55 protein-coding genes (2 of these 55 cut by a window edge) are annotated in these 56,417 nt (G+C 72.6%); 28 read left to right on the forward strand and 27 right to left on the reverse strand.

What is annotated here, in order from left to right; all coding sequences use genetic code 11:
* The 5 genes from Actob_RS25030 to Actob_RS25050 all read left to right on the forward strand — a co-directional run.
* A protein-coding gene (locus Actob_RS25030) for a nitric-oxide reductase large subunit (RefSeq protein WP_284914249.1) crosses the window boundary here: on the forward strand, positions 1-2,193 show its 3' portion. It extends 174 nt beyond the left edge of the window; 2,193 of the gene's 2,367 nt are visible here — the last part of the coding sequence; the start codon falls outside the window, past its left edge; its stop codon occupies positions 2,191-2,193.
* A gap of 9 nt (positions 2,194-2,202) precedes the next feature.
* Positions 2,203-2,823 carry a hypothetical protein gene (locus Actob_RS25035; RefSeq protein ID WP_284914250.1) on the forward strand — a complete coding sequence of 207 codons (621 nt, stop codon included), beginning with the start codon at positions 2,203-2,205 and terminating at the stop codon, positions 2,821-2,823.
* Positions 2,824-2,825: 2 nt separating this feature from the next.
* The gene (locus tag Actob_RS25040) at positions 2,826-3,641 is read left to right on the forward strand and encodes a slipin family protein (RefSeq protein WP_284914251.1); all 816 of its coding nucleotides are present in this window, start codon (positions 2,826-2,828) and stop codon (positions 3,639-3,641) included.
* Between the two features lie 184 nt (positions 3,642-3,825).
* Positions 3,826-4,485 (forward strand): hypothetical protein, encoded by a 660-nt coding sequence (locus Actob_RS25045; protein ID WP_284914252.1) that lies wholly within the window; start codon positions 3,826-3,828, stop codon positions 4,483-4,485.
* Between the two features lie 351 nt (positions 4,486-4,836).
* Positions 4,837-5,115, forward strand: a complete 279-nt coding sequence (locus tag Actob_RS25050) for a hypothetical protein (protein ID WP_284914253.1) — start codon at positions 4,837-4,839, stop codon at positions 5,113-5,115.
* Positions 5,116-5,604: 489 nt separating this feature from the next.
* Here the strand turns inward: Actob_RS25050 and Actob_RS25055 are convergent, their stop codons facing one another.
* Positions 5,605-5,865, reverse strand: coding sequence for a hypothetical protein (locus tag Actob_RS25055; RefSeq protein ID WP_284914254.1), 261 nt, complete (start codon positions 5,863-5,865; stop codon positions 5,605-5,607).
* A 325-nt stretch (positions 5,866-6,190) separates the two neighbouring features.
* Here Actob_RS25055 and Actob_RS25060 point away from each other — a divergent pair, with 325 nt between their 5' ends.
* The gene (locus Actob_RS25060; protein ID WP_284914255.1) at positions 6,191-7,150 is read left to right on the forward strand and encodes a hypothetical protein; all 960 of its coding nucleotides are present in this window, start codon (positions 6,191-6,193) and stop codon (positions 7,148-7,150) included.
* 42 nt (positions 7,151-7,192) lie between these two features.
* Here Actob_RS25060 and Actob_RS25065 read toward each other — a convergent pair whose 3' ends face one another.
* From Actob_RS25065 to Actob_RS25105, 9 genes are all read right to left on the reverse strand, one after another.
* A complete protein-coding gene (locus Actob_RS25065; RefSeq protein ID WP_284914256.1) occupies positions 7,193-7,840 on the reverse strand; it encodes a hypothetical protein in 648 nt (215 codons plus the stop codon).
* A gap of 77 nt (positions 7,841-7,917) precedes the next feature.
* On the reverse strand, positions 7,918-8,820 hold the full coding sequence (locus Actob_RS25070; RefSeq protein ID WP_284914257.1) for a hypothetical protein: 903 nt from the start codon (positions 8,818-8,820) through the stop codon (positions 7,918-7,920).
* 104 nt (positions 8,821-8,924) lie between these two features.
* Positions 8,925-9,947: a sensor histidine kinase gene (locus Actob_RS25075; RefSeq protein WP_284914258.1), complete on the reverse strand. Its 1,023-nt coding sequence runs from the start codon at positions 9,945-9,947 to the stop codon at positions 8,925-8,927.
* On the reverse strand, positions 9,940-10,635 hold the full coding sequence (locus Actob_RS25080) for a response regulator transcription factor (protein ID WP_284914259.1): 696 nt from the start codon (positions 10,633-10,635) through the stop codon (positions 9,940-9,942). Before Actob_RS25080 ends, Actob_RS25075 begins: the two co-directional genes overlap by 8 nt.
* Positions 10,632-11,036: a hypothetical protein gene (locus Actob_RS25085; protein ID WP_284914260.1), complete on the reverse strand. Its 405-nt coding sequence runs from the start codon at positions 11,034-11,036 to the stop codon at positions 10,632-10,634. The genes Actob_RS25080 and Actob_RS25085 overlap by 4 nt, the downstream gene beginning before the upstream one ends.
* The gene (locus Actob_RS25090; RefSeq protein WP_284914261.1) at positions 11,033-12,157 is read right to left on the reverse strand and encodes a molybdopterin-dependent oxidoreductase; all 1,125 of its coding nucleotides are present in this window, start codon (positions 12,155-12,157) and stop codon (positions 11,033-11,035) included. Before Actob_RS25090 ends, Actob_RS25085 begins: the two co-directional genes overlap by 4 nt.
* The gene (locus Actob_RS25095; protein ID WP_284914262.1) at positions 12,121-12,798 is read right to left on the reverse strand and encodes a class I SAM-dependent methyltransferase; all 678 of its coding nucleotides are present in this window, start codon (positions 12,796-12,798) and stop codon (positions 12,121-12,123) included. Before Actob_RS25095 ends, Actob_RS25090 begins: the two co-directional genes overlap by 37 nt.
* Complete coding sequence (locus Actob_RS25100) at positions 12,795-13,436, reverse strand: TIGR04282 family arsenosugar biosynthesis glycosyltransferase (protein WP_284914263.1); 642 nt, start codon at positions 13,434-13,436, stop codon at positions 12,795-12,797. Before Actob_RS25100 ends, Actob_RS25095 begins: the two co-directional genes overlap by 4 nt.
* Positions 13,433-14,092: a glycosyltransferase family 2 protein gene (locus Actob_RS25105; RefSeq protein ID WP_284914264.1), complete on the reverse strand. Its 660-nt coding sequence runs from the start codon at positions 14,090-14,092 to the stop codon at positions 13,433-13,435. The genes Actob_RS25100 and Actob_RS25105 overlap by 4 nt, the downstream gene beginning before the upstream one ends.
* Before the next feature lie 132 nt (positions 14,093-14,224).
* On the opposite strand from Actob_RS25105, the gene Actob_RS25110 reads away from it, so the two are divergent.
* From Actob_RS25110 to Actob_RS25120, 3 genes are read left to right on the forward strand one after another with little or no spacing between them, the layout of a single operon-like run.
* Positions 14,225-15,262: an NAD-dependent epimerase/dehydratase family protein gene (locus Actob_RS25110; RefSeq protein WP_284914265.1), complete on the forward strand. Its 1,038-nt coding sequence runs from the start codon at positions 14,225-14,227 to the stop codon at positions 15,260-15,262.
* On the forward strand, positions 15,241-16,596 hold the full coding sequence (locus Actob_RS25115) for a hypothetical protein (RefSeq protein WP_284914266.1): 1,356 nt from the start codon (positions 15,241-15,243) through the stop codon (positions 16,594-16,596). Before Actob_RS25110 ends, Actob_RS25115 begins: the two co-directional genes overlap by 22 nt.
* Positions 16,597-16,632: 36 nt before the next feature.
* Complete coding sequence (locus Actob_RS25120; protein ID WP_284914267.1) at positions 16,633-17,451, forward strand: hypothetical protein; 819 nt, start codon at positions 16,633-16,635, stop codon at positions 17,449-17,451.
* Here Actob_RS25120 and Actob_RS25125 read toward each other — a convergent pair.
* The 3 genes from Actob_RS25125 to Actob_RS25135 form a co-directional block, all read right to left on the reverse strand.
* Entirely contained in the window at positions 17,435-18,448 is a 1,014-nt protein-coding gene (locus Actob_RS25125) for a lysylphosphatidylglycerol synthase transmembrane domain-containing protein (RefSeq protein ID WP_284914268.1), read from the reverse strand. The two genes, Actob_RS25120 and Actob_RS25125, sit on opposite strands and share 17 nt — an antisense overlap.
* Positions 18,449-18,472: 24 nt before the next feature.
* Entirely contained in the window at positions 18,473-19,264 is a 792-nt protein-coding gene (locus Actob_RS25130) for an SAM-dependent methyltransferase (protein ID WP_284914269.1), read from the reverse strand.
* Between the two features lie 63 nt (positions 19,265-19,327).
* On the reverse strand, positions 19,328-21,292 hold the full coding sequence (locus Actob_RS25135) for a glycosyltransferase family 2 protein (protein ID WP_284914270.1): 1,965 nt from the start codon (positions 21,290-21,292) through the stop codon (positions 19,328-19,330).
* A 235-nt stretch (positions 21,293-21,527) separates the two neighbouring features.
* Between Actob_RS25135 and Actob_RS25140 the strand changes: the two genes are divergently transcribed.
* Complete coding sequence (locus Actob_RS25140) at positions 21,528-22,583, forward strand: glycoside hydrolase family 6 protein (RefSeq protein WP_284914271.1); 1,056 nt, start codon at positions 21,528-21,530, stop codon at positions 22,581-22,583.
* A 9-nt stretch (positions 22,584-22,592) separates the two neighbouring features.
* On the opposite strand, the gene glxA is transcribed toward Actob_RS25140, so the two are convergent.
* Positions 22,593-24,503 carry a radical copper oxidase GlxA gene (gene glxA / locus Actob_RS25145; protein ID WP_456319226.1) on the reverse strand — a complete coding sequence of 637 codons (1,911 nt, stop codon included), beginning with the start codon at positions 24,501-24,503 and terminating at the stop codon, positions 22,593-22,595.
* A gap of 146 nt (positions 24,504-24,649) precedes the next feature.
* Positions 24,650-25,606: a zinc-binding dehydrogenase gene (locus Actob_RS25150; RefSeq protein ID WP_284914273.1), complete on the reverse strand. Its 957-nt coding sequence runs from the start codon at positions 25,604-25,606 to the stop codon at positions 24,650-24,652.
* A gap of 55 nt (positions 25,607-25,661) precedes the next feature.
* Between Actob_RS25150 and Actob_RS25155 the strand changes: the two genes are divergently transcribed.
* The gene (locus Actob_RS25155) at positions 25,662-26,414 is read left to right on the forward strand and encodes an AraC family transcriptional regulator (RefSeq protein WP_284914274.1); all 753 of its coding nucleotides are present in this window, start codon (positions 25,662-25,664) and stop codon (positions 26,412-26,414) included.
* Here the strand turns inward: Actob_RS25155 and Actob_RS25160 are convergent.
* Positions 26,411-27,385 (reverse strand): hypothetical protein, encoded by a 975-nt coding sequence (locus Actob_RS25160; RefSeq protein ID WP_284914275.1) that lies wholly within the window; start codon positions 27,383-27,385, stop codon positions 26,411-26,413. The two genes, Actob_RS25155 and Actob_RS25160, sit on opposite strands and share 4 nt — an antisense overlap.
* Before the next feature lie 187 nt (positions 27,386-27,572).
* On the opposite strand from Actob_RS25160, the gene Actob_RS25165 reads away from it, so the two are divergent.
* Positions 27,573-27,875 (forward strand): putative quinol monooxygenase, encoded by a 303-nt coding sequence (locus Actob_RS25165; protein ID WP_284914276.1) that lies wholly within the window; start codon positions 27,573-27,575, stop codon positions 27,873-27,875.
* A 188-nt stretch (positions 27,876-28,063) separates the two neighbouring features.
* Positions 28,064-29,026: an aldo/keto reductase gene (locus tag Actob_RS25170; RefSeq protein ID WP_284914277.1), complete on the forward strand. Its 963-nt coding sequence runs from the start codon at positions 28,064-28,066 to the stop codon at positions 29,024-29,026.
* On the opposite strand, the gene Actob_RS25175 is transcribed toward Actob_RS25170, so the two are convergent.
* Genes Actob_RS25175 through Actob_RS25185 form a run of 3 tightly spaced genes read right to left on the reverse strand, consistent with a single transcriptional unit; the run spans position 29,010 to position 33,033 of the window.
* Complete coding sequence (locus tag Actob_RS25175) at positions 29,010-29,693, reverse strand: response regulator (RefSeq protein WP_284914278.1); 684 nt, start codon at positions 29,691-29,693, stop codon at positions 29,010-29,012. The genes Actob_RS25170 and Actob_RS25175 overlap by 17 nt on opposite strands.
* Positions 29,690-31,057 carry a sensor histidine kinase gene (locus Actob_RS25180; protein WP_284922383.1) on the reverse strand — a complete coding sequence of 456 codons (1,368 nt, stop codon included), beginning with the start codon at positions 31,055-31,057 and terminating at the stop codon, positions 29,690-29,692. Before Actob_RS25180 ends, Actob_RS25175 begins: the two co-directional genes overlap by 4 nt.
* A gap of 2 nt (positions 31,058-31,059) precedes the next feature.
* On the reverse strand, positions 31,060-33,033 hold the full coding sequence (locus Actob_RS25185) for an APC family permease (protein ID WP_284914279.1): 1,974 nt from the start codon (positions 33,031-33,033) through the stop codon (positions 31,060-31,062).
* A 137-nt stretch (positions 33,034-33,170) separates the two neighbouring features.
* Between Actob_RS25185 and Actob_RS25190 the strand changes: the two genes are divergently transcribed.
* From Actob_RS25190 to Actob_RS25200, 3 genes are all read left to right on the forward strand, one after another.
* Positions 33,171-34,304, forward strand: a complete 1,134-nt coding sequence (locus tag Actob_RS25190) for a CaiB/BaiF CoA transferase family protein (protein ID WP_284914280.1) — start codon at positions 33,171-33,173, stop codon at positions 34,302-34,304.
* Positions 34,305-34,313: 9 nt separating this feature from the next.
* Positions 34,314-34,943, forward strand: coding sequence for a maleylpyruvate isomerase family mycothiol-dependent enzyme (locus Actob_RS25195; protein WP_284914281.1), 630 nt, complete (start codon positions 34,314-34,316; stop codon positions 34,941-34,943).
* A gap of 166 nt (positions 34,944-35,109) precedes the next feature.
* Entirely contained in the window at positions 35,110-38,169 is a 3,060-nt protein-coding gene (locus Actob_RS25200; RefSeq protein ID WP_284914282.1) for a hybrid sensor histidine kinase/response regulator, read from the forward strand.
* Here Actob_RS25200 and Actob_RS25205 read toward each other — a convergent pair.
* The 4 genes from Actob_RS25205 to Actob_RS25220 all read right to left on the reverse strand — a co-directional run bounded on the left by Actob_RS25205 (position 38,158) and on the right by Actob_RS25220 (position 42,965).
* Complete coding sequence (locus tag Actob_RS25205; RefSeq protein ID WP_284914283.1) at positions 38,158-38,724, reverse strand: histidine kinase dimerization/phospho-acceptor domain-containing protein; 567 nt, start codon at positions 38,722-38,724, stop codon at positions 38,158-38,160. The genes Actob_RS25200 and Actob_RS25205 overlap by 12 nt on opposite strands.
* 166 nt (positions 38,725-38,890) lie before the next feature.
* Positions 38,891-39,358, reverse strand: coding sequence for a hypothetical protein (locus tag Actob_RS25210; protein ID WP_284914284.1), 468 nt, complete (start codon positions 39,356-39,358; stop codon positions 38,891-38,893).
* Positions 39,355-41,676, reverse strand: a complete 2,322-nt coding sequence (locus Actob_RS25215) for a molybdopterin oxidoreductase family protein (RefSeq protein WP_284914285.1) — start codon at positions 41,674-41,676, stop codon at positions 39,355-39,357. The genes Actob_RS25210 and Actob_RS25215 overlap by 4 nt, the downstream gene beginning before the upstream one ends.
* Positions 41,673-42,965: a cytochrome P450 gene (locus Actob_RS25220; RefSeq protein WP_284914286.1), complete on the reverse strand. Its 1,293-nt coding sequence runs from the start codon at positions 42,963-42,965 to the stop codon at positions 41,673-41,675. The genes Actob_RS25215 and Actob_RS25220 overlap by 4 nt, the downstream gene beginning before the upstream one ends.
* Positions 42,966-43,061: 96 nt before the next feature.
* Here Actob_RS25220 and Actob_RS25225 point away from each other — a divergent pair, with 96 nt between their 5' ends.
* Complete coding sequence (locus Actob_RS25225) at positions 43,062-43,415, forward strand: VOC family protein (protein ID WP_284914287.1); 354 nt, start codon at positions 43,062-43,064, stop codon at positions 43,413-43,415.
* Positions 43,416-43,451: 36 nt separating this feature from the next.
* Here the strand turns inward: Actob_RS25225 and Actob_RS25230 are convergent, their stop codons facing one another.
* Positions 43,452-44,132 (reverse strand): GntR family transcriptional regulator, encoded by a 681-nt coding sequence (locus Actob_RS25230; RefSeq protein WP_284914288.1) that lies wholly within the window; start codon positions 44,130-44,132, stop codon positions 43,452-43,454.
* Positions 44,133-44,182: 50 nt separating this feature from the next.
* On the opposite strand from Actob_RS25230, the gene Actob_RS25235 reads away from it, so the two are divergent.
* The 4 genes from Actob_RS25235 (at position 44,183) to Actob_RS25250 (ending at position 47,324) form a co-directional block, all read left to right on the forward strand.
* A complete protein-coding gene (locus Actob_RS25235; RefSeq protein WP_284914289.1) occupies positions 44,183-44,797 on the forward strand; it encodes a 5-oxoprolinase subunit B family protein in 615 nt (204 codons plus the stop codon).
* Complete coding sequence (locus Actob_RS25240; protein WP_407653391.1) at positions 44,692-45,645, forward strand: 5-oxoprolinase subunit C family protein; 954 nt, start codon at positions 44,692-44,694, stop codon at positions 45,643-45,645. Before Actob_RS25235 ends, Actob_RS25240 begins: the two co-directional genes overlap by 106 nt.
* An 80-nt stretch (positions 45,646-45,725) precedes the next feature.
* The gene (locus Actob_RS25245; protein ID WP_284914291.1) at positions 45,726-46,847 is read left to right on the forward strand and encodes an SGNH/GDSL hydrolase family protein; all 1,122 of its coding nucleotides are present in this window, start codon (positions 45,726-45,728) and stop codon (positions 46,845-46,847) included.
* A 24-nt stretch (positions 46,848-46,871) separates the two neighbouring features.
* On the forward strand, positions 46,872-47,324 hold the full coding sequence (locus Actob_RS25250; RefSeq protein WP_284914292.1) for a GNAT family N-acetyltransferase: 453 nt from the start codon (positions 46,872-46,874) through the stop codon (positions 47,322-47,324).
* Positions 47,325-47,491: 167 nt separating this feature from the next.
* Here Actob_RS25250 and Actob_RS25255 read toward each other — a convergent pair whose 3' ends face one another.
* Together Actob_RS25255 and Actob_RS25260 are read right to left on the reverse strand one after the other, a co-directional pair.
* Positions 47,492-48,772, reverse strand: coding sequence for a hypothetical protein (locus tag Actob_RS25255; protein WP_284914293.1), 1,281 nt, complete (start codon positions 48,770-48,772; stop codon positions 47,492-47,494).
* 103 nt (positions 48,773-48,875) lie between these two features.
* Positions 48,876-49,832 (reverse strand): ABC transporter substrate-binding protein, encoded by a 957-nt coding sequence (locus Actob_RS25260; RefSeq protein WP_284914294.1) that lies wholly within the window; start codon positions 49,830-49,832, stop codon positions 48,876-48,878.
* 86 nt (positions 49,833-49,918) lie between these two features.
* On the opposite strand from Actob_RS25260, the gene Actob_RS25265 reads away from it, so the two are divergent.
* A complete protein-coding gene (locus Actob_RS25265; protein WP_284914295.1) occupies positions 49,919-50,722 on the forward strand; it encodes an SDR family NAD(P)-dependent oxidoreductase in 804 nt (267 codons plus the stop codon).
* Positions 50,722-51,660, forward strand: a complete 939-nt coding sequence (locus Actob_RS25270) for a class I SAM-dependent methyltransferase (protein ID WP_284914296.1) — start codon at positions 50,722-50,724, stop codon at positions 51,658-51,660. Before Actob_RS25265 ends, Actob_RS25270 begins: the two co-directional genes overlap by 1 nt.
* Here the strand turns inward: Actob_RS25270 and Actob_RS25275 are convergent.
* Positions 51,646-52,605 carry an iron-containing redox enzyme family protein gene (locus Actob_RS25275; RefSeq protein WP_284914297.1) on the reverse strand — a complete coding sequence of 320 codons (960 nt, stop codon included), beginning with the start codon at positions 52,603-52,605 and terminating at the stop codon, positions 51,646-51,648. The genes Actob_RS25270 and Actob_RS25275 overlap by 15 nt on opposite strands.
* Before the next feature lie 50 nt (positions 52,606-52,655).
* Between Actob_RS25275 and Actob_RS25280 the strand changes: the two genes are divergently transcribed.
* The 5 genes from Actob_RS25280 to Actob_RS25300 all read left to right on the forward strand — a co-directional run.
* Positions 52,656-52,886: a CDGSH iron-sulfur domain-containing protein gene (locus tag Actob_RS25280; protein WP_284914298.1), complete on the forward strand. Its 231-nt coding sequence runs from the start codon at positions 52,656-52,658 to the stop codon at positions 52,884-52,886.
* 4 nt (positions 52,887-52,890) lie between these two features.
* On the forward strand, positions 52,891-53,403 hold the full coding sequence (locus tag Actob_RS25285; protein WP_284914299.1) for a VHL beta domain-containing protein: 513 nt from the start codon (positions 52,891-52,893) through the stop codon (positions 53,401-53,403).
* Positions 53,404-53,628: 225 nt separating this feature from the next.
* On the forward strand, positions 53,629-54,162 hold the full coding sequence (locus tag Actob_RS25290; RefSeq protein WP_284914300.1) for a PadR family transcriptional regulator: 534 nt from the start codon (positions 53,629-53,631) through the stop codon (positions 54,160-54,162).
* The gene (locus Actob_RS25295; protein ID WP_284914301.1) at positions 54,159-54,842 is read left to right on the forward strand and encodes an ABC transporter ATP-binding protein; all 684 of its coding nucleotides are present in this window, start codon (positions 54,159-54,161) and stop codon (positions 54,840-54,842) included. The genes Actob_RS25290 and Actob_RS25295 overlap by 4 nt, the downstream gene beginning before the upstream one ends.
* On the forward strand, positions 54,839-56,417 hold the 5' portion of the coding sequence (locus Actob_RS25300) for an FtsX-like permease family protein (protein ID WP_284914302.1). The gene runs 647 nt beyond the window's last position; 1,579 of the gene's 2,226 nt are visible here — the first part of the coding sequence; it begins with the start codon at positions 54,839-54,841; its stop codon lies off the right edge, out of view. The genes Actob_RS25295 and Actob_RS25300 overlap by 4 nt, the downstream gene beginning before the upstream one ends.

Here is a 56,417-nt window from a genome sequence, read left to right on the forward strand (position 1 = left end):
GACGGGCGGGTGCTGTTCACCGGTGACGACGTCAGCCGGGGGCAGCAGATCTTCCTGCACAACGGATTGATGGAATACGGCTCGGTGTTCGGCCACGGCGCCTATCTCGGGCCCGACTTCACCGACGACTACCTGCACCGGGCGGCCGAATCGGTCACCCGGCAACTCGGCGCCGGAGCCGGGACCACAGCTCAGCGGGTAGTTCACGACTTCCAGCACAACCAGTACGACGCGATAACCAAGACGTTGACCTACACGACGGAACAAGCAGTCGCCTTCGACGAGAACGTCACCTACTACTCCGGCTACTTCAGCGCCGACAACACCGCGAAAGGGTTGCGGCCCAAGGCGATCACCGACCCGACCCGGTTACGGCAGATGACCGCGTTCTTCTCGTGGAGCGCGTGGGCGGCGTCGGCGCACCGGCCCGGCAAGGACTACTCCTACACCAACAACTGGCCGCCGGAGCCCCTGGTCGGCAACACCCCGACCGCGAACGTACTGGTCTGGAGTGTCCTGTCGCTTGTCGCGCTGCTGGCCGGCATCGGAGCGCTGTTCTTCGCGTTCGGCCGCTGGGGTGAACGCCTCGGCTGGCGCGGCCGTCAGGCCGACACCATCTCCTTCCGCGGCCCGGACGCGGTCACCCTGACCCCGGCGCAGCGGGCCACCGCGTGGTTCTTCCTGGTCGTCGGCCTGTTGTTCCTGGTGCAGACCTTGGTCGGCGCGGCCAGTGAGCATTACCGCGCGGAGGTGACCGGCTTCTTCGGCTTCGATCTGGCCCGGCTGCTGCCGTACAACCTGGTACGGACCTGGCACCTGCAGCTGTCGCTGTTCTGGGTGTCCGCGGCCTTCCTGGCCGCCGGGATCTTCCTCGCCCCGATCATCGCCGGCCGTGAGCCGAAGAGGCAGAGCCTGCTCGCCTACCTTCTGCTCGCCGCGGTCGCGGTGGTGGTGTTCGGCAGCCTCATCGGTGAGGCGCTGAGCATCCACGGCGTGTTCGCCGAGCCGGGCTCGTTTCTCGGCAGCCAGGGCTTCGAGTACCTCGACCTCGCCCGGGTGTGGCAGGTGCTGCTCACCGCCGGCCTGTTCGTCTGGGCCGCGATCCTGTTCCGCGGGGTACGGACCCGGCTGCGCCGTGATCACGCCGGCAACATGCCGTGGCTGTTCTTCCTCTCCGCGTGCGCGATCCCCGCCTTCTACGCCGTCGGGCTGCTCGCCGACTCGGGCGACAACTTCACCCACGCCGACTTCTGGCGGTTCTGGGTGGTGCACCTGTGGGTCGAGGACTTCCTCGAGCTGTTCACCACCGTCATGGTCGCCTACATCTTCGTCATGCTCGGTGTGGTCCGCGAACGCGTCGCCATGACCGTCATCTACCTCGACATCGTGCTGTACTCCGCCGGCGGGGTCATCGGCACCATGCATCACCTGTACTTCTCGGGTGAGCCGGCCGAGCACATGGCGCTGGGCGCGTTCTTCTCGGCCGCCGAGGTCATCCCGCTGACCTTCCTGACCGTCGAGGCGTGGAGCTTCCTGCAACTCGGGGCGCGGCAGGAGAACAGGTCGGCCACCGCGTTCCCGCATCGCTGGGCGGTGATGTTCCTGGTCGCTGTCGGTTTCTGGAACTTCCTCGGTGCCGGCATCTTCGGCTTCCTGATCAACCTGCCGATCGTGTCGTACTACGAGATCGGCACCGCCCTGACCGCCAACCACGGGCACGCCGCCATGATGGGCGTCTACGGCATGCTCGCCATGGGTCTGGCCCTGTTCTGCCTGCGCTACCTCATCCCCGAGGACAAGTGGCCGGACCGGCTCGCGAAGATCTCGTTCTGGTCGGCGAACCTCGGGCTGCTGTGGATGTGTTTCGCCACGCTGCTGCCGCTGGGCATCCTGCAACTGTACGAGTCGGTCGACTCCGGCTATCACGCCGCCCGCACCCTCGAGTACGTCACCGACCCGACCAACAGCCTCATCGAGTGGCTGCGACTGCCCGGCGACGTGGTCTTCATCGTCGGCGGCGTACTGCCGTTCCTGTGGATCTGCTGGCTCGGCGTACGGCACGCGATGCGCCGTGGACGGCCGACCACCCTGGACGAGCCTGACGAGGTGCTGTTCACCGACATCACCGTGCCCGCCGAGGACGGCCGCCAGCACGAGGCATCCGCCGCCGCGTCCACCGAAACAGTCGGCTAGGAGGTCGGCGTGCCGCCCATGGTGCTGCTCGCGACCGGGTACGCCGGACTGCTGCTGGTCGTGGCCGCCGCTCTGGAACGGCTGGCCCGGCACACCGCGACCCGGTCCGAGCGCTACCGGACCGCCGGGTTCACCTATCAGCCCGAGCACGACCTGTGGATGTGCCCACGCGACGAGCCGCTGTGGCCGCACCGGGTGGACCGGGAGCACCGGCTGGTCCGTTACCGGGCCCGTCCGAGCGTCTGCAACGCCTGCCCGGTCAAGACCGACTGCACCCCGTCGCACCACGGCCGGGAGATCACCCGGCCGATCGACCCGTGGCCGCACTCGGAGGCCGGCCGGTTCCACCGCGGCGTCTCGGTCACCCTCACCGCGCTCGCCGTGGTGCTGCTCCTGGCCACCCTCGGTATCCACCACCGGCCGGCCGAGACAGCCGTGCTGGTGCCGGCCACCGTCGCCGCCGGATGGTTCCTCAGGCGCTGGGCGGCCGACCTGCGCCGTACCCCCTCCGGGTTTCCCCAGACCATCACGGTCCGTGACCGAACGGCCGAGCCCGGCCGCGGCGGGCCGTCCGTAAGCCGCTACCGGTCGGTGCGGCGTGCCGCCGGCGGCACCGATCCCGAGGAGTGATCATGTTCGGCTACGTGATCGGCGGTCTCGTCCTGGCCGCGACCGCCCTGGCCGTGAGCAGCGTACGCATCCTGCGTGAATACGAGCGGGCGGTAGTGTTCCGCCTCGGGCGGCTCCAGGGCGCCCGCGGTCCCGGTCCGTTGCTGCTGCTGCCGTTGATCGACCGGATGGAACGAGTCTCCCTGCGCACCGTCACCCTGACCATTCCGCCGCAGGAGGTCATCACCCGCGACAACGTGCCCGCCCGGGTCAATGCCGTCGCCTATTTCCGGGTCACCGATCCGGTCCGCGCGGTCGTGGAGGTCGAGGCGCATCCGGTCGCCACCTCGCAGATCGCGCAGACCACCGTCCGCAGCGTGCTCGGGCACGTCGACCTGGACACGCTGCTGACCGAACGGGAAAAACTCAACGAGAGCATCCGTACGATCGTCGACGAGCAGACCGAGCCATGGGGCATCAAGGTCACCACCGTCGAGATCAAGGATGTGGAGATCCCCGAAGCCATGCAGCGCGCGATGGCCCGCCAGGCCGAAGCCGAACGGGAACGCCGTGCCAAGGTCATCAACGCCACCGGCGAACACGAGGCCGCCCAGGCACTGCACGACGCTTCCCAGATCCTCGCCGCCAGCCCGTCCGGCCTGCACCTGCGCTACCTGCAGACGCTGCTGGAACTCGGCGGCGACCAGCGCACCACTGTCGTCTTCCCGCTCCCGATGGACCTGCTCGAACCGTTCCTGCGCCGCCTGGACCCGTCCGGCCGGAGCGCTGTACCCGCCCCGCCGGCCGGGCCCGGCGAGGCGCAGGCGCCCGTCAGCTGAACGGCCGGCCGGTCGGTCGAAGCGGTCGTCGCCCAGCAACCGGGCGGCCGGCACCGCGGCCTGGACCCGATCGATGCTTGACTGCGACGCTACGTCACAGTCGACACTGACCGGGTGCGCATCGCGGAGCTGGCGGATCTGACCGGGACGACGGTACGGACGATCCGTTACACTGTTCGCCGCGATGGGCTCAGGCACTGTCGAGCAACAACGCCGCGACCAGGTCGGCGGGTTCCTCGGCGCCCAGCTCACCGGCACCGATCCGGCGGCCGGCTACCTGTCGTACTGCGGCACCGTCGTGGGCATCATCGCGTCCACCTTCGCAATCCTGTCCGTGCTGGCCGGCGGACGGGCCGAACAGATCGGCCTGACCGAGCTCCTGTTGGCCACCGGTATCCGCCGATGGACACCCCTGGCGGCACAAGCCGCGGTCACCGCGGTCGCCAGCGCCGTGATCCTCACCGTCACCGGCGCGCTCACCGCCTTGACAGCGCCCGCCGCCATTGACGGCGACAGCATCGCCGGGCGCAGCCTCGTCTACATCGTCGGGCAGTGGCCGGCCACCATCGCCATGATCGGCTGCGCCACCCTGGTGGTCGGCGCACTCCCCCGGCTCGCCGCGCTGGCCTGGCTGCCCCTGCTGGTCAGCAGCGTCCTGGCGCTGCTCGGCGACCTGCTCGCCATCCCGGCCCGGATGCGGCAGCTGGGGTTCTTCCGGCACCTGCCGGACATCGCAACAGGCGGCAGCCCGGTGGTGGCGCTGCTGGTGCTCGCCGGCGCCGGTGCGGTGCTGGCCCTGCTCGGCACCGCCGCCATCGGCCGCCGCGACCTTCAGCCCGGCTGACCCGGGCCAGATCGTGGCCATTCCCGTCCCGGGCACCGCGACCGACCCGGACGGGGGATGAGGTGAGCGCCTGCGGTAGCCCATTGGTGTGAGCCCCCGAAGTCGGTGAACCACGGGACTGCGCCCTTGGTGTTCGTCACTGAGTCCGACACCCCACGACGGACCAGATGGGGAGATCGCCATGGAACTCCGGCCCCGCCACCTGCTGACCACCATCGCGCTCGCTGTCGCCGCGAGCACGTTCACCGCCGCGCCGGCGCTGGCATCCTCAGGCGACAACCACGGCAAGGACTTTCATCCGCACCTGCGGCATCGTCACGTGCAGCCAGGTACTACAGCCACTCCGCCACCGTGCGCATCGACGAGATTCTGCGCGGCCCGGCGGACACCACTGACGCCATGGCCATCGCCGGCGCCGTCTGCGGTGTGGGCTCGCTCGCGATCGAACTCGCGGCGGGGCCGTGCTTCGCACTGGGGGCGGTCGCGTTCGGCGACTGGAACGTGCGGCGCATCATCCATCACGCCGCGACAACCAACGGTTGCGTCCGCTTCCGCACGGTCCGCGGCGGCGACAACACCCCCGGCCCCGTCTACTCCGACCACAGCGGCAACTGCCGCTCGATGGACTGACCCCCTGACGTTCATGGACCCGGGCATCCCGGCAGCCCGCGCTCAACCGGCAACCAGTCCGGCGCTGGTCTCGCCGCCCAGGTCGCGCGACACCCGCGTCGTCTGATGTTCCTTCATCTCATCGATTGATCTCGAGATGCCGGGGGCTCCGGGATGCCGTCCATCCGTCCGGCCGCGGTCGCCGCGGCGGCACTGCTCCTTCTGCCGGCAGGCTGCGACAGCAACCCGCCGGCGCCACAGCCGTCCGCCTCGGCCGCGGCCGGGCCGTCCGCGCTCTGAGCCCTGTCTTGACCGGGCACCTACGCTCGCTCACGCCCTCGACCACCGCCTTCGGCCACTACCAGGTCACCGCCGGCCGCCTCGCACCGCGGCCGGCACCACCTGGTCGAACCACCCCCGGTGACTGAGGACAGGAACCGGCCCCGGCGGGCCGGCCGTGTCGTGGGTGACTGGCCGAGCCCGCTCGGGGCCGTTCGTGACGCGCGAGGCTCAGTGGGTACGCGGGTCGCGGTCGGTGCTGCGGCTGCCGGCCTTGGCCAGGCCCCGGCTGACCATGTAGCCGATGGTCAGCAGGGTGATGTACCACCAGGCCTTGTCGGCGGTGAAGTAGTCGTGGCCGTCGTTGGCGGCGCCGTCGCCGACCACGTTGGAGGCGACCAGCACGCCGATGACGGCAAGTACGTAGACGATCAGCTCGGTGGTCTTGAACGAGGGCTTGGTCTCCTCGCCCCGCGACCGGGTGTGCGCCATGTGGAGGTCATGGTTCTCATGGGTGGACGTAGCCATCTCGGTCAACTCCTAGAACATCATCGGTATCCGTCTCGGTGACGTCCTTGCCGACGTCGGGCTTCGAGGTACCCGCGTCTCCGAGATCTCACGCGTGAGCCACCCGGCCGGGGGACCTCGCCGCGCCGCAACATCGACGCGTACGGAACAGGGCCCAGCCTCAAACCGGCCGTGCCGGATGGGCGGCGCGCGGCAGCGGGCGGTCCGGCAGCTCGCCTGCCTGGTCGGTGTGTTTTTGCAGCCTTTTGGCCCATTACTCCGGGATGGGCGCGGCTGACACCGTGATGCCGTGCTCTACCGCCACGGCCGGACCGTCATCGCCCTCGCGGTGCTGATCGCGCTGGCCGGGGCGGCCACCATGATCGGCTCGGAGGCGTACCGGGACATGGTCGGTCTCAGCCTTTTCGGCGTCCTCGCGCTGGCTTTCGCCGGATCACTGGTCGTCTCGAACGTCGCGTGCCGCCACGGGCCGCGGACCCTGCGGATCAGCGGGGACGGCTTCACCACGCCTCGGCACGGCGGCGGTCTGCTGATGCTGGCCAGTATGTTTCCGTTGATCGGCATCGGGATCGCGGCGGCCGGGATCGAGGCGACGTCCGGGCGCCACGTCGTTCTCGGCATCGCCGGGGTCGCCGTCGGGCTGATCCTGCTCGCTGGGCTGGCCGCGTCACTGCGGACCGTGCCCTCGGTCGACTTCACCCGCCGCGGGCTCACACTGACCCGGCTGGCCGGCACGATCGTCGTGCCGTGGGACGCCCTCGACCCCGGCAGGCCGACCGTCCGCCGGCGACCGCCGGCCTCGTCGACGCTGGTCATCGCCCGGCCAGACCTCGTCGAACGGCAGGGCATCACCGGCGTGTCGAACGCCATCGTCGCCGAGGGCGTGCCCGTCGACCTGCTCCTCGACGCGATCCGCGTCTACGTCGGCGACCCCGGCCGACGTGCCGCCATCGGGACCTCGGCCGAGCTCGACCGGCTGCACGCCGAGCTGCCGACAGCGGTGCCGGTGCCGCTCGCCGAACGGCCGGTCCGCGAGCCCGGCGTCACCATCACCGGCCTGGCGATCCGAGCACTGCTGCTCGCCGGGTCGCTGACCGTGGAGGCCCTGACCAGCAACTGGTGGCTGGAGCAGGCCGCCCGGACCATCTCCGGCGTCCTGGTGATCAGCATGGCCGGCAAGGTGCATCCGATGACGTGGTTCAGGCAGCGGTTCGCCGGCAACCCGCCCGCCCCGCCGCGTCCGGAGTGACCAGGTGCGGTGGCGCCGCTTCGTGGTTCCGCGTTCCCTGACTCACGCGCAGCCGGAATCCCACACCGTGGCGGTGTGCGGGAACGTCAGCAGGATCTGGGTGGACGACACCTGCAGACTCTCCTCGGTGGTGACGTCGTAGAACACCGCGGTGCCGGCGGACTTTCCCAGATACAGCAGGCAGTGACGCCGGCTGATGTCCGGCGTGCCGGCCGGCATGGTCGCGGCCCAGGACACCTTCACCGTGCTGGCCTGCACCGCGAGCACCGGGATCGGGACGAAGTGGAGCAGGTAGATGTTGCGTACCGCGGTGCCGCGCTGCGCCTCCTCGCCGAACATCCAGGCGAGCATCGGCAGGCACAGCAGTACCGTCGCCAGCGCGGCACAGGCACAGCGCCGGGCGAGCCGGAGCAGGGTCTGCCGGCCCGGTAGGGACACCGCGTCCCGCCACCGGCCCGCCACCGCGTGACGAGCCGAGCCCAGCGCCACCGTTCCCGCGAACAGGGCCGCGGCGAGGAGGAGAACGAGTTCGGCAGTGCCGATCAGCTGGCCGGAGAGGATCTCCAGGTACCCGTAACCCGCCTCCTGCGGAGTGGCGCGCAAGGGCAGGTAGAAGAAGACGTACGCGAGGCGCAGCACCCCGAACAGGACCGCGCCGCCGAGACCGACCAGCGGTACGACATATTTCACGGTCAGGTCGAGGAGCGTGTCGCCGCCGCCTCGGGTGCTCGGTGAGTTCCGATGGTTCCGGCGCGACGGCCGCTGGTTCACCGCTCGACGACGAAGGGCCGGCACGCGTTGAGCCGAAGGCACGCGTCGGGCCGGTCGTTGTGCGGGATCTCCACCAAGAGGCCGTAGTCCCCGTCCGGTTCGTCGGTGACGGTCCATCGGATGACGCCCTCACCCCATCGGTCGGCGATCACTGGCGGGAAGTCGCGGACCAGTCGTAACCGTTTGGGTCGCTGGCTGCCGTAGAGGCTGGCGAAGATCGGGGAGCCGGGCCGGCGCCCGACCACCATGGCGGTCACCGTCTGACCGGGACGAACGCCGAGAACGTCGGAGAATTGCAGATCCGGCTTGGTAGCTGATCTCGCCTCGATGGTGCCGAAGGTGGTCGGGGTCTCCGCGGCCGTCACCTCGAACCGATAGGTACCGGGGTGCGGCAGGACACGGAGAACCTCCTCATCGGTCCAAGCCCAGTACCAGACGTTGCCGAAGAGGTCCTCGCCCGCCCATTCGGTTTGCCTGCCGTCCGGCGCGACGATGCGCATCACCGGCTTGTCCTTCGGCGTGAAGCCGTGAAAACAGAAGAACAGCGAGTCCAGACGGTCCAGCGTCACCGGCGGCTTTCCGCCCCCAGCGGGCAGCACGCCGTTCTCGCAACCGCCGTGAGCGGGCAGGGCCGCACCGAAAACCCGCCAGATCCAACTCGGGCGATGCCGGCGTTTGGCCGACTCGCCAGCGAGCGGCACCGGAACCGATGCCTCGGAGACCGCCGACGGAGCGACAGCCGACGACAGGACGAGCGGTTCGCCGACACGGTCCTGCGGGCCGGCGGTGAGCATCGCAACGGTGGACACGGCGAGTACGGCATGACGGGTCAGGCGAAGACGCATGTCGTTGTTCCGATCCCACTCGGTGGTCGCTGCGCTGGCGATCGGGCGCGCCATCACTATGAGTGACCCACCGTCGAGCATCCGGGCAATCCGGAGGGAACCCCCTTCCGGGTGACCCGGGGCGCACCGTCCGCACCGCACTGCCCCCGCGCGAACCGCTACCGGGACAGCGCGGGGTGGGCCGGCAGCCGCACCTCGAACCGGCAGCCGCCGCGGACGTTCCCGGCCCGCACCCGCCCGCCGTGCGCCTCCACCAGGCCGCGCACGATGGCCAGCCCGAGCCCTCCCCCGGCCCCGCCGTCCGGTGTGCGCGCCCGGCTGCCCCGGAATGCCACGTCGAAGACCCGTGGCAGGTCGTCCTCCGGGATCCCGCCGCAGCTGTCCGAGACGGCCAGCCACACCTCACCGGCATCCCGGCCCGCCTCGATGTGCACGATCCCGTTCACCGGGGTGTACCGCACCGAGTTGGTCAGCAGGTTGCTGACGATCCGGTTGAGCTCGGCCGCCCCGCCGGTCACCACCGGCCACTCGTCACCGGCCGCGACCAGGGTGATGCCCCGCCCGGCGGCGAGCGGGCCGACAGCGGCGACGGCGTCCGAGACGATGTCGCCGAGCGGCAGGTGGGCCGGGACGAGGCGCAGCGCCCCCGCGTGGATGCGGGACAGTTCGAACAGGTCGTCGACGAGCCCGCTCATCCGGTCGGTCTCGGCGCGGATCCGGCGGTGGTACTCCGCCACGCTCGCCCGGTCGGCGACCACGCCGTCCTGCAGCGCCTCGGTCATCGCGCGCAGGCCGGCGAGCGGCGTCCGCAGGTCGTGCGACACCCAGGCGACCAGGTCACGGCGGCCGGCCTCCATCTGCCGTTCCCGCTCGCGGGCCTCGGCCGCCCACATCGCCGCGGCGGCCAGCCGGCGCCCGAAGACGAGACCGAGGGCCAGGCTGACCACCGCCGACGCGGCCACGGTGACCAGCACCACCTGCAGGTCGTGGGCGGACAGGAACATCGCCCGGGCCACCGCGGCGACCCCGGCGACGACGGCTGTCACCGTGATGGCCAGCAGCACGCACACGTGCACGGCGATCGACCGGCCGCGCAGCAGCCGCAGCACCAGGGCGCCGCACAGTCCGACGACCGCGCCGGCCGCGAGCGCGTAGACGCCGATCAGCAGGATGTCACGCATCGGCGCCCGGCTCGTATCGGTAGCCGACACCCCAGACCGTGACGAGGCGGGCCGGCGCCGCCGGGTCGACCTCGATCTTCTCGCGCAGCCGGCGCACGTGCACCGTCACCGTCGACTGGTCGCCGAACCGCCAGCCCCACACCTTCTCCAGCAGCTCGGCGCGGGAGAACGCCCGGGCCGGGTGGCGCAGCAGGAACTCCAGCAGGTCGAACTCGCGGACGGTCAGCGCCAGCGGCTGCCCGGCCAGCTCGGCGGTGCGCCGCCCGGTGTCGGCCACCAGGTCGCCGTCGCGCAGCAGGGCCGGGTGCGGCGGCGCGGCCGGCGCGGTGCGGCGCAGCACCGACCGCACCCGCAGGGTCAGCTCGCGCGGACTGAACGGTTTCGTCACGTAATCGTCGGCGCCGACCTCCAGGCCGAGCACCCGGTCGCTCTCCTCGCCGAGCGCGGTCAGCATCACCACCGGCAGGCCGGGCTGGTCGCGCTGCAGGCGGCGGCACACCTCGAGGCCGTCGAGGCCGCCGAGCATCAGGTCGAGCACGACCAGGTCCGGCCGTTCGGCGTCGACGGCGGCGAGCGCGGACAGGCCGTCGGCGGCCAGGCGCACCCGGCAGCCGTCCTGTTCGAGATAACGGCGCACGACGTCGCTCACCGTCGGGTCGTCGTCGACGACCAGCACCTGATGGGTCATCCCCGCAGGTTATCCGGGCCGGTGCCGCCCGCGCCCGTCCGGACCCTTTCGAATCCCTTACGGCTCGCGAGCACTGTCACGGTCACCACCAACAAGATCAAAATCAGGTTCTTTCCGTACGCCCGGAGCCCCGGCCCCAGCTGCAACGGCACCGCGATGACGGTGAGCGCCACCCCGACGATCGCCGCCAGCCGCACCGCCGTGCGCCACCGGGCCGGCACCACCCGGGCGATCAGCGCCCCGCCGGCCAGGATCAGCGGCAGCAGCACGCCGTCGTGCAGCGCCAGGACGGCGAGCCCGAAGACGACCACCCCGGGCAGGTCGCCGCCGTCGCCGGTGAGCAGCCCGATCACGCCGTACGAAAAGATCAGTGACCCGGCGGCGATCAGCGCGCGTCTCATCGGGCGCTCCGCACGGTGATCCGGCTCAGCCACTTGGTCTGCAGGACGCCGGGCCGGTTCGGCGCGATCAGCCGGGCCGGGTAGCCGTGGTCGAGCGCGAGAGGTTCGCCGCCGAGCCGCAGCGCGACGAGTGTCCGCTCGTCGGCGAGGTGCGGGGTGGCCACGTCGGAGCCCCGGTACCGGCCGCCGGCCTGCAACGACTCGACGCGGGCGGTGCACGCTGCGGGGTCGGCGCCGAGCAGGGCGACCAGGTCGCGCAGCCGGACGCCGGTCCAGGTGCCGGTCGAGCTCCACCCCTCCACGCAGGCGATCGCCAGCACCGTGGTGTGCTGGGGCAGCGCCGCGAGGTCGGCCAGGCTCAGCTCGACGACACGGCCGAAGCCGGCGACGGTCAGCCGGTACCCGGGGTCGAGGGCGGCGTCGCGGACGCCGGCGCCCGCCGCCGTCCGGTTCACCGGCAGGCCCTGCGGGCCGGTCCCGGGGCGGCGTGGCGCGAGCAGCGAGACCGGGGCGAGCGGCCGCACCGTCTGACCGATGGTGCTCACCGTGACGACCCCGGCCGCTGCCGCCACCGCGAGCAGCACCCGGCGGCGGCCCGGTCCGTCCGGCGCGCGCCGCAGCCCGGGCAGCTGGACGCCGACGTGGACCAGCAGCGCGCCGACGGCCAGCCAACCCACCCAGTAGTGGGCGGTGGTGAAGAAGAACGGCATCGGCGGGTACCAGCGGGCGACGTTGAGGACACCGCTGACCACCTGGAACAGCGCCGCCCCGGCCAGCGCCGCGACGGACAGCCGCTCGGCGGCGTGCGCCAGGCCGCGCACCGGCGGCCAGGTGAACAGCCGCGGGTAGACCGACCACAGTTTCGCGCCGAGCAGCGGCACGGTGGCCAGGCCGGTCGCCACGTGCAGGCCCTGGGTGAAGCGGTACAGCCCGGCCGGGCGCGACGGCCACCAGAACCAGCCGGGCGGGTGCTGGATCAGGTGGCTGAGCAGCCCGGTGACGAAGCAGACGCCGAACGCGATACCGAGCGCGGCGCCGAGGTGGACGGTGAGCCGGGTCGACCGCAGCGGCGACGAGAAGCGGATCAGTGCCGTTCGTCGGGTGTCAGGGATGCGAACCATCGTCCCTCCTCGGTCCAGTTCGCCACGGTGCGCAGGCCCGCCGGCCGGGCCAGCGGGTCCAGATCGTCGGCCGCCACCCGCGCCCAGGACAGCGGGGCGCCCGGCCCGTCGCCGCCGTCGTGCAGGGTGGCGACCCCCGACCAGGAGCCGGAGCCGGGCGGTTCCAGCTCGACGTGCAGCCGGCCGGTCGGGGCGAGCAGCTCGCGGCAGCGGCGCAACAGCGCGGCCGGGTCGCCGCCGATCCCGAGGTTGCCGTCGGCGAGCAGCAGGTGCTCCCAGCGGCCGTGCCCGGGCAGCGGCGCGAACACGTCCCGGCGCAGCGCCGTCGCGCCGCGCTGCCGGGCCAGCCGGACCGCCGCGGCGCTCACGTCGATGCCGAGCGCGGCCCGGCCGAGACGCAGCAGCGCGGCGGTGAGCCGGCCCGGCCCGCAGCCGATGTCCAGGGTGGCCCCGGCGCACCGGCGCAGCAGGCCGTCGTCGCCGGGCCGGCGGTCGAGGCACCACTGGGCGGCGTCGACCCGGGCCTCCCGGCCGTCGTCGCCGCGCAGGATCAGCGGGCTGCGCCGGCCGGTCGCCGCCAGGCTCAGCGCCCGGTCGTAGATGTCGAGGGCGGCCGGGCAGACGAGGGCGGGCGCCGTCACGCGACCACCCCGGCCGCCTGAGGCATCCGGGCGACCGCCTGCCGGAACCGGGCACCGGCCCGGCACTGGGCCGCGACAGCGACGGCGTCGGCCGCGGTGTCCACGTCACGCAGTTCGGGCAGCGGCGCCGGACGGACACCCCGGCCGCGCAGGGCGGCGAGGGTTCGCGCGCCGGTGTCCGGCATCGACATCGGCACCCCGGTCAGCACGGCGGCGTCGGCCGGGTCGCTCAGCCCGAGCGCCCACCACCCGCCGTCCTCGGCCGGTCCCAGCACCGCCCCGGCCCGGTCCAGCGTGGTGGCCGCGGCGACCAGCAGTTCCGCGGTGACCTGCGGGGTGTCCATGCCGATCAGCAGCGCCGGCACGCCGGGCAGGGCGGTGTCCGCGAACGCGTACGCCAGCCGTTCCCCCAGCCCGCCGCCGCGCTGGGCCATCCCGGTCCACCCCGGCGGCACCGGATGACTGCCGTCGACCACCAGCACCCGCCGCCGGGCCGGCACCCGGCCGGCCGTCTCCAGGGTGTCCGCGAGCGCGGCGGCCGCGATCGCCGCCGCCTGCTCCGGGGTGCACGGCGGGCAGAGCCGCGTCTTGACCCGGCCGGGCACCGGCGCCTTCGCCATCACCAGCAACTGGATCATCGGGCCAGCACCGCCCGCATGTCCCGCACCGCGCGCAGGGTCCCGCGCACCGTCCCGGTGACCTTGGACCGCGTCCCGGCCGCCCGCGGGTGGTACACCACGTCCACCTCACGCACCCGCCACTCGGCCCGGGCCGCGCCGAGCAGCAACTCCAGCGGATACCCGAACCGCCGGTCCCGCAGCTCCAGCCCGAGCAGCGCGTCCCGGCGCAGCGCCCGGATCGGCGCGATGTCGTGCACCGGCAGCCCGGTGTCCCGGCGGATCCGGCGGGCCAGCACGGCGTTGCCGAGCCGCGCGTGCACCGGCCAGGCCGCCACGCTCGCCGGCCGGCGACGACCGCACACCAGGTCGGCGTCGCCGGCCCGGACCGGATCGGCGAGCCGCGGCAGGTCGGCCGGATCGAACGACCCGTCCGCGTCCAGGACGCACACCACGCCGTCCGCCGGGTCCGCGGCCAGCACCCCGGCGTGCACTGCCGCGCCGTACCCCCGGTCCGGCACGTCGATCACCCGGGCCCCGAGCCGGCGGGCCACGTCGGGGGATCCGTCGGTCGAGCCGTTGTCGGCCAGGATCGCCCGGTAGCCGGGCGGCATCCGGTCCAGCAGCCACGGCAGGGCGGCGGCCTCGTTCAGGCAGGGCAGCACCACATCGGTCATGGCCGGAAAGTTAGCGCTGGTCAGTGCCGGTAAATCTTACGAAGTGGGTACGTCGGCGGCAGTTCTTACGAACCGCTGACGGATCGACCCGGAACGCTCCCCCGGCGGCGTCCCGGCCCTACGGTCGCAACCGTGACGCACATCCTCGTGACCGGCGGCGCGGGCTTCATCGGCTCGCACGTGACCGCCGCGCTGCTGGCCGCCAACCATGACGTGTCCGTGCTGGACTGTGGCCATCCGGCCGCGCACACCGGGATACCGGAGATGCCCGCCGGTGCGGTACCGCACCGGGCCGACCTGCGGGATCGCGACGCGGTACGGACCGCCCTGCGCGGCGTCGACGCGGTGGTGCACCAGGCGGCGCTGGTCGGGCTCGGCGCCGGGCCGGACGACCTGCCGGACTACGTCGGCTGCAACGACCTGGGCACCGCGGTGCTGCTCGCCGCGATGGCCGAGGCCGGCGTCCGGCGGCTGGTGCTGGCCAGCTCGATGGTGGTCTACGGCGAGGGCGCGTACGCCTGCGAGCGGCACGGCCCGGTCCGCCCGGCGCCCCGCGAGGTGGCGGACCTGGCGGCCGGCCAGTTCGAACCGGCCTGCCCCACCTGCGGCGCTCCCCTCGACGCCGGGCTGGTGACCGAGGACGCCCCGGTCGACCCGCGCAGCGTCTACGCGGCGACCAAGGTGGCCCAGGAGCATCTGGCCGCGGTGTGGGCCCGCGAGTGCGACGCCGCGGTGGCCGCGCTGCGCTACCACAACGTGTACGGGCCGGGGATGCCGCGGGACACCCCGTACAGCGGGGTGGCGGCGATCTTCCGGTCCTCGCTGGAGAACGGCCAGGCGCCTCGGGTGTTCGAGGACGGGGCCCAGCGCCGGGACTTCGTGCACGTCGCGGACGTCGCGGCGGCGAACGTGGTGGCTCTCGGGGCGCGGCCGGGGTTCCGGGCGTACAACGTCGCCTCGGGCCGGCCGACCACCGTCGGCGGGATGGCGGCCGTGCTGGCGGACGCCTTCGGGGGCCCGTCGCCGGTGGTCACCGGTCAGTTCCGGCTCGGCGACGTCCGGCACGTGGTGGCCTCACCCGCCCGGGCGGCCGCCGAGCTCGGGTTCGAGGCGGCGGTGCTGCCGGAGACCGGCCTGCGGGAGTTCGCGTGCGTGCCGCTGCGCGGCTGACCGCCCGGCCGCGGCCGGCGTGGCGGTCGTGGCCGTCGTCGCGGGCCGACCGGTGGGCCCTCGCGGCGGTGCTCGGCCTGATCACGGCGGCGGTGCTGGCCGGCGCGGCGCTCGGCTGGCTCGGCCGGCCGGTGCGCGCGCCGGCGGCCCCGCTGTTCGGGCATGTGCTGCCGCACGTGGGGCCCGGCACCCCGGCCGCGCTGCTGGTCGCCTGGGCGGTGATCCGCTGGGGGCCGGGACTGGCCGACCGGCTGCCCTGGCGGCGGCTGCTCGCCGTCGCCTGGCTGGCCGCGGTGGCCTGGACGTTCGCGCTGGCCCTGGTGGACGGCTGGCAGCGGGGCGTGGCCGGACGGCTGACCACGCCGTTCGAGTACCTGAGCGAGGTGCCCGGCGTCACCGACGTGCCGGCCATGCTGCGCGGCTTCACCGGCCGGATCCTGCTCGGCACGCCGGACAACTGGGCCGTGCACGTGGCCGGGCATCCGCCCGGCGCGCTGCTGGTCTTCGTCGGCCTGGACCGGATCGGCCTGGGCGGCGGGGCGTGGGCGGCGCTGCTCTGCGTGCTGGCCGGCTGCGCGGCGGTGGTGGCGGTAGCGGTCACCCTGCGCGCGCTCGGCGACGAGCCGGCCGCCCGGTCGGCGCTGCCGTTCCTGGTGCTGTTCCCCGGCGCGGTGTGGACCGGGGTATCGGCCGACGGGCTGTTCGCCGGGGTGGCCGCCGGGTCGCTGGCGCTGCTGGCCGTCGGACTGTCCCGGCCGTCCCGGTGGTGCCTGCTCGCCGCCGGGGCCGGGCTGGCGGCCTGTGCCTACCTCTCCTACGGGCTGGTGCTGCTGGCACTGCCCGCCGCGGCGGTGATCGTGTCCCGGGCGCGGCGGTCGCCGCTGCTGGTCTGGGCGGGACTGGGCGCCGGCACGGTGGTGGCCACCGTGACAGCGCTGGGCTTTCCCTGGTGGGACGGCTATCACCTGGTCCAGGAGCGCTATTACCAGGGATTGGCGAGCGCCCGGCCGTACGCCTACTGGGTCTGGGGGAATCTCGCGGCCCTGGCCATCTGTGCCGGACCGGTCGCCGCCGCCCTCCTGCGCCGCGCCGCGGCGACGGTCGCCGGCACCCGGACCCCGGCCGTGCTGCTCTGTCTCGCCGGCCTCGCGGCCGCCCTGGCCGCCGACCTGTCCGGACTGAGCAAGGCCGAGACCGAGCGGATCTGGCTGCCGTTCGCGATCTGGCTGCCGGCCGCCGCGACCCTGCTCCCGGCCCGCGACCGGCGCGGCTGGCTGATCCTGCAAGCGGCCACCGCACTGCTTGTCAACCACCTCGTGCTGACCTCCTGGTGACTGATCCCTTGTGGTCAGCGGCGTTACTGTGAGCCCATGTGGTTGCTACCTACCGATGGGGTACGGCAACTGACCGACGGCTGGCGGGTGGTGTTCCTGCCGAGCCTGTGGCAGGCGGCGGTCAGCAGGTTTCTCGGCTCGCTGGGATGCGCCGGCTACGCCGCCGCCGTCGCGGCCCTCGTCGTCCTGCCGGCGGTCGGCTTCCTGGTCGGCTCCGACGGGGTCTGGCGGGGCATCCGGGTGATCCTCGTGCTGGCGGCGGTGCTGGCGGCCGTCTTCCTGGTGGCGATGGTGGTCGGTGACATCCGCTCGGTGCGGCGCCTGGACCTGCGGCCGGCGGACCGGCCGGCCCGGCTGGTCCTCACCCGCGGCTGGCGCCACCAGGTGCTGCCGGTGGACGCGGTGTCCCGGGTCGTGGTCGAGGAGCGGCACAAGCTCGGCCGCCAGGTGGGGATCGCCGTCGTGCTGAGCACCACCGGCGGCCCGATCCGGTGCGAGGCGGACGAGCATGCTCCGCTGGGACGGTCGTCCGGGCAACAGCTGTCCGGATGGCTGGCCGACCTGCTCGGCCCGGCCGAGGTGCCGGTCACCACCGAGAAGGTCCACGTCCGGGCCCACCTCACCGTGGAGCACTGGTGGACGACCGAGCAGGTGGCCGCGTTCTGGGCGGTGCCCGCCGAGGAGGTGGCCGAGCTCGCCGTCCTGTGGAAGGTCGCCAATCGGATCTTCCTGCCCCGTGCGGCCATCTACCGATCGGACATGGAGGCGTGCAAGCGGCTCGTCTACCAGCCGGATGACGTCTGCGCCGTGGCCGACGCCATCCGCGACGCGCGCCCGGTCACCGAGCCGGACTGACCGGCGACTCGGCGGTGAGGTCCCGCCGCAGCCACAGGTACGCCGGGATGCCCATCAGCAGGACCAGCCACATGGTGATCAGCCGGTAGAGGACCACGATCGCGGCCGCCGCCGGGTGGCTGCAACCCGCGGCGACCAGGGCGCCGAGCATGACCACCTCGATCAGGCCGGTGCCGCCCGGGGTCAGCGGGATCTGCCGGACGATCTGGATGCCCAGGTAGATCACCGCGATCCGCCACCAGCCCAGCGTGGCGTGGCAGGCGGTGGCCGCGGCGGCCAGGCAGAACAGGTCGAGCACCCACTTGGCCATGCCGGCCACGAAGATCGACACCCAGCGGCGGGCCGGGATGGCCGCCATCTGCGCGGTGGTGCGGGCCGCCGCGGCGGCGAACCGGGCGAGCCGCGACCCCGGGGACGGGGCGAACGCCGACCGGAACCGCCAGCCCAGGTAACCGGCGACGGCCACGGCGAGGGCGATCACCGCCGGGCGCCACGGGACCGTCTCCAGGTCGGAGCTGACCAGCCAGCCGCCGGCGTACAGCAGGGCGAGGCTGAGCATCGACACGACGCCGGAGACCACGGTGACGGCCGTCGCGACCGGGGTGCTGGCGCCGTACCGTCGGAAGGTCCGGAAGGTGAAGGCGGTCGCGACCGCCGCGCCGGCCGGGACGGCCATGCTCACCGCGGCGCCGCTGACGGTCAGCGCGATCGCGCTGTCCCGGGGCAGCCGCACGTCGAGGGCGGCCAGCAGGAGCCGCTGCTGCTCGGCGAACGCCACCTGGGAGACGAACCCGGCCACCACCGCCGCGGCGGCCCAGCCGAGGTCCAGCTCGCGCCAGACGGTCAGCAACGACCCCAGGTCCGGCAGCTGATCACGCAGGGTGACCAGAATGGCGACGGTGACCACGACGCCGAGCGCGGGTCGCCACCATCGCCGCAGGACAGGTGGTATCTCCGCGCCCCGGCGCCGGGTCACGGAACGCGGAGACGACATCATCGGGACAGCATGCCAGGCTCCTGATCAGGAAACACGCCCGAGTACCGTCCAGCACATGGCGTCGGTGACGCTTGTCACCGTGTCCGGGCCCGGGCGCCACTCGACGCTGGAGACCAGGCCCGGCTCGACCAGTTCCAGCCCCTCGGCGAACCGGGCCACCTCGGCACGGCTGCGCGCCCGATACACCCCGTGCCGGCCGGTGTCGATCAGCTCCTGGGCTTTCGCCGCCACCTCGGGCGTCAGGGTGTCGAAGGTGCCGTGCACGATGAACACGTAGCTGCCCGGAGCGAGCGCGCCGATCAGCGTACGGACCGCCGCGCGCGCCCGCTCGTCGTCGTCGATCAGGTGCAGCACGCTGCTGAGCAGCACCCCGACCGGCCGCTCGAAGTCCACCACCGCGCCCGCGCTCACCAGCACCTTCTCGATGTCCAGCAGGTCGCCGTCGACGAACTCGGCGGCGCCCTGCGGGCTGCTGACGATGGTGCCGCGGTGGTGGACGCCGACCAGCGGGTCACTGTCGACGTAGACGATCCGGCAGGACGGATCGTGCTCCTGGGCGACCTCGTGCACGTTCGGCGCGTGCGGCTGCCCGGCGCCGATGTCCAGGATCTGCCGGATGCCGAGATCGGCGACCAGGTGGCGGACCGCGCGCAGCAGCACGGCGCGGCCCTCGCGGGCGGCGACGACGACGTTCGGCAGGGTGCTGACGATGGTGGCGGTCGACTCCCGCTCCGCCGCGTAGTGGTCCTTTCCGCCGAGCCACTGGTTGTAACGGCGAGAGGTGTTCAATCGACCGATATCGGCGTCTTCAGGCATGCGGTCAATGTAGTCATTCGGGGCACCCGGGAGGAGCCCCTACTTGACACCCAGCAAGGGCGTTCAGGGAGTTCTGGCTTCTCCGGCCGTGTTGTCGGTCTTCTGACGCGACGGTGCCGGGGCGTTGGTGCGCTGGGTCGGCAGCCGCTGCGACCAGTCGGGTTCGCCTGGTGCCGGGTCGCCGACGGGCAGATCGAGATGGCCGAGACGTTGCAGCAGGAGGGCCTTTGGGATCTCCCGGGTGATGTCGCCGGCCTGCCGCTGGACGGGCAGCGGGCCGACCGGCAGGGCGGCGAACGGCTCGGCGGCGACCGGCTTGCGGGCGAGCCAGGGTGTGGCGTACCAGCAGGCGATCGGCAGCACGCAGACCAGCAGGCTGGTGCACGGCCAGAGCAGCGCCGCCCCGCTCGCGTAGTGCCGGACGACCGAGACGGCGATGGCGGTGAGGAGCACGGCGCACCAGCCGAGGTGGTTGCGGAACGTGCGCAGGCCGTCCTGGCTGCTGCTGTCACCCTTGGGGGTGACCACGAACTTGGCCGGCCGGCGGGCGACGGTGCTGCACAGCTGTCCGGCGTACAGCGGCGCCGCGATGATCGACATGAGCATGCCGGTCAGGCCCCAGGAGTCCGGTGGTTCGTAGGGGCTGACGTTGTACCGGCGGTTGTGGATGTAGAGCCACAGCGAGAACGCTGTCGCGTCGGTGTAGAGCGCCAGCCAGGTCTGCGGGGCGATGGTCATGCCGGTGACGCCGAGCCCGAGGAACAGGACCGCGTTGAGGATGCCCAGCAGCCAGCCGATGGCCATCGACGGGTAGAACGTGGTGATCAGGGTGTAGTGCAGCATCGCGGCCGGGGACAGCTTGGCCAGACGGCGCCAGTACGCGCCGGACAGGATCTCGAACGTGCCGCGCGACCAGCGGCGCTGCTGGCTGAAGTAGTCGCTCCAGCTGGTCGGGCCCTCACCGGCGGAGAGCACGTCGGGGGTGTAGACGGACTTCCAGCGCCGGCCGGTCGCCGGGTTGCGGCTGGTGTGCAGGGTCAGGCCGGTGGCCATGTCCTCGGTGATCGAGTCGCTGAGGCCGCCGATGCTGCGCAGTGCCGCGATCCGGATGGCGTTGTTCGTGCCGACCAGCATGGGCGTGCCGTACCGGTTGGCGGCGCGCTGGATGACGCTGTGGAACGGGAACTGCTGCGACTCGGCGGCCCGGGTGACGAACTGTTCGCTGTTCTTGTAGCACTGCGGCCCGACGGCGTAGGCGACGTCGGGGTCACGGAAGTAGCCCAGGATCCGTTCGGCGAAGTTGGCCAGCGGCACGTGGTCCGGGTCGACCGACAGCAGCACGTCGTACCGGTCGCCGTGGGCGTCGATCCAGGAGTTGTAGTTGCCGTGCTTGGTCTTGGCCCGGAACGCCCCGGTGCTCTGGTTGTACCTCTCGATGCCACGCCGGGTGAAGTGCCGGACGCCCAGCTCGGCGCAGACCGCCTTGACCGCCGGGTCGTCGCCCTCGTCGAGCAGCCAGATGTCGAAGGTGCCCTCGTGCCGGATCCGGGTCGCCGCCCGCAGGGTCTCCCGCACCACGGCGATCGGTTCCTTGCTGGGCACGATGGTGGTCAGGAAGGCCACCCGCAGGCCGGAGTCGGGGATCACCGGGATCGGGTCGCAGGCGGCTATCGAGGCGAGCGACAACGAGATCACGTTGACCAGCCGCAGCAGCTCGACCACGGCGATGAAGAAGATGACGGCGAGGTTGGCGAGGTAGGCGGCCCGGGCGGCCGGACCGGCGTACGTGGGGCCGATGTGGTCCGGTCGCAGCAGCCAGGCGAAGAAGAACAGCTCGAAGCAGACGTTGAGCACGGCGATCAGCAGCGCCTTGGCGTGCCGCCACCGGCCGTCCACCTTGCGCTGGTTGCGGAAGCGCACCCGATACGGCTGGTCGGACGGCGGTACGGTGAGCGGTCCCGCGAGGCGGCTGAAGTGCTCCAGCCGTTCCCATGAACCGTGTGGCGGCGACTCGGGCGACGAGGACACCTGACTCCTTCCCCTCACGCGCGCCGTCCACCGTCCGCGAACGTCGGCAGGTGGAGGCGCACTGCGGCGAGCTGACCGCTGCCGGTGGATGTTCGCCGCGAGAGCGTAGGCAGCCACCGCGCCCGTCCACATCGCACAGCCGACGCATTGAAGGCTTATGTCCGTTATGGTTCACCCGTCCGAGTGTCTCCGATACGCTGGGATTCCTCCGGGTCCGGGCCTGAAGGGATTCCACGTGACAGTGAAGTACGGGCGCGGGTGGTGGCGGTGGGGCGCGGCGGGCACGGCAGCAGTCATGCTGACCGGCGGCGGCTGCGGGCACGATGACGCGACGCCGCCCCGCTCCGCGCCGGAGGCGGCGCCGTCGGTGTCCGTGACGCGCCACTCCGACAACCCGCTCGCCGGGCGGGCCCTCTTCGTCGACCCGACAGGCGACGCCGCGGCGCAGGTCGCGCAGTGGACGGCGCAGGGCCGGGCGGCGGACGCCCGTACCCTGAAGAAGATCGCCGATCAGCCGACAGCCACCTGGATCGCCGGTGGCTCGACGCCGGTGCGCACCCGGGTGGACGCGGTGGTCAGTCGCGCCGCGAGCAGTGGCCGCGTGCCGGTGCTGGTCGCCTACAACATCCCGCAACGCGACTGCGGCAGCTTCAGCGCCGGCGGCGCGACCTCCGCGGCGGCCTACCGGGACTGGATCCGGGGCTTCGCCGCCGGCATCGGCCACCGCCCGGCAGTGGTCATCGTGGAACCCGACGCCGTCGCGCACCTGGTCGACGGGTGCGCGGACGACACCACGCAGCGGGCGGCAGTGCTGCGCGACGCCATCCACGTACTGAAGGCGTCCGGATCGACAGTGGTGTACCTGGACGCCGGCAACCCCGGCTGGATCACCGACATCGACCGGCTCGCCGGGGCGCTCCGCAAATCCGGGGTGGCGCGCGCGGACGGCTTCGCGCTGAACGTGTCGAACTTCGTCGCGACCGAGGACAACGTCGCCTTCGGCAGGCGGGTCTCGGACGCGCTCGGCGGGACCCACTTCGTGATCGACACCAGCCGCAACGGCGCCGGGCCGGTGCCCGGCGCCGACGTGGACGGCGGCCCGCGCTGGTGCAACCCGCCCGGCCGGGCGCTCGGGCCGGTGCCGACCACCGACACCGGCCGGCCCCGGGTCGACGCCTTCCTGTGGATCAAGAATCCGGGTGACTCCGACGGCGCCTGCCGGCCGGGCGAGCCGCCGGCCGGCCAATGGTGGCCGGAATACGCGCTCGACCTGGCCGGCCGTTCGGCCTGACCGGCCCGGTCAGGCCACCATCACCCAGCGGGCGACCGACGGCACACCGGCCCGGTTGATCGCGAACAGCATGTACGGGCCCGGCGGCAGCAAGGTGCGCTGCGCCGGCACGGTCACCGTGATCCCGTCGGCGGCCCGGGTGAAGTTCACGCTCACCGACCGCTGGTCGACGTTGAGCATGTGTGTGGCGGCGCCCGGGCGGATGAGTCGCACCGACCTGATCTCCGACGGCGCCGACGTGCTGAACGTCGCCTTGCCCCCGTAGCCCACGGTGGCCGGGCCGCCGGTGACGGCCGGCCGGTCACCGTGGAACAGGTACGGCGGCGTGTACACCTCGATGCGCTGCTCGAACGAGCCGCTGATGGTGTTCTTCCGGTCGGCGTACAGCGGGTCGGAGCCCACTGTCAGCACCCGGCCGTCCGGCAACAGCAGCGCCGAGCTGTGATAGTTGCGGCCCACCGCCGGGGCCGCCGCCACCGACAGCGTGTTGGTGTCCGGATGGTAGATCCGGGCGATGTGGTTGTCGCTGGCGCCCCGGCCACGGTAGTCCCGCGCGCCGTTGGTGATCAGCGTGGTGTCGTCGGGCAGGCCGACCAGGTTCGGGTACCGGGTGCCCTGCGGCAGGTCCGGGCCGGGCCGGAACCGGGGCGCGGGAGCACTCAGGTCGACGATGTCGATCCGGCGGGTGGACTTGCGGGACTCCCCCACGCCGCCACCGCCGACCACCATCATGGTCTGCTTCTGCACCGGCCCGGCCCACGCCGACATGCTGGTCTCCAGCTGATCGGGCTCGCGGATGCCGGGAACCGGGCGGAAGCTGTTGTCGGTCAGGTTCCACAGGCCCGGCTGCCGGCCACGGTCCGCCGGGCCGTACCCGGAGTTCGAGCCGGTGTAGAACAGCACCCCGGGCCGGGCGGTCTGCACCAGGGTGGGATAGGTCGGGAAGTACCTGTCGAGGTCCTTGCGGACGGTCCACTTCTTCGTCGCCGGGTCGAAGATCTCGTTCTGCGAGCCGTCGACCACCTGGCCGCTGCCGTCCAGGCCGGAGACCGCGAGCACCGACCCGTCGGGCAGGCCGGTCAGCGTCGGATACCAGCGCTTCTCGTGCATGTCAGCGACCCGCTGGTAGCTCTCGGTGACCGGGTCGAACTCGTAGGTCTCCTTACGGCCCTGGTAGTCCTGCTTGTCCATGGTCATGTGCTCGGACAGGCCGTACAGATTGTGGACGTCGTCGCCGGTCAGCCCGTCGATGCGGTATTGGCCGCGCTCGGCGATCGCGTACTGCCTGCCGTCCTCGGCGGCGTCGACCCAGACGGTGGTGGCGCTCGCGGTGACGGTCACCTTGCCGGGTTTACCGGCGCGGGCCGGCCGGACCGTCTTGGTCGCCGCGGGAACGGTGAACGCGTCGCCGGCGACGTAGCGCAGGCCGTTCGCCGCGACGAAGACGGTGCCCTTCGGGAAGGAGCGGGGCCCGTCGGGCGACTCGTTCTTCACCGTCATCGTCCCACCGGCACGTTTGACGTCGGGCTTCAGCACCTCGTAGCGCAGCGTTCCGCCGGCGACCAGCAGCTTGCCGTCGGGCAGAAAGGTGTGCCCGCTGCAGAACAGGTCGGTGGGCGTCGGCACCAGGTGGGCCGCGCCGCTGGCCGGGTCGAACACCAGCGTCTTGAACGTGCCGGCCTGGAACTGCTCCAGCTTGTTGCCGGAGCCGGCGATCAGCAGGATCCGGCCGGACGGCAGCAACGCCGCGTGAATCGCGTTGACCCGGACTCCCTTGGGCAGCTCCACGGTCTGCCAGAAACCGTGTGACTTCTTGTACGGCATGCTGTTGATCAGCTGCTCGTGCCGCCACCGGCCCACCGCCGAGAACACCGGCGGCCCATTGACGATCCCGACTGCCGCCGTGGCCAGCAACGGCACCAACGCCTTGCGAACGAAACGCTTACCTGTGGAGCGGGTCAAAATTCATGCCTCTCACGTCGACAACCCGTGCCACGCTAGAAGCCCCGCTAGCCGCCATCAATCCCTCAAAGGTGGACGAAACCGATTACCCGCGTTTACCCGGGTCATGGCAGCATCACCAGTTTGCCGGCGGCTCGATCGGCCTCCATGTATGCGTGCGCCGCGGCGAGCTCGTCCAGGGCGACGACCCGGTCGAGGTTGGGCCGGTAGGCGCCGGCCTCGACCTCGTCGATGACCCGCTGCAGGGTGGCCGTGCTGCCCTTCGCGTCGTCGCTGTGGAAGGCGGTCAGCCGGGTACCGGACGGGATCATCGCGATCGGTTCGAAGTCGCGGAGCAGCCAGCCGCTGAGCGAACCCGCCACGCAGACGGTCCCGCCACGCTCGACCAGCCGCAGCGAGTCGGCCACCGTGTCCGCCCCGACCAGGTCCAGCACGTGGCTCGGGCCCGCCGTCCACGGCATGTCCCGGCCCACGTCGAGCAGCACGTGACCGACGCCGGCCGCGGTCAGCGCCGCCGCCTTGGCGGCCCGGCGAGTGGTGGCCGCCACCTCGGCACCGAGACCGCGGGCGATCGAGGCGGCGGCCAGCCCCACCGACGACGTGCCGCCGCGGATCAGCAGCCGGTCACCGGCCCGGACACCGAGGGCGTCGACGGCACCCCGCGCGGTCAGATAGGTCTCCGGCAGCGCGGCGAGCACCTCCCGGGGCAGCGTGGTGGTCACCGGCATGAGCAGCGGGTTCGGCAGCAGGGCGTACTCGGCGTACCCACCGTCGAACCGCCGGCCCATCTCACCCATCACGGCGGCGACCGTGGTGCCCTCGGGCAGCGCCGGATCGGTCGACGCCGCCACCTCGCCCACGCACTCGATCCCCAGCACCCGCGGGAACCGTACGCCCGGCGAGTGCCCCTGCCGCGTCCGCAGCTCCGACCGGTTGAGGCCGGCGCCCCACACCCGCACCAGGCTCCAGCCCTCGCGCACCGCCGGGACCGGCAGCTCCCGGACCGCCAGCACCTCGGGCCCACCGGCCCGGACACACACCACCGCTCGCATCGTCGTCATGCCCCGAACCATCCGCCCGCCGGCGCCCGGCCGCCCACCGGTAGATTGCCAAGTCATGCCCGTAGCCCGCCAATCCCGGATCTGGCCGTCCGGCGGCGTGCACCTCTGGTCCTCCGGCGACACCGGCGAGGCGCATTCCCACCGGAGAGGACATTTCCTGTACGCGGCGAGCGGCGTCCTGTCCGTCCACACCGCACGCGGCACCCTGATCGTCCCGGCGAACCGGGCAGCGTGGCTCCCGGCCGGCGCCGTCCACCACCATCGCGCGCACGGCGACACCGACCTGCGGATCGTCTTCCTGCCGCCGTCGCTGGCCCGGCTCGCCCCCGCCCACCCGGCGGTGCTGCTCGCCTCCGGCCTGGCCCGCGAGGTGCTGCTCACCCTCACCGGCACCCGGCAGCTCGACGGCGGTGCCCGCGCCCGCCTGCACCGGGTCCTGGTCGACGAGCTCCGCGAGGCGCCGGAACAGCCCACCCGGCTTCCCGAACCCCGCGACGACCGGCTCCGGGCGGTGGCCCGCATCCTCGACGACGATCCGGCGGACACCAGCTCGCTCGCGGCGCTCGGGCAGCGGGTGGGCGCGGGTGCGCGTACCCTCAGCCGGCTTTTTCACGACGAACTCGGCATGACGTTCTACGAGTGGCGCACCCAGTTGCGGATCGCCCACGCGCTCGTGCTGCTGGCCGAGGGGCACGACACGACCCGGGTGGCCCGGGCCTGCGGCTGGTCCAACCCGAGCCACTTCATCGCCGCCTTCACCGCCGTCGTCGGCACCACCCCGGGCCGCCACCGCGCCACGACCGGCTAACGCATCTCCGGACAACGATCCGAGGAGTCACCGAAGGGCTTCTCATCCGATACATAGATACAGTCGGGCGTTCCCGGGGACACCGCCCGCACCCGGAACGGCGAGCCGTTGTCGTCGATCCGCATCGTGCCTGTCCGTCCGTGCAGGGCCCAGTCGATCTCCAGATAGAACTCGACGCTGTATCGCGAGGTGGTAGTCGCAATGAGGAAGCTCTCCGGGTCGGAACTGGACACCACGTACGGAAAGGCAATCGGCTTCCGCTCCGCGGGTGGATACTCCTCCGCAAAGGCCTCTTGCACCTTGAAAGTGCGTTGGGGTGGATCGGCGTCGAGGTCGACGCCCATCCAGCGATAGACGGTGTCGCCCCCACAGGCGAAGGCGACATGCGTCCCGGTGGCCGGAGCCGACCGTTTCACCCCGACGACCCGGAGATCGTGAAGGGTGACCTTGTCCTTGCCCTCGGTATCCACGGTCAGCGTGATGGGCAAGGCTCGCGCTGGAACTCCGCCGAGCTTCTTGGCCCACTCCCATGGGTCATCCTCGTCCACCGTTGTGAGCTTGTCCGGCGCGACCGGGAAGACCCAGCCGGTTCCGCAGTTGTGCGCCGAAGCCGAGACCGCGACGTCCAGCGGCGAGCCATCGAACCCAAGCCCAGGTTTGTCGCTGACCTTGAGGAAGCCGATCCCGATCAGACAGACGAAGGCCACGACTGCACCGGCGAAGGCATGCAGGGAGGAGGATCTCCACCGGCCGACCGCGACGGCGAAACCGCCGCCACCCAGCAGGACAAGCACGAGAGCCGCCCAGCCGGTGACGTCCAGCAGACCGGCAACGGTACCGAAGACGAGAAGCCCGCCGGCGACGGCACCGATACGTTCCAGACTCGTCCGCATGCCATTGTGCCAACGCTCACCGTCACCGGATCGCCACTTGGCCGCAAGCGAACGCATCAAGCTGCGCGGGCGGGGCATGACCACATTAAACCTGAATATGGTCGATCCGTGACTGATCGAGAGCACCCGGCCCGCAACGGTCAGCGGTTGTCCTTGCGGGCCTGACGGCGGGCGCCGGCAGCCCGGGTGGTGGCGTGCCGTTTGCGACGGTCCACCGGCTGAGTAATGGGTGGCGGCCGTGATGATCTTTCCTAGGCTCGGTCGCATGTCGCATCCACTGCGAGCCATCGTGCTCATCGAGACCCGACCCGGACGAGGCGCCGAGCAGGCGGCCGCGTTCACCGCGCTGGCACCCGTGGTCCGCGCCGAACCCGGCTGCCTGCGCTATGACATGCACGCCGTCGAGGGCGACCCGGACCGCTTCGTGCTGATCGAGGAATGGGCGTCGGCCGAGGCGCTGCGAGCACACGACGCCGCACCGCACATGCGGGAGGCCGACCTCGCCAACCGTGCCTTCCGGGCCGGGCCCGCCACCATGGTGCGGCTCGCCCCGGAGCCGATCGCCTGACCCGATTGCTGCGCCGTCGCCTGCTCCGCCAGCGGCAGCGGCCCTCCCCGCAGCGCCTCCAGCCACACCCCGGGCTCGGTGATCGGCCCGTACCGTAGAGGGTTTCGCTCACGCCTCGGCACGACAGCGGCTTGATCTGGAGCGCGCTCCAGCTCCTACGGTCGATCCCGAGACCGGGATCTGGGGGAATGATCGTGGAGTATCGGGAGTTCGGACGGCTCGGCCGGATCAGCGCGCTCACGCTCGGCGGTGGCGGGATCGGCGGGGTGTGGGGTGGCACTGATCGGGCCGAGGCGACGGCGACGGTGTACGCGGCGATCGACGAGGGGATCACCATGCTCGATCTGGCGCCCAGTTACGGCGCCGGCGCGCAGGCCGAGCGGGTGGTGGGTGCGGCGCTGCGCCGGCGACCGGCGCCGGACGTGCTGATCACCTCGAAGGTGCAGCTGCCCGACGACGAGGAGGGCGACATCGCCGGGCGGATCCGGCGCAGCCTGCGGGACAGTCTCGCCCGGCTGCACCGCGATCACCTGGACCTGGTCCTGCTGCACACCCACCTGCGCCCGGACGACGCGGTGCCACCGAAACCGTGGGTCACCGCCTGGCGTACGTATCGGGAGCGGGTGGTGCCGGAGTTCGAGCGGCTGCGCGCCGAGGGCCTGGTACGTGGCTGGGGCATCACCGCCGTCGCGCATCCGGACACCGTACTCGCGGCGCTGCGCGAGACGCCGCGACCGGACGCGGCGCAGGTGATCGTCAACGCGCTCGGCTTCGACGGCGGCACCACGGCGTTCCACGGCACGCCACCGGCCCACGAGGCGATCACCCGGTCGGCGAACGCCCACGACGTCGCGGTGATCGGCATCCGCGCCGTCGCGGCGGGCGCGCTGACCTCGGCGCTGGACCGGGTGCTCCCGGCGGACGATCCGGTGGCCACCGAGTTCGTCCGGGCCGAGGCGTTCCGCAAGCTGGCCGCGGACCTGGGCGAGTCACCGGCGGCGCTCGCTCATCGGTACGCGCTGAGCGTTCCCGGGGTGGCGACGGTGGTGCTGGGCGTGAAGAACCGCACCGAACTCGCCGAGTGCGTGGCGGCGGCGGACCGCGGATCACTCACCGCGGAGGTGATGGCAGCGATCACGACGCTGCGGTGAAGCGGTAGCCGAGACCCGGTTCGGTGATGAGGTAACGGGGGCGGGCCGGGTCCGGTTCCAGCTTGCGGCGCAGGTTGGCCAGGTGGACGCGCAGGTAGTTGGTCTCGGTGTCGTAACCGGGCCCCCACACCTGGTGCAGCAGCTGCTTCTGGGTGATCAACCGGCCCGGTTCGCGGACCAGGATCTCCAGCAGGTGCCATTCGGTAGGAGTCAGCCGGACGTCGCCGGCCGCCGTGGTGACCCGCTTGGCGGACAGGTCGACGGTGAACGCCTCGGTGTGCACCACCGGTGCGGTGTCGGCGCCCGGGGTGGCGCGGCGCAGCGCGGCGCGCACCCGGGCGAGCAGTTCCGGCATGCCGAACGGTTTGGTGACGTAGTCGTCGGCGCCGGCGTCGAGGGCGTCGACCTTGCCGAGTTCGTGGTGCCGGGCGGACAGCACGATGATCGGGACGGGTGACCAGCCGCGCAGCGCCTCGATCACCGCGACGCCGTCCAGATCGGGCAGGCCGAGGTCGAGGATGACCAGGTCGGGTGAGGTACGGCCGGCGAGGGTGAGTGCGGTGGTGGCGTCCGGCGCGGTGGCGACCTGATAGCCGCTGGCGGTCAGGGTGATCCGCAGTGCCCGGAGGAGTTGCGGGTCGTCGTCGACGACCAGAACCCGGGTCACGAGTCGCTCCGGGGCAGAGTGACGGTCATGGTGAGGCCTCCGCCGGGGGTGTCGCCCGGGTCCAGTGTGGCGCCGATGGCCTCGGTGAAGCCGCGGGCGATGGCGAGACCCAGCCCGAGGCCGCCGTGGCCGCGGTCGTGCAGGCGCTGGAAGGGGGCGAAGATGCGTTCCCGGTCGGCAGCCGGGACGCCGGGCCCGTTGTCGATCACCCGCAGCCGCACGCGCCGGTCGGTGGCGACGGCGTCGATCCGGATCGGCTGCCGTGGCGGACTGGCGGCGCGGGCGTTGGCGATCAGGTTCGCCAGGACCCGTTCGAGCAGGCCGGGGTCGGTGCGTACGAGCGGCAGTTCGTCGGGGACGTCGAGTTCCACGCGGTTATCGCCGTCGGGCTGGTGCAGCAGGGCCTGGGCGACCACGGCGTCCAGGGCGACCGGCTCCAGGTGGACGCTGAGCATGCCGGCCTGCAGGCGGCTCATCGACAGCAGGTTCTCCACGAGCGCGTCGAGCCGGTCGGTGGACTCCTCGATGGTGGCCAGCAGGTCGGCCCGGGCCTCGGGCGGCAGGTCCAGGCCGGGTTGGCGCAGGCTGGACACGGCGGCCTTGACCCCGGCCAGCGGGGTGCGCAGGTCGTGGCCGACGGCGGCGAGCAGCGCGGACCGGACCCGGTCCACTTCGGCCAGCTCCCGGACCCGGGCCGCCTGGTCGGCCAGCCGTTGCGCCTCCAGCGTGCGGGCGGCGGCGGCCGCGAGCCGGGCCAGCGTCCGCCGGTCCTCGCCGATCAGCTCCGGTCCCCACGCGGCCAGCCGCAAACCGTCACCGGCGCGGGCGGACAGCGCGGGCCGGCCGGGCGGTGGCGCGCCGACGACGGCCACCGGGTGCTCGCCGGTGGGGCTGCTCTCCAGCAGCGCGACGGCGGTCATCGCGAACGTGTCGCGGACCTGGGTCAGCAGCCGGGTCAGCGACTGCTCGGCCACCGGCTCGGCGGTCGCCTGGGCCAGCAGCGCGACCTCGGCGTCGCGGCGGGCGGCGCGGGCGCGCTGCCGGGCGGCCACCTCGACGGCGGCGGCGACGGCGGTGGCCACCAGCACGTACACGGCCAGGACGATGGCGTGGTCGCGGGTCTCCACCAGGAACGTGTGGTACGGCGGGATGAAGAAGAAGTTGACCAGCAGATCGGCGCCGGCCACCGCGGCCAGCGCCGGCCACAATCCGCCCACCGCGGCGGTCGCCACCACCGGAATCAGGTAGAGCAGGGCCACCCCGGCGAGCGACACGGCATCGCGGCGCGGGGCCAGCGCGAGAGTGCACGCCGCCAGCCCGGCGCCGCCGACGGCCACGCCGAGCCAGATCCTGCGCGGCCCCATGCTCACGTGTCCGTTATACGGCCACCCACCGCGGCCGGTTCCGGCGGCCGCGGCGGTGTGCGCTCGCCGGCGCGACTGGAGCTCAGTTGCCACGGCACGCTGGTGACCATGACGCCGCGCTGGAACAGCAGCCGGGCCTTGAGCCGCAACGCGCTCTGGTTGTGCAGCAGGTGTTCCCACCAGTGCCCGACCACGTACTCCGGCAGGTAGATCACCACCAGGTCCCGGGGGTGCCGCAGGCGCAGGTCCGCGACGTACTCCAGGACCGGACCGGTGATGTCCCGGTAGGGCGCGGCCAGCTCGGTGAGCGAGACCGGGATACCGCGCTCGGCCCACTCGGCCTGCAGCCCGCGAACCTCCTCGGCGCTGCCCGCCACGGTCAGCGCGGTGAGCGTGTCCGGCCGGGTGGCCCGGGCGTAGGCCAGCGCCCGCAGGGTCGGCTTGTGCAGCCGGGACACCAGCACCACGGCGTGGATGCGGGACGGCAGCACCATGCCACCTGGCTCCGGCGTCAGCTCGGCCCCGACCCGCCGGTAGTGCTGCTCGATCGCCTTCATCAAGCCGAAGATCGCCGGCATGGCGATCACCACCAGGTACGCGCCGTGGGTGAACTTCGTGATCAGTACGACGACGAGAACCACCCCGGTCAGCACGGCACCCATCCCGTTGATCGCCCGGGAGCGATGCAGCCGCCGGCGGATGGCCGGGTCCCGGGTGACCCGCAGGGCGGTGGTCCAGTGCCGGACCATCCCGGTCTGGCTGAGAGTGAAGGACACGAACACGCCGATGATGTACAGCTGGATCAGCCGGCTGGTGGACGCGTCGAACACCCAGATCAGCAGCCCGGCCAGCGCGGCCAGGATGACGATGCCGTTGCTGAAGACCAGGCGGTCGCCGCGGCGGGCGAACTGCTTGGGCAGATAGCCGTCGCGGCCCAGGATCGAGGCCAGGATCGGGAAGCCGTTGAACGCGGTGTTCGCCGCCAGGATCAGAACGGCGGCGGTGAAGCCCTGCACCAGTAGGAACCCGGCCGTCCCGTACCCGAACACCGCGGCGGCGATCTGCGCGATGGCGGTGCGCTGCTCGTACCCGGCCGGGGCGCCGACCAGCTGGGTCGGATCGTCGGCCACCCGCACGTGCGCGATCAGCGCCAGCGCGGTGATTCCGGCGAACATCCCGATGGTGATCCCGCCCATGATCGTGATGGTGCTCGCGGCGTTGCGGCTCTTGGGCGCCTTGAAGTTGGGCACCCCGTTGCTGACCGCTTCCACCCCGGTCAGCGCGGTACATCCCTGGGAGAACGCTCGCAGGGCCAGCAGCAGCACCGCCACCCCGGTCGCGCCGTGCACCGGCGCGATACCGAACGAGGCGGACTCGGCCTGCGGCGCGTGCCCGCTCACCGCACGCCACAGCCCCCAGGCGATCATCAGGAAGACCACCGCGATGAAGCCGTACGTCGGAACGGCGAACACCGTGCCGGACTCCCTGATCCCGCGCAGGTTCATCAGCGTCAGCACCGCCACGAACAACAGGCAGACCGGCACGGCCGCCGGCTTGAGGGTCAGGAACGCCGAGGTGATCGCGTCCACCCCGGCGGCCACCGACACCGCGACGGTCAGCACGTAGTCGACCAGCAACGCGCTGGCCGCGACGAGGGCGGCGTTGCGGCCCAGGTTGGCCCGGCTGACGGCGTACGCGCCGCCGCCGGTCGGATAGGCGTGACACGTCTGCCGGTAGGACGCGACCACCACCGCCAGCAGCACCGCCACCGAAGCGGCGATCCACGGCGTCAGGAACAACAGCGCCAGCCCGCCCAGGCTCAACGCCCGCAGGATCTCCTCGGTGGCGTACGCGTTCGAGGACAGCGGATCGGAACAGAACACCGGCAACGCCAGCTTCTTCGGCAGCAGGGTCGCGCCCAGCCGCTCACTACGCAACGGTCGGCCGACCAGCAGCCGCTTCGCCCACTTCAGCACGACGTCGAGCCAAGCGCCGGCCGGAGGGGCCGGCGGAGTTCTTGACGCCGTCTTGACGCCTGGCATCCTGATCTTGACGAGTTCTTGACGGTGGCACGCGGCGGCCGTACCGGAAAGGTTCCTGAGATGAGTGTGCGGTGAGCGCGGCGCTGTCGGGGCTGGTGGTGGCGGACTTCAGCCGGGTGCTGGCCGGGCCGCTGGCCACCATGACGCTGGCCGACCTGGGTGCCGTGGTGGTCAAGGTCGAGCGGCCCGGCTCGGGTGACGACACCCGGGCCTGGGGGCCGCCCTGGGGTACCCGGTCGTCGTCCTATTTCGAGGGGCTCAACCGGAGCAAGTACAGCATCGCGCTGGACTTCGCCGACGCGGACGACCGGGCTACGGCGCTGGACCTGGCCGGGCGCGCGGATGTGGTCGTCCAGAATCTGAACCTGACCGGTTTCGGTCTTGATTACGAGTCGGTGGCCGCTGTCAATCCGGGCGTGGTGTATTGCTCGATCACCGGGTTCGGGGCCGGCGCCGGCCTGCCGGGATACGACTTCCTGGTGCAGGCGGTCGGCGGGCTGATGAGCATCACCGGGGAGGCCGGCGGTGAGCCGTTGAAGGTCGGGGTGGCGCTGGTCGACGTGCTGACCGCGAAGGACGCCACGATCGGCATCCTGGCGGCGCTGCACCGGCGGCGGGCGACCGGGCTCGGCGAGCACGTGCAGGTCGATCTGATGTCCAGCCTGCTCGGTGGCCTGGTGAATCAGGCGTCCGGCTATCTGGCGACCGGGGTGGCGCCCGCTCGGATGGGCAACCGCCATCCGTCGATAGCGCCGTACGAGACGCTGCGATGCGCGGACGTGCCGATCGCTATCGCCTGCGGGAACGATCGGCAGTTCGCCCGGCTGTGCGAGGTGCTCGGCGTCCCGGAGCTGGCCGGCGACGCGCGATTCACCGACAACCCGTCGCGGGTCGCGCATCGGGAGGCGCTCGTCACGTTGCTGGAGGCGGCGCTGGCGGCAGCGCCGGCGGCGGTCTGGGAGGAGCGGCTGACCGCGGCCGGGGTGGCCGCCGGGGTGGTACGGGACATCGGGCAGGCCATCGACAGGGCCTCGGCGCTGGGCCTCGCACCGCTGGTCGACGGGCAGATCCGGCACCCCGTCCGGTACGGCTCGGGGCCGGTGGCGAGCCCGGCGCCACCGCCCGGGCTGGGCGAGCACTCGTCGCTGGTGCGCGACTGGCTCGCCGGAAAGGGCCCGTTGGCTCACCCCGGGGCGGGTGCGTAGGGTGCCGCTGTGGATGTCAGGGGAATGATCGCTGACGAGCGGCGCCGGATGGCCGACCTCGTCGAATCGCTGAACGCCGAGCAGCTGCGGACACGCAGCCTGTGCGGGGCGTGGACGGTCAAGGAGGTGGTCGGCCACCTGGTCTCGGCGGTCGCCGCCAGCCGGGCGTCGGCTCTGCTGCTCCTGGTCCGCAGCGGCTTCAATCTGCACAAGGCGAACGCCCGCCTGGCCGCCCAGATGGCCGTCCGCCCGGCCGGTGAGCTCGCCGACATGTTGCGGGCGCACGCGGAGCACCCGTTCCGCCCGCCGGTGGTGGGTTATCCGGGGCAGCTCACCGACCTCCAGGTGCACGGGCAGGACATCCGGCGGCCCCTCGGCCTCGCGCACGACCTCCAGCCGGAGCGGCTGCGCGCGTCGCTGGACTTCCTGGTCGGCGGGCGGGCGGTGGGCTTCGTGCCGAAGCAGCGGCCGGCCGGGCTGCGCTTCGAGGCGCCCGACGTGGCGTGGAGCTGGGGTGACGGGCCGCTGGTCCGGGGCACCGGGGAGGCGATCATGATGACCCTGACCGGGCGGCGGGTCGCGCTGGCCGACCTGTCCGGCGACGGGGTCGCGGAGCTGCGCGGGCGGATGGGCCGCTGAGGCGTGCGGAGCTGATCGACGTACGCGACAGGTCGCTCTGAGCCGAGGACACCGGAGGCCGACCCACCCAGGCCGGCGCGGGGCGGTCAGAGAGCCGGTGGTGGGCCCGGAACCGGCCTAAGCTGTCTCGACAAGGCGCTATATCAGCCTTTTTCAGCTTTTGGGCGTGGGGGTTCCCATGGTGGCGACATTGGCGATCACCGCGCTGTACTTCCTGATCCTGCTGTGGCTGGCGTGGCAGTACCTACGCCACCGAGACCCGCTGCTGCCCGCCGTGATGTCGGTGATCGCCGCCGTGGCGATGCTGTTCGTGCTGACCGTGGTCCAGCTGTTGGTGGGCTCGCCGCCCCGGCCGTTCACGGTGCTGTTCTCCCTGCTGCTGCTGGGCCAGCCGTTCTTCGTGGTACGGATGATCAGCCGGGTGCGACCGGTGCCCACCTGGGGGCTGGTGGCCGCGCTCGCGGCGTGGGTGGCCACCGCCGTCCCGGTCACCGTGCTGCCCCAGCCGATGCCGCACGCCGCGGCGCTGGTGGTCGTCGGCACGTTCTTCGCGGTCGAGGTCGCCGCCGCGGGCCTGCTCGCGGCCGAGGCGCGCCGCCGCGGCGGCGCCGCCCGCCAACGCCTGGGGTACGCCGCCGCGGGTACCGCGTCGTTCGGGGTGGCGCTGCTGCTCGCCGGCAGCGAGATGGCCGGTTCGGTGGTCACCCTGGTGTCCCGGGCGGTGGCGTTGCTGTCGGCGGTGATGTACCTGCTGGCCTTCGCGCCGCCGCGGTGGCTGCGCCAGCACTGGTCGACCGTCGCGGCGTACGCGGTGATGCGGCAGTTGCTCGACGCGCCGGTCGACGAGCCACCGGAGCGCACCTGGCAGCGGTACTGCGAGGGGGCGCGGACGGTGCTCGGCCCGGACGAGGTGGCGGTGGTGTCGCCCACCGCCGAGGGTGGCGTGTGCCCGATGGCCGGCACCCGGCTGCCCAGCACCCCCGGCACCTATCCGGCGGAGGATCTGGACCGGCTCCTGGACCATCCGCCGAACACCGTGGACGCGTTGGCCGGCTGGACCCATCCGCCCCGGCTCGCGGCCGACCTGGCCCGGGCCAGCGGCACCCGGTTCGTGACCGCCGCGCCGATGACGCTGGGCGGGCGCGTCGGCGCACTTCTCATGCTGAACCGGTACCGGGTGTTGTTCGCCGAGGACGACGTCGCGCTCGTCGCCGGGCTGGCCGCGCAGGCCGCCGCCGTGGCCGGACGCGCGACCGTCCTGGCCGCGCAGCAGCGCCTCGCCGTGATCGTGGAGTCGTCCCACGACGCGATCGTCAGCCGCGACCTCGACGGCATCGTCACCAGTTGGAACTCCGCCGCGGAGCAGCTCTACGGGTACACCGCGGCGGAGATGGTCGGCCGGCCCGGCACCGCCATCGTCCCGCCGGAGAACCGGGAGGCCGAGGCCGCGATGCTGACCCGCGCGATGCGGGGCGAACGCGTCGAGCGGCAGAACCTGACCCGCCGCCGTAAGGACGGCACCGACATCACGGTAGCGCTGACCGTGTCGCCGATCACCCTCCCGGACGGCACGGTGGTGGGCGTCGCGTCGATCTCCCGGGACGTCTCGGAACGGCAACGGGCCGCCGCCATGTTCCGGGGACTGCTGGAGGCGGCCCCCGACGCGATGCTCGGAATCACCCGGGACGGCACCATCACACTGCTCAACGCCCAAGCGGCAGGCATGTTCGGATACCGGCGCGAGGAGTTGCTCGGCCAGTGCGTCGACCGGCTGCTACCGCCGGACACCCGGGAAGCATCCGCCCGGCAGCGCGTCGACTACTTCGCCGACCCGGTACCCCAGCGGATGGGCGCCGGGATACCACTGACCGCGGTCCGCAAGGACGGCACCGAGTTCCCCGCCGAGATCAGCCTCAGCGCTCTGGAAACCGACGAGGGGACCATCGTCTCCATCGCGGTGCGCGACCTCACCGAACGGCTGCAGGCCCAAGCCGAGCGGGACCGCCTCGCGGCCGCCGCCGAACACGCCGCCGTCGAGCGCCGTCTGCAGCACACCCGCCGGCTGGAAAGCCTCGGTCAGCTCGCCGGCGGCGTCGCCCACGACTTCAACAACCTGCTCGGGGTGATCTCCAGCTACACCGAACTGCTGCTGGACACCGTCGACGACCCCGCCGCCCGGGCCGACCTGGGCCGGATCGCCCACGCCGCCGAACGAGCCGCCGGACTGACCAAACAACTGCTCGTCTTCGGTCGCCGCGACATCACCCAGGCCCAGGTGCTCAACCTCAACCACGTCGTCGGCGACGTCGAGGAGATGCTGCGCCGCACCCTCGGCGAACACATCCACCTCATCACCGACCTCGACCGGCGGGCCGCGCCGGTCAACGCCGATCCGTCCCAGCTCGAACAGATCCTGCTCAACCTGGCCGTCAACGCCCGCGACGCGATGCCGACCGGGGGCACGCTGTCCATCGACACCACCAACGTCGACCTGACCACCGGCGACGACGTCCCGGGCACGCTGCCGCCCGGCCGGTACGTGCGGCTGCGGGTCAGCGACACCGGCACCGGGATGGCCCCCGAAGTGCTCGAACGAGCGTTCGAGCCGTTCTACACCACCAAGCCACCTGGCGCCGGCAGCGGTCTCGGCCTGGCCACCGTGTACGGCCTCGCCACGGCCGCCGGCGGCGACGTGCGACTGCAGTCCGAGCCCGGCATCGGCACCACCGTCACGGTGCTGCTGCCCGCCACCAGTGCGAGCCCCGCCGCACCGGGGGCCGCGGGCGGACCGTCGGCGGCGGCGCCGGCCACCCAGCAGACGATCCTGCTCGTCGAGGACGAGGACGCGCTGCGCGAGGTCACCGCCCGCATCCTGACCAGGGCCGGTTACCACGTGCTCACCGCCGCGGACGGCACCGCCGCGGTGCACACCGCGGCCACCCACCCCGCCCCGATCCACCTGCTGCTCTCCGACGTCATCATGCCGGGCATGACGGGCAACCAGGTCGCCGCCCACATCCGGGCCATCCACCCGGAGACCCCGGTGCTCTACATGTCCGGCTACGCCCAACCCTTCCTCGCCGAGAACGGCACCCTGCCACCCGATGTCACCATCGTCGAGAAGCCCTTCACCAGCCAGCAACTGCTCACCCACATACGGCGCATCCTCGAACCGCGCCAGGCGACTCACGCCGATCCGGCCGCACCGCGCGGGTCACAGCGGTGAGGCCACGTTGTCGAGCAGCCGCTGCAGGTCCCTGGCGCACTGGTAGATCACGCTCAGCTGGCGGGCGTGTGCCGGATCCACGGTGTCGTCGTCGGTCAGGATCTCCGCCCAGCCGAGAATCTTGGCGACCGGATGGCGGATGTGATGCGACAACTCCCGCCGGCCATCGTCGTCGCCGAGGCTGAGCCACATGGCGGTCAGCCGCGGCACCGCGGTACGAGCCACCTCGATCTCACGGTGGCGCGGGAAACCACCCATCGACGCCAACCCGTGCCGGCAGCCGGCGCACAGCGGCAGATGAGCCTGGCCGTCCACCGATTCGGCCGGCCGCAGGCAGGCGATCTGCGAGCCCGGGTCGACCATGACGCAGCAGTCGAAGCCGGCCGGCGTGAAGTCCTCCACCCGCAACCCCTGCTCGGCGAGTTGTTCCTCCAGCTCACCGGCGAGCCGGTCGCTGACCCAGAACCGGTCCCGGTACAGCCGGTGACAGCCACCCTGCCCATCGACATGAGGCACCGGCGAGAGCCGCCAGCCGCGGGCGTGAATCAGCTGCATGGTGCTCCCTGCGCCAATGGTTCACCCCGACGGAGTGCCCCGGACCCCGAACATCGGCCGGCGGAGCGCCGACATGAAGGCCCAGGCACACCCCGAGGCACGTTGTTTCCGGGGCCGGCCGGCCGCGCGGCGCCCCGGCCTCGTGGCCAGGGTGACGATCAGCCGGTCAGGCGGCGATCAGCGACTGCGGCGCGGCCGCTTTCAGCCGGGTGTTGAGCCAGGACAGCTGCCGGGAGTTCTGCCCGGACGCGTGCCGGCACAGCTCGATCAGCTCGTCGTCGCGCAGCGCCCGCGCCGCCTGGAGGACCACCGTCCAGGTGGTCTGCACCAGGGTGCCGAGCACGTGCAGGTCCTGCAGGTCGCGCAGCAGCCCGACCGGCCCGGTGCGCACCTCGGCCAGGCCGGCCGCGTGCAGCCGCTCCGGTTCCTCGACGTCGCCGGAAGCCGCCGAGGAACCGTACCGGTCCACGATCGGCGCGAGCCGCCGCGCCTGCTTGTCGCTCATCTTCGCCAGGGTCTGGCAGATGAACAGCACGTCCGGATGCTTGGCGTGGCCCCGCCCCACGGTGCGCAGCGAGTCGGCGAACGTCTGCTCGGCGTGCCGCGCCAGCCGGAGATAGGTCACCAGGTTCATCGTCGTCCTCCAGCCCGGACCTTGCTGACCCGGCACGCGGCGGTCTTGAAGCAGGGCTGTTTGGAGACCGGATCCCAGACGGTCATGGTGAGTTCGTTCGCCTGCCGGTCCTCCCCGCCGTAGTGGAACGGCGCGAAGACCGCGCCCTCCTTGACCCGCCCGATCCGGGCCGGCGCCTCGATCGAGCCACGCGGCGACTCGACCCGCACCATGTCACCCTCGGCGATCCCGAGCCGTTCGGCGTCGGCCGGGGACAGCTCGACCCACATGTCCGGGGCCGCCCGGCGCAGCGGCTCGGCGCGGCCGGTCTTGGTCCGGGTGTGGAATTGGTGGACGGTCCGGCCGGTCGTGTAGAGCAGCGGATACTCCTCGCTGGTCGGCTCGTGGGCGGGCGTGTAGTCGGCGCCCTTCAGGAACGCCCGGCCGTCCGGACGCAGCGCCCGGTGCTCCTGCTGGGTGACGGCGGCCCCGGTGAGCAGGTCGTGGCCGTAGGTCTCGCAGTACTCGGTGGCGCTCGGGAAGACCGCGTCGGTGTAGAGCCGCTCGGTGCCGTCCGGGGCCGCCTCGGTGACGGGCCACCGGATGCCCGTCGGTCCGCGCAGTTTCGCGTACGTCAGTCCGCTGTAGTCACACGGCCGGCCCGCGCTGGCCGCCCGCCACGCGTCGAACGCCTCCTCCGGCGTCCGCCACTTGACCAGCGGAGCGCCGTCGTCGTCCCGGAAGTCCATGGCGTCCGCGTAGGCCAGGAAGATGTCCAGGTCGCTGCGTGCCTCGCCGGGCGGGTCGACGGCCTTCTCGGACAGGTGCACGGTGCGGTCCGCGTTGGTGAAGGTGCCGGTCTTCTCACCCCAGCCGGCGGCCGGCAGCACCACGTCGGCGAGCCGGGCGGTCTCGGTCAGGAACAGGTCCTGGACCACCACGAAGCACTGCTCGCCGGCGAGGATCCGGCGGATCCGGGCGGATTCCGGCATGGACACCGCCGGATTGGTGGCGGAGATCCACAGGAAGCCGATCGAGCCCTCCTCGGCGTAGCTGATGATCTGCATGGCGTGCGTCGGATCGGCCCAGTGCGGAATCTTCAGCGGATCGACGTTCCACAGCTCGGCCAGCTGCCGGACGTGCTGCTCGTCGTCCCAGTTGCGGAATCCGGGCAGGTCGCCGTCGGCACCGCACTCCCGGTTGTTCTGCGCTGTCGGCTGCCCGTTCATCTGCAGGATGCCGGCGCCCGGCCGGCCGATCATGCCGCGCAGCAGGTGCAGGTTGTTCACCGCCACGGCGGCCGCGGTGGCCTGGTGCGACTGGTAGAAGCCCTGCAGCACGGTGGAGAGCACGGCCCCGCCGGTACCGAAGATCCGGGCGGCCCGGCGCAGCTCCGCCGGGTCGATGCCACAGATCTCGGCGACCCGCTCCGGGGTGTACCAGCCGACGACCTCCCGCAGCTCGTCGACGCCGAGGGTGTGCTCGGCCACCCACGTGTCGTCGACCCAGCCGTGCTCGAACAGTTCGCGGGTGAGACCGTTCATCAGCGCGAGGTTGGTACCGACGCGCGGGGCCAGGTGCACGCCGCCGGTCCGCACGGCCTCCTCGGCGACCTTGGTACGGCGCGGGTCGACGCAGACCAGCACCGGCGGGTGGGGGCCGCGGGTGCGGTCCAGGACCCGGCTCCACAGGACGGTCTGCGTCTCGGCGAGGTTGTGGCCGTACAGAAAAATGGTGTCGCAATGCTCGATGTCGGCGTAGCAACCGGGTTGCCCGTCGGCGCCGAACGACTCCTTGAGCGCGGCAGCGGCGGTCGCCGTGCACAGCCGGGTGTTGCCGTCCATGTGCGGGGTGCCGAGGCCGGCCTTGCCGATCACCGACAGCGTGTAGTACTCCTCCAGGAACAGCTGGCCGCTGGTGTAGAAGCCATGCGACAGCGGTCCCTTCTCGCGCAGCAGCCGCTGCGACACCTCGACGATCCGGCCCATCGCGGCCGGCCAGTCGCACTCGACCAGGGCCCCGCCCTCGCGGATCATCGGCCGGGTCAGCCGGTCGGCCGCGTGGGACCACACGGTGCTGCCGTACAGGCCCTTCGGGCCGAGCCGGCCGTGGTTGACCTCGTCGCTCGCCCGGCCGCGGACCCCTACCATCCGGCCATCCTTGACCGCGATGTCGCAGCCGCAGCCATTGCTGCACAGCAGGCAGGCGCTGTGCACCCAGCGGTCGACCTGCTCCTCGGTGACGCCCGGGTCCAGGTGCTGATCGACCCGGACCGGCCACACCGTGCCCTTGGCGTGCGGCGTCCCGGCACCCCAGATATCAACGGTTCTGTCTGTCACCCGGGTTGGCTACCCTGGCCGTCCCCCGCCGAAACGGTGTGCCGCGCCGCGCCGGTACCGGTCACCCGCAGCTCGACCCGGCTGCGGGGCAGCGCCGGGATGCGGCGCAGCGAGATGCTCAGGTCCTGGTCGCCGGGCACTTCGTAGTCGAGCCGGGCCAGCCGGATCGCCAGGGTGGACAGCAGGGCGACGGTGACGTCCTCGCCGGGGCACCGATGCCCCTCCCGCGGATCGCCGCCACCCTGCGGGATCAGCTCGTCGCGACCGGGTTCGCGGCCGAGGAACCGGTCCGGGTCGAACCGGTACGGGTCCGGCCAGAGCCGCGAGTCGTGGTTCTGCCCGTAGATGTCCAGCAGCACGAGGGAGCCGCTCGGGATGTGCTCGTCCTGGAAGGTCAGGTCCCGGACGGCGGTCCCGCCGACGAACGGGGCGAACGGGTAGAAGCGGCGTAGCTCGTGGGCGAAGGCGACGGCGTAGCCGAGGTCGCCGTCGCGCAGCGGGTCGCGCAGCTCCGGCCACCGGTGCAGCGCGTGCCCGGCGAACGTGACGAACCACGACACCGCGACCGTCGGCCGCAGCACGTTGAGCAGCTCGACCGCGGCACGCTCCGGCGTCAGCAGCCGCCCGTCGGTCTCGGTGTGCCGGGCCACCAGGCCGAGCACCGAGTCGTCCGGCTCGCCGGCCCGGTGCTGCTCGATCACCCCGGCCAGCCGGCGTTCCAGGCGGCCGCGGGCCCGGCGCGCCCGCCAGTGCCGGGGCCCGCCGGTGGCGAACCCGTCGACCAGCGCGGTCAGGTCCGCCGCCGTCCGGTCCAGGTCGGCGGGGTCGAGCGGCACCTCGGCCCAGTCGTGGACCGCCCTGGTCAGCACCCGGGCGGTCGCGTCGAACAGAACCACCCGCGGCTGGGTGGCCCAGTCGGCGGCCGCGCTGTCCCAGACCTGCCCGGCGCGCTCGGCGAGCCGGCCGACCCGGTGCGGATCCTTGAGCCCGGCCAGGAACATCAGCTTGCGGTTGCGGTGCTCGATGCCGTCGAGGGTGTGGATGGCGCCGTACCCGAACAGCGTGCCGCGCACCGGCTCGGGAAGAGCGCCGTGCCGCCGCACGTGCGACTCGTCGTAGAAGAACCGCACCGCCTCCGGCCCGCGCAGCCCGACCGCGTGCTTGCCCATCAGCCGCGTATGCATGATGTCCGGGTCCGGCGACCGGCGCCACCGGCCGGGGAACCAGGAGTAGCCCTGAACGGCGAGACCGAGGCTGTCGTCAACGAGGGGATGCCGATGCACAGACATGCGCCCTGCTATTCCCGCCCGGACCGGCCGGAAACGGCATCACCCCGCCGTTCCCCGGGTATCGCCGATGACCAACCCACCGATCGGAGGAATCTGATGACGAGCCGTTTCACGCAGTGGACCCTGGACGTCGACGACGTGCGCCGGCAGGCCGCGTTCTGGTCGGCCGCCCTCGGCTACGAGATCGAGTACGGCCCCGACGGCGACGCGCACCTGCTGCCTCCCGACGGCGGCCTGACCGTCTGGCTCCAGCCGTCCGCCGCCGGGAAGTCCGCCAAGAACCGCAACCACCCCGACCTGGTCGCCACCGACGGCGACGTGTCCGCCGAGGTCGCCCGCTTGCTCGCGCTCGGCGCCACCCGAGCCGACGTGGGCCAGACCGGCGACGAGCCGTTCACCGTCCTGGCCGATCCGGAGGGCAACGAGTTCTGCCTCCTCCACCGCCACTGACCCGGATCAAACCCGACTCACGGTACGGCGGGGAAGTCACCGCCGCAGCGCGGCGCCGATCTGCCGCTCGGCGGCGGCCAGATAGGTCGCCAGCTCGTCAGCGGCCTCACCTCGGCGACCGGCGGCGAGCTGGGCGGCGATCCGGGTGTTCTGCCGCAGGTACGGCTCGTGGAAGTCGCGGACCGCGCCCATCCGGTGAAAGATCAGCCGCATCTCGGCGAGCAGCAGGCCCATCTGGTGATCGAGCCGGGGGCTGCCGGCCAGCGCCGCCACGGCGCGGTGGAAGTCCTGGTTGGCGTCGGCGACGGCGGGCCAGTCGGCAGCGGCGGCAGCGGCCCGGCCCCGCTCGACGGCGGTGGTGACCCGGGCGACGGCGGCCGGGTCTCCGGCCAGGTCGCCGGAGCGCAGCGCGGCCGGCTCGATCAGGCGGCGGGCCCGGTAGACGTCGCGGACGTCGTCGGGGCCGGGCACGGCGACGAAGACCCCGCGGTTCTGCTCGCGCACCAGGATCCGCTCGCCGATCAGCTGGCCGAACGACTCACGGACGGTGTTGCGGGAGACCCGCAGCGCCTCGGCGAAGGCCTGCTCGGGCAGCCGGGCCCCGGGTGGCAGCCGGCCCGCAGCGATCTGCTCGCGGATCGCGCCGGCGACCCGGTCGGCGGTCGATGAGGTGGCGGCGACGCGGGTGGCGGCGAGGGCGGCCAGCACGGAGTCCACGGGAGCACCCTACTCTTGTTGAATTGTTGAGCAATCCCTAGGCTGAGGCCGTGAGGGTGCTGCGGTACGGGGATCGGGCGCTGCTGGTGGACCTCGGCTCCGAGGCCGGGCCACTCGCCGCCGCCGCGCTGGCCCGGGCCTGCCGGGAGCAGGTGCCGGGCCTGCTCGACGCGACGCCGGCGGCGCGGACCGTGCTGCTCGCGCTCGACACCCGCACCGATCCGTCCGAGGTGCGCCGCCGGCTCGCTGAGGTGCGCGTCGATCGCCCCGGCGCGGCGGCAGCGGGACTCGTCCGGATCGTGGTGCGCTACGACGGCCCGGACCTGGCGGAGGTGTCCGAGCTGACCGGCCTCTCCCCCGGCGAGGTCGTCCGGCGGCACACCAGCGGGACCTGGCAGGTGGCGTTCGGCGGTTTCGCGCCCGGCTTCGCCTATCTCGTCGGCGGCGACCCGGCCCTCGCGGTGCCCCGGCGTTCCGAGCCGCGCACCTCGGTGCCGGCGGGTTCGGTGGCGCTCGCCGGCGAGTACAGCGCGGTCTACCCCCGCCCGTCGCCGGGCGGATGGCAGTTGATCGGGACCACCTCGGCGCGGCTGTGGGACCTCGACCGGGAACCGCCCGCCCTCCTGCAGCCGGGCGACCGGGTGAAATTCGAGGTGACAGCGTGATCGAGGTCCTCGCACCCGGCCCCCTGGCGACGATCCAGGACCTCGGGCGGCCCGGCTTCGCCGCCGTCGGGGTCGGCCGCTCGGGCGCCGCCGACCGCGCCGCCCTCACCCTGGCCAACCGCCTGGTCGCCAACCCGGAGGGCGCCGCCTGCGTGGAGACCCTGCTCGGCGGCCTGACCGTGCGAGCGCTGCGCCAGGTCTGGGTGGCGATCGCCGGGGCACCCGCGCCGGCCACCGTCGACGGCACCCCGGCCGGGCACCACGCACTGTTCACCCTGCGCCCCGGCCAGCGGCTGCGGCTCGGCACCCCGCCCACCGGCCTGCGCACCTATCTCGCCGTCCGTGGCGGTGTCGACGTGCCACCCGTGCTCGGCTCCCGCAGCCGCGACACCCTGTCCGGCATCGGGCCCGAGCCCCTCGCCGTGGGCACCCTGCTGCCGATCGGCCCGGAACCGCCGGCCTGGCCGGTCACCGAGGTCGCCCCGGTGCCGGTCCCGCCCGGCGGCCCGGTCACGCTGCGGGCGATCCGCGGACCCCGGGACCATTTCCTCACCGACCCGCTGGCGCTGCGGCGCGACGGCTGGACGGTCTCGTCCCGGTCCGACCGGATCGGCCTGCGGCTGACCGGCAACGTCATCCCGGTCGACCCGGCGGCCGCCGGCATCCCCAGCGAAGGCCTGGCCCGAGGCGCCGTGCAGCTGCCGCCGGGCGGCGAGCCCGTGGTGTTCCTGGCCGACCATCCCACCACCGGCGGATACCCGGTGGTGGCGGTGCTGCTCGACGCCGACGTGGACCGCGCGAGCCAGCTCCGCCCGGGGCAGCCGGTCCGGATCGCGCTGACCGACTGAGTGGGAGCGCTCTTGCGAGCGGACAGTCGAAGCGCTTGAATCGATCCTGGCCGATGCCCCGAGTCGCCAGGAGCGAAGACATGAACCGTACGTCCCGGCACGCGCTGGCCGCGCTCGGCGCCGCCCTGATCCTCGGCACGACGACCGCCGGACCGGCGACCGCCGCCGGACCCGCGGCGGGCACGTCGGCGCGCTCCCAGGTGCACACCGCCGGCCGCGTCGGCCCGGTACCGGGCGGCACCGGCTTCACCTGGCCGGGCGTCTACTTCGAGGGTCGCTTCCTCGGCACCAGCGTGGGACTGGCACTCGACGACGCGGTCAACGACTACGACGTGCGGGTGGACGGCGGGCCGCCGATCACACTCGTCACCCCGGGCAGCGGCACCCACTGGATCGGTGGGCTGGCCCGGGGCGCGCACACCGTACGCCTGGCCAAGCGGACCGAAAGCCCCTGGAACCTGGCGGTGTTCAGCGGTCTGGTCGCCGGTCCCGGCGGGCGGATCCTGAGCCGCCCGGCGGCCCGGCACCGGCAGATCGAGTTCATCGGCGATTCCTGGACCGCCGGGTACGGCGACATGTCCACCACCCGCGACTGCTCCGGCGCCGGGGTGCTGACCCGCAACAGCAACGCCGACCAGGCCTTCGGCGCCCGGACCGCCCGTGCGCTGCACGCGGACTACCAGGTGAACGCGTGGTCGGGCATCGGGATGGTGCGCAACTACAACGGGAGCAACCCCGGCACCGACTACCGCACCTACTACGACCGGGCGTTCCAGGCGGTCGACGCGACGGTGTGGCGGCGGCCGCCCTCCTGGCATCCGCGGGTGGTGGTGATCGGGCTGGGCATCAACGACTTCTCGACGGCGCTGAACCCCGGCGAGAAGTGGGCCGACGAAGCCGCCCTGGCCGCCGACTTCCAGGCCGCCTACCAGGGATTCCTGGACAAGCTCCGGGGCATCTACGGTCCGGGCGCCTATTTCGTGCTGACCTATCCGGACCTGAGTTACCGGACCACCGCACTCGCCGACTCGATCCAGCGGATCGTCGCCGGGCGCACCGACCGGGTGCGGGCGCTCTACTACGACAACACGGCGCTGGGCCTGGACCTGATGGGCTGCGACTGGCACCCGTCGCTGCACGACCACGCGGCCCTGGCCGGCGCGCTCACCGACGAGCTGCGCACCCTGCCGATCAGGTGGTGATCGGGGTGCGGGCATGATGCCCGCATGACATCCACGGTACGTCGCGCCACCACCGAGGACCTGCCCGAGGTGGCGACGCTGTTCGCCGGATATCTCGACTTCTATCGGCGACCGGCGCCCCGGGAGACCATCCTCGCGTTCCTGCGGGAGCGGCACGAGCGCGACGAGTCCATCGTGCTGCTGGCCCGCACCCCGGGCGGGGAGCCGGCCGGGTTCGTCACCGTCTACCCGACCTTCTCCTCGCTGTCGATGGCACCGGTGTGGACCCTCAACGACCTGTTCGTCGCGCCGGCGGCCCGGCGCCTCGGCGTCGGCCAGGCCCTGGTGCGTGCCTGCGCCGCCGAGGCCCGGGCGGCCGGCGCGATCGGGGTCCAGCTGCAGACCGCGCCGGACAACACGAGCGCGCAGGCGCTGTACCGGTCCGAGGGCTTCGAACCGGACACCTTCAGCGCCTACTACCTGCCGCTCCCCCGCTAGCGGCGCAGCGTGGCCGACTGCTCCAGGCGGGCCGGCTTCGCCGGGTCGCGCACCGCGTAGGGGGCGGTCACCAGGCCGTCGTCGATCCGGACCGGGACGACCGTGTCGATCTCACCGTCGGACCGGAACAGCAGCGCCGGGCGGCCACGGGGAAGATCCCCACCCGCTCAGCCCGCGGGGGCGACGATCGGGGCGGTGTTGTCGGACGGGTCGGACTCGGCGGACGGCCCGGCGTTGCGCACGGTGACCGAGCCACCGGTGACCGGCCCGTTGCCGACCTCCAGCAGGACGGTCCGCGTCACCGTGCCGCGACCGGACGCCGTGGGCGGGAACCAGTCATCCGAGCGGCAGGTCATGGTGCGTCCGCCGTCGGGGGTCGCGCAGCCGTACGCGGGCCGCAGCCGGGTGCCGGCCGGGGCGACGACGTCGACGATCGGGCCGGTGGCGTCGGACGGGCCGTGGTTGGTGACCGTCCAGGTCAACTCCGCGGTGTGGCCGGCGCCCCGGCGCAGCGGCGGCACCGCCACGGCGAGGTCGAGCGTGTTGGGCTGGGTCCAGACGGAGAACGGCACCCGGTTGTCGGCGGGCCGCGGGTCGCCGCCGGTGATCTGGACGTCGACCCGGCCCCGCAGCTCGGCCGGGCCGGCGGCGTTCGTGCCGACCATGGCACGCAGCCGTGGCCACGACCCGGCGAGTTCGTCGACCTCCCACTCGCCGCCCGGCGGGATGTACGCCTCGTACGCACAGCGGACCGGCCGCCGGTCGAACTGGTTGCCATCGGTGCCGAGCCGGGAGTCGCAGCCGAATCCCGGGTCCCAGAGGGCGACGCCCTCCGGCATCCGGATCACGAGCATGGTGGTGATGGCCTCCACGTCGCCGTTGTTCTTCAGCGTGATGGGGAACAGCTGCTCGCCGGGGGCGGCCGGGGCCGCGGCACTGCCGACCGGCGGCACGATCGCTGTCACGTCGGGGCCGCGTGCCCCGATGGTGATGGCGACGGCGGTGCTGTTGTCCCCCGGGTCGGCGTCGGCCTCGGCTGCGGTGAACGACAACCCGAGCCGGCCGGCGGGGCCCGGCCGGGCGCCCTTGCGCGAGGTGATGCGTATCGGCCGGGCCTCGGAGACGCCGTAGGCCTGGAACTCCTCGCCGAACGGGCACCGCAGCAGCAGGCCCGTCCGGGTGCACGTGGCGTCCCCGGAAGTCACGGTGATGTCACGGCTCAGCCCGGCGAGATCGAATGTCAGGACCAGGTCCGTGGCGGTGACCGGACCGGTGTTGTAGAGGTTGATGAGCGGCTTGACCCCGTTCGCGGCGACGGCCACCGGGCCGTTACCGGCGAAGGTCGCCGACAGGTTGGGCAATTCCTCGGGCGCGGCGGAGACAGGAGTCGCGCCGACAGGCACGACCACTAGGACGGCGGCGGCGAGCACTACGAAGGTTCCACGCATGACGGCACGCTATGCCGCATCGAGAAGCTTCGACATGACTGGGACGACATCCGACAGCGTGTCACCGACCGGACATCCAGCATTTCCGCGGCGCTCCGAGCGGTCAGGGCAGCAGGGCGTTCAGGTCCGGTTTCGCGGTCAGCAGGTGGTCGGTGACGGCCAGGTCGGCCAGGGTCTCCACCGACGCGCGGTTGACCTCGGCCGGGAACTTGGGCAGAACCAGCGCGGACCGCACCTCGGGAGCGATCTTGGTATAGGTGCCGAGGACGCCACGGACCTCGTCCGGATGCTGGTCGGCGTACGCCAGAGACTCCTTCATCGCGTCGGTGAAGCGCTTGACCAGATCCGGGTTGCCGGCGATCAGCTGCTGCGAGGTGAAGTACATGGCCACGGTCAGGTCCGGGGCGACGTCCACGTAGGGCGACGCGATCCGGCGGGCCCCGGCCGCGATCGCCGCCTGCTGGAACGGCTCGACCACGAAGATGGCGTCGACGCTGCCCTTCTGCAGGGCCGGGACCTGGTCGGGGAAGGCCAGTTCGGTGAACCTGACGGCGGCCGGGTCGCCGCCGTCCTCGCGCACCGAGGCGCGCACGCTGGTCTCCACGATGTTCTTCAGGGTGTTCGCGGCGACCGTCTTGCCGGCCAGCTGCCTGGGCGACGTGATCGGGCTGTCCGCCCTGACGAACAGGCTGCCGAAGTCCTTGCCGTCGGCGCCGGTCGAGTTGTTGCCGTTCGAGACCACCTTGATCGGCAGGTTCTTGGCGGCGCCGAGCAGCAGCGAGACGGTGTTGCTGAAGCCGAACTGGTATTCGCCGCCGATCACCGCCGGGACGATCGCGGCGCCGCCCTGCGCCGTGGTGAGCGTGAGGTCGATGTTCCGGTCGCGGAAGAAGCCCTTCTCCTTGCCCAGGTAGATCGGGGCCACGTCGACGATCGCGATCACCCCGGTGTTGACCTTGTCGAGCTGTCCGGCGGTCCCCGGCGTCTTCTCATCGTTGCCGCCGCACCCGGCGACGAGCAGGATCACCGCGGCGAGCGCCGCGAACAGCCTGGCATTCATCAACGCAAGGTAGGGCAGTCATCGGCGTACGTCAATGATCACTCGCCCGTCGCATAGGTGGCGCTTTCCGGGGCATCCCGGAACGCATGACGACACCGAGTGAGAATCCGTTCGCCGTGGTCACCGGCGCCTCCAGCGGCATCGGCTACGAGCTGGCCCGGCGGCTCGCCGAGCACGGCCACGACCTGCTGATCATCGCCGAGGACGAGGGCATCGAGGACGCCGCCGCGGACCTGCGCCGGGACGGGCGCAACCAGGTGGTGGCGGTCCGCGCCGACCTGGCCGAGCGGGCCGGCGTGGAGCAGGCGTGGGCGGCGGTCGAGGCGACCGGCCGGGACATCGACGCGCTCGCGCTCAACGCCGGCCGGGGCATCGGCGGGGCGTTCGTCGGCGGCACCGACCTGGCGGCCGAACTCGACATCATCGACGTGAACATCACCTCGACGGTGCACCTGGCCAAGCTGGCGCTGCCCGGCATGGTCGCCCGCGGTTACGGCCGGGTGCTGATCACGTCGTCGATCGCGTCCATGATGCCCGGCACCTACCAGGCGGTCTACAACGCGTCGAAGTCGTTCACCCAGTCGTTCGCCGAGGCGCTGCGCGCCGAGCTGAAGGACACCGGGGTGACGGTTACCGCGCTGATGCCCGGCCCGACCGACACGAACTTCTTCCACCGCGCCGAGATGGACGACACCCGGGTCGGCACCGGCCCCAAGGACGACCCGGCACAGGTCGCCGAGCAGGGCATCCGGGCGCTGCTGGCGGGCAAGGAGAAGGTGCTCGCCGGATCGGCGAAGACCCGGGCGCAGGCGGTGGCGAGCAAGATCATGCCGGACAGCGCCAAGGCGGAGATGCACCGCAAGATGGCCGAGCCCGGGTCCGGGAACTGATGGGCGACGACGAGGCCCTGCTGCGTCTCGGGCAGCGGCTGCGGGCCGGCGGCTACCGGTTCACCACTGTCACCCCGGCGACCCACGCGCGGGTGAACCGGCGGCCCGGCAACGAGGTGGCCCGGGACCTGCGGGACGTGTTCGGCTGGAGCCGGCCGTTCCCGCCGGAGGTGGTGCCGGGCGAGCTGCGGGAGCTGATGCTGGCCGCCGGCGTGGTCGACGACGGCGGCCAGCTGTGGCGCAGCCGGGTGCGGTTCTCCAGTTACGACGACGAGCTGTTCGTGCATTCGGCGTTCCCGACCGACGCGCCCGAGTCGGTGTTCTTCGGCCCGGACACGTACCGGATGGCGGAGGCCGCCACCGAGTGTCTGCGGGCTCGCCGCGAACCGGTGACCCGGGCCGCCGACATCGGGTGCGGCACCGCGGCCGGCGCGATAGCCGTCGCGAAGCGAGCGCCGCACGCGCAGGTGCTGGCCGTCGACATCAACGACACCGCATTACGGTACGCCCAGGTCAACGCCCGCCTGGCCGGGACCGGCGGGGTGCTCCCCCGGCACAGCGACCTGCTCGACGACGTCGACGGCGACTTCGACCTGATCATCTCGAACCCGCCGTTCATGGTGGATCCGGCCGGCCGGGTCTATCGCGACGGCGGCGGCCCGGACGGCAACGAGCTGTCCCTGCGGATCATCGACGTCGCCGCGAAGCGGCTCACGCCGGGCGGCACCCTGGTGCTGTTCAGCGGCACCGGGATCGCCGGCGGCCACGACCCGCTGCGCGCGGCCGCCGCCGACCGGCTGGCCGGCACCGGCCTCGACTGGACCTATCGCGAGGTCGACCCGGACGTGTACGGCGAGGAACTGGACGGTCCGGCGTACGCCGGGGCCGAGCGGATCGCCGTGGTGGTGCTGACCGCCACCCGGTCACTCACACAGTGACGAACGGCCTGTGGCCCAGGCGTCCAGCACCGCCTGGGCCCACAGGTTGTCGACGGCCAGCGCGCACCGGGCACCCCACAGCACCTGCCCGGCCAGCTCCGGCTCGGCCTGCGCGAACGTGCCGCACATGTCGTGCGCGGCGATCTGCTCGTGCACCGCGTCGGCCTCCACGTGCTCGTCGTAGAACGCGGTGGCGCTCGCGTCGCCACCGAGGCGGCGCAGGCCGTTGCCGTACGACCGGTTCGGCAGCGACGAGGTCATCTCGTAGGCGGCCAGATGGCCCAGCACCGCGCCACGACGGGCCCGGTGCAGCCCGAAGAACGACATCAGGTTGTTCACCGCCAGGGTGCTGGCCGGCACCGCGTGCACGTACGCGCCGTACGTCAGGTCCAGGTCGAACCAGGCCATCGTCTGCTTGAACAGCTCCTGGTGCATCCGGGCGGTGACGCCGCCGCCGTACTCGTCGGCCTGGATCTCGACCAGCGCGGCCTTGGCCCGACCGCTCAGCCGCGGGATCGCGAAGGTGTGCGGATCGGCCTCGCGCAGGTGGTAGACCGACCGGTGCATGACGAACTCGCGGAACTGCCCGTGGGTGGCCCGCCCGCGCAGGTAGCCGGAGAGCGACGGCCCGTCGTCGGCGGCCACGATCGCGGCGAGCGCGGCCGGCACCGTCTCCGGGTCGGCGGCGACCGGCGGCCCGACCAGCTCGTGCAGCCGTTCCTGCCAGCGGGTTTCCAGCTCGGCGCGGAGCCGGAGCAGGTCCAGCCGCCACTCCCAGGCGTCGTCGACCCCGTCCCAGCCCCGGTAGGCCAGCTCGTAGCAGATGAACAGCGACAGGTGGAAGTCCTCGTCGTCGTCCGGGACGGCGGTGAAGTCGGCCGCACCGCCGGCCAGGGCGTCGACGAGAGCGCTGGACAGGGACCCTCGCGGCGCCGGCAATTTCATGGCCGGACGGATGCCCGTTTGCGCTTCGCCGAAACGGGGATCTTTGCGCCATGACATCGACCATCACCCCGTACGAGGACGGACCGCTGCTCGTACGCGGCGACTTCGAGCTGGTCAGCCCGGACGGGACGCCTATCGACCCGGCGCGCCGGACCATCGCCCTGTGCCGCTGCGGCAAGTCCGCCGACAAGCCGTTCTGCGACGGAACCCACAAGACGGTGCGGTTCAAGGCCGGCACCGGACGGGACAACCCGCCGCCGAGCGCCGGCGGACTACCGTGACCGTGTGACGGAGAAGCTCCCCGATGTCCCGCCGGGTTACCAGCCGCCCCCGATCGTCGCCTATCAGCCGCCGCCTCCGCCGCCGGACCGCAAGCGCACCGGCCTGATCGTCGCGGCCTCGGTTCTCGGCGCGCTGCTCGCCGCCGGTGGTGCCCTGGTGGTCCTGCGGGCCGCCCCCGCCGATCCGGCGCCGCCGGCCGCGGCCGCGCCGGTCGGGCCGGCAGCGGCGGGCACCGCCGAGCTGGCGGCGGTGCCGGCCGGCGACGAGTGGCGGCTGAAGAGCGCCGAGAACGGCGCCACCACGTCGATCCACTTCAGCAACGAGACCGCCGGCCCGGTCAAGATCCTCTGGCTCGGCTACGACCGCGAGCGGGTCTTCTACACCGAGCTGGCCCCGGGGCAGGGCTACGACCAGCAGACCTACGCCGGGCACGTGTGGGTGGTGACCCGGGCCGACGGCACCACGATCGCCGCCTTCCAGGCGACCGCGGCACCGGCCCGGGCCACCGTCCGCTGACAGGGCGGCCGCCGAACCGGGCCAACCCACCGTCCTGACCGGGATCAGCCGGCCGGAGCGAGTGCCGGCTCCCGGTCGGCGGCCGCGATGGCGACGATGGTCAGATCGACCAGCAGCATGAACGTGCTCAGCGAGACGGCGAGCAGCGGCAACCATTTGTGCATGCCGGGCACGATGCCGACTGGGTATATACGCGGCGTATACTCTGAGCGTACAGTGGGCCGCATGAGCGTACCGCTGACCCTCCTCGGCCTGCTCGAGCGCGCCCCGAGCCACGGCTACGACCTGAAACGCGACTACGACACCTTCTTCGGCGTCGGCAAGGCGCTGTCCTTCGGGCAGGTCTACGCGACGCTGAGCCGTCTCACCCGGGACGGCAAGGTGGTGATGGACGAGGTGGCCCCGGGCGAGGGCCCGGACCGCAAGCGCTACGTGATCACCGAGCAGGGCGCCACCGAGGTGAGCGCCTGGCTGGCCGACCCGGTCGCGCCCGAGCCGCACCTGCAGAGCCTGCTGTTCACCAAGGTGGTGCTGGCACTGATGCTGGACCGGCCGGCCGAGGCGTACCTCGACGCGCAGCGGCAGGCGCACATCGCCCGGATGCGCGAGCTCACCGAGATCAAGCGGTCCGGCGGGCTGGTCGAGGCGTTGCTCGCCGACCACGGGCTGTTCCATCTGGAGGCCGACCTGCGGTGGATCGACACGACGTCGGCACGGCTGGACGCGTTGCGTACCCGGATCCGGCAGGCGAAGCCGTGACCGCCGCGCTCACCGCGCGTGGCGTCGTGTTGTCCTTCGGCGCCACCCCGGCGCTGCGCGGCGCCGACCTGGCCGTCGCCGAGGGCGAGATCGTGGCGGTGATGGGCCCCAGCGGTTCCGGCAAGTCCACGCTGCTGCACTGCCTGGCCGGCATCCTGGTGCCGGACGCCGGCGAGATCCACTTCGACGGGCGGCGGATCGACGACCTCGGCGAGACGGCGCGCAGCGAGCTACGTCGCGACAGGTTCGGGTTCGTGTTCCAGTTCGGTCAGCTGGTGCCCGAGCTGTCCGCCGTGGAGAACGTCGCGCTGCCGCTGCTGCTGAGCGGGGTGCGCCGCGACGCCGCGACCCGGCAGGCACGCGACTGGTTCGGCCGGCTCGGCCTCGACGGGCTGGAGGGCCGCCGCTCCGGTGAGCTCTCTGGGGGCCAGGCGCAGCGCGTCGCCCTGGCTCGCGGCCTGGTCGCGCGGCCGCGGGTGCTCTTCGCCGACGAGCCGACCGGTGCGCTCGACTCGCTCACCGGCGAGCAGGTGATGGAGCTGCTCGTCGGTTCGGCGCGGGAGCAGGGCACCACGGTGGTGCTGGTGACCCACGAGGGGCGGGTCGCGGCGTACGCGGATCGGCTCGTCATGGTCCGCGACGGCCGGGTGACCACCCCTGCCGAGGTGACCATCCCATGATCTCTCTCGGGCTCCGTCTCGCGGTGGCGGGCGGTCGCGAGGCCGTCACCCGGCTGCTCGTGCTGGCCGCCGCCGTCGCGGTCGGCGTCGGCATGCTGCTCGCCACGGTCGCCGGGATCCACGCGGTCGGCGCGCAGAACCTGCGTTACTCCTGGCTGAACAGCGCCGTGACCAGCGCCGCCACCGGCGCCGAGGCCCGCGACCCGGCGATGTGGTCGGTTCGCGAGGACTTCTTCGACGGCCACCCGATGGCCCGCGTCGACGTGGCGGTTTCCGGCCCGGACGGCCCGGTGCCGCCCGGCCTGGCCGCCCTGCCCGGCCCGGGCGAGTACTACGTCTCCCCCGCCCTCGACCGGCTGCTGCGCGCGCACCCCGCCGACCAGCTCCGCGACCGGTTCCCGGGCCGGCCGGCCGGGGTGCTCGGTCGCGCCGCGCTGCCCTCACCGGACTCGCTGATCGTGATCGTCGGCAACACCCGGGAGGAGGCCGGCCGCATCGCCGGGACGACCGAGATCACCCGGATGGTGACCGTCTCCCCGGACAAGTGCCGCGACTGCGTGATCGGTCTCGGCTCCAACGGCATCGTGCTGACCCTGTCGGTGGTGGCGGCCGCCCTGCTCTTTCCCCTGCTGATCTTCATCGGGACGGCCACCCGGCTCGCCGCGGCCCGTCGCGAGCAGCGGTTCGCCGCGATGCGGCTGGTCGGCGCCACGCCCCGGCAGATCACCCAGCTCGCCGTCGTCGAGTCGGCCCTGGCCGCGGTCACCGGCACGATCGCCGGGTTCGGCGTGTTCCTGCTGGCCCGGGCCGGGCTGGCCGGGATCCCGTTCACCGGCGAACCGTTCTTCCCCGGCGACCTGTCGCTGACCGGCACCGACGTGCTGATGGTGCTCGCCGGTGTGCCGCTGGCCGCCGCGGTCGCCGCACGCGTCGCGCTGCGCCGGGTCCGCGTCTCCCCGCTCGGCGTCACCCGCCGGGTCACCCCGAAACCGCCGCGCGCCTGGCGGGTGCTCCCCCTGCTGGCCGGGCTCGCCGAGCTGGCCTACCTGGTCGGTCACCGGCCACCCACCACCGAGGGCCAGCTGTTCGGCTACCTGTCCGGGATCCTGGTCGTGATGATCGGCCTGATGATCGCCGGGCCGTGGCTGACGATGGCCGGTTCCCGGCTGCTCGCCCGCCGGGCACACCGCGCGTCCACGCTGATCGCCGGGCGGCGGCTCGCCGACGACCCGCGCGCCGGGTTCCGCGCGGTCAGCGGCCTGATGCTGGCACTGTTCGTGACCAGCACCGCGACCGGCGTGATCACCGCGATCGTCGCCGAGCGCTCGGACCGCACCCCGGGCTCGGCCGGGCACGACTTCGTGTCGGTGGCCATGCTGCCCGACGACGTGGGCGTGCCGGCCGGCCGCGTCTCGGCGCCCGGCCACCTGATCCGCGTCAACCCGGACCGGCGGCCGGAGCATCATCTCCAGGTCACCGACGGACAGGTGGGGATCGACATCCCGGACCTGCCCGGCCTGATCTCCTGCGCCGAACTCGCGACGATTCCCGGCGGCGGCACCTGCCCGGCCGGTG

This window comes from Actinoplanes oblitus (assembly GCF_030252345.1).
Classification (GTDB): Bacteria; Actinomycetota; Actinomycetes; order Mycobacteriales; family Micromonosporaceae; genus Actinoplanes; species Actinoplanes oblitus.

Bases quoted from the DNA above. Each gene is read 5' to 3' on its own strand.
- Actob_RS25045 (WP_284914252.1), top strand. From the start codon at position 3,826: ATGGGCTCAGGCACTGTCGAGCAACAACGCCGCGACCAGGTCGGCGGG.
- Actob_RS25055 (WP_284914254.1), bottom strand. From the start codon at position 5,865: ATGGCGCACACCCGGTCGCGGGGCGAGGAGACCAAGCCCTCGTTCAAG.
- Actob_RS25150 (WP_284914273.1), bottom strand. From the start codon at position 25,606: ATGACGACGATGCGAGCGGTGGTGTGTGTCCGGGCCGGTGGGCCCGAG.
- Actob_RS25165 (WP_284914276.1), top strand. From the start codon at position 27,573: ATGTCGCATCCACTGCGAGCCATCGTGCTCATCGAGACCCGACCCGGA.
- Actob_RS25275 (WP_284914297.1), bottom strand. From the start codon at position 52,605: ATGAAATTGCCGGCGCCGCGAGGGTCCCTGTCCAGCGCTCTCGTCGAC.
- Actob_RS25240 (WP_407653391.1), top strand. From the start codon at position 44,692: ATGGCAGTTGATCGGGACCACCTCGGCGCGGCTGTGGGACCTCGACCG.
- Actob_RS25160 (WP_284914275.1), bottom strand. From the start codon at position 27,385: ATGCCCCGCCCGCGCAGCTTGATGCGTTCGCTTGCGGCCAAGTGGCGA.
- Actob_RS25130 (WP_284914269.1), bottom strand. From the start codon at position 19,264: ATGCCTGAAGACGCCGATATCGGTCGATTGAACACCTCTCGCCGTTAC.
- Actob_RS25180 (WP_284922383.1), bottom strand. From the start codon at position 31,057: ATGGGGCCGCGCAGGATCTGGCTCGGCGTGGCCGTCGGCGGCGCCGGG.
- Actob_RS25100 (WP_284914263.1), bottom strand. From the start codon at position 13,436: ATGATCCAGTTGCTGGTGATGGCGAAGGCGCCGGTGCCCGGCCGGGTC.
- Actob_RS25250 (WP_284914292.1), top strand. From the start codon at position 46,872: ATGACATCCACGGTACGTCGCGCCACCACCGAGGACCTGCCCGAGGTG.
- Actob_RS25205 (WP_284914283.1), bottom strand. From the start codon at position 38,724: ATGCAGCTGATTCACGCCCGCGGCTGGCGGCTCTCGCCGGTGCCTCAT.
- Actob_RS25105 (WP_284914264.1), bottom strand. From the start codon at position 14,092: ATGACCGATGTGGTGCTGCCCTGCCTGAACGAGGCCGCCGCCCTGCCG.
- Actob_RS25220 (WP_284914286.1), bottom strand. From the start codon at position 42,965: ATGTCTGTGCATCGGCATCCCCTCGTTGACGACAGCCTCGGTCTCGCC.
- Actob_RS25255 (WP_284914293.1), bottom strand. From the start codon at position 48,772: ATGCGTGGAACCTTCGTAGTGCTCGCCGCCGCCGTCCTAGTGGTCGTG.
- Actob_RS25120 (WP_284914267.1), top strand. From the start codon at position 16,633: ATGTGGTTGCTACCTACCGATGGGGTACGGCAACTGACCGACGGCTGG.
- Actob_RS25270 (WP_284914296.1), top strand. From the start codon at position 50,722: ATGGGCGACGACGAGGCCCTGCTGCGTCTCGGGCAGCGGCTGCGGGCC.
- Actob_RS25290 (WP_284914300.1), top strand. From the start codon at position 53,629: ATGAGCGTACCGCTGACCCTCCTCGGCCTGCTCGAGCGCGCCCCGAGC.
- Actob_RS25125 (WP_284914268.1), bottom strand. From the start codon at position 18,448: ATGATGTCGTCTCCGCGTTCCGTGACCCGGCGCCGGGGCGCGGAGATA.
- Actob_RS25155 (WP_284914274.1), top strand. From the start codon at position 25,662: ATGCCCGTAGCCCGCCAATCCCGGATCTGGCCGTCCGGCGGCGTGCAC.
- Actob_RS25070 (WP_284914257.1), bottom strand. From the start codon at position 8,820: ATGGCGCGCCCGATCGCCAGCGCAGCGACCACCGAGTGGGATCGGAAC.
- Actob_RS25225 (WP_284914287.1), top strand. From the start codon at position 43,062: ATGACGAGCCGTTTCACGCAGTGGACCCTGGACGTCGACGACGTGCGC.
- Actob_RS25245 (WP_284914291.1), top strand. From the start codon at position 45,726: ATGAACCGTACGTCCCGGCACGCGCTGGCCGCGCTCGGCGCCGCCCTG.
- Actob_RS25075 (WP_284914258.1), bottom strand. From the start codon at position 9,947: ATGCGTGACATCCTGCTGATCGGCGTCTACGCGCTCGCGGCCGGCGCG.
- Actob_RS25210 (WP_284914284.1), bottom strand. From the start codon at position 39,358: ATGAACCTGGTGACCTATCTCCGGCTGGCGCGGCACGCCGAGCAGACG.
- Actob_RS25170 (WP_284914277.1), top strand. From the start codon at position 28,064: ATGATCGTGGAGTATCGGGAGTTCGGACGGCTCGGCCGGATCAGCGCG.
- Actob_RS25265 (WP_284914295.1), top strand. From the start codon at position 49,919: ATGACGACACCGAGTGAGAATCCGTTCGCCGTGGTCACCGGCGCCTCC.
- Actob_RS25280 (WP_284914298.1), top strand. From the start codon at position 52,656: ATGACATCGACCATCACCCCGTACGAGGACGGACCGCTGCTCGTACGC.
- Actob_RS25040 (WP_284914251.1), top strand. From the start codon at position 2,826: ATGTTCGGCTACGTGATCGGCGGTCTCGTCCTGGCCGCGACCGCCCTG.
- Actob_RS25090 (WP_284914261.1), bottom strand. From the start codon at position 12,157: ATGGTTCGCATCCCTGACACCCGACGAACGGCACTGATCCGCTTCTCG.
- Actob_RS25080 (WP_284914259.1), bottom strand. From the start codon at position 10,635: ATGACCCATCAGGTGCTGGTCGTCGACGACGACCCGACGGTGAGCGAC.
- Actob_RS25085 (WP_284914260.1), bottom strand. From the start codon at position 11,036: ATGAGACGCGCGCTGATCGCCGCCGGGTCACTGATCTTTTCGTACGGC.
- Actob_RS25260 (WP_284914294.1), bottom strand. From the start codon at position 49,832: ATGAATGCCAGGCTGTTCGCGGCGCTCGCCGCGGTGATCCTGCTCGTC.